At 51.5% G+C, this 42,190-nt stretch carries 32 protein-coding genes; 18 read left to right on the top strand and 14 right to left on the bottom strand.

What is annotated here, in order from left to right; all coding sequences use genetic code 11:
* Positions 1 to 201: 201 nt before the first annotated feature.
* From Q4A89_RS05090 to Q4A89_RS05065, 6 genes are all read right to left on the bottom strand, one after another.
* Positions 202 to 1,473: a lactate racemase domain-containing protein gene (locus Q4A89_RS05090; protein ID WP_303184163.1), complete on the bottom strand. Its 1,272-nt coding sequence runs from the start codon at positions 1,471 to 1,473 to the stop codon at positions 202 to 204.
* Between the two features lie 42 nt (positions 1,474 to 1,515).
* Entirely contained in the window at positions 1,516 to 2,583 is a 1,068-nt protein-coding gene (locus Q4A89_RS05085; protein ID WP_303184162.1) for a PfkB family carbohydrate kinase, read from the bottom strand.
* A gap of 37 nt (positions 2,584 to 2,620) precedes the next feature.
* Positions 2,621 to 3,433 carry an SDR family oxidoreductase gene (locus tag Q4A89_RS05080; protein ID WP_303184161.1) on the bottom strand — a complete coding sequence of 271 codons (813 nt, stop codon included), beginning with the start codon at positions 3,431 to 3,433 and terminating at the stop codon, positions 2,621 to 2,623.
* 14 nt (positions 3,434 to 3,447) lie between these two features.
* A complete protein-coding gene (locus tag Q4A89_RS05075; protein ID WP_303184160.1) occupies positions 3,448 to 4,074 on the bottom strand; it encodes a hypothetical protein in 627 nt (208 codons plus the stop codon).
* A 118-nt stretch (positions 4,075 to 4,192) separates the two neighbouring features.
* The gene (gene glgP, locus Q4A89_RS05070) at positions 4,193 to 6,757 is read right to left on the bottom strand and encodes an alpha-glucan family phosphorylase (protein WP_303184159.1); all 2,565 of its coding nucleotides are present in this window, start codon (positions 6,755 to 6,757) and stop codon (positions 4,193 to 4,195) included.
* Between the two features lie 109 nt (positions 6,758 to 6,866).
* Positions 6,867 to 8,507, bottom strand: a complete 1,641-nt coding sequence (locus tag Q4A89_RS05065; RefSeq protein WP_303184158.1) for a glycogen/starch synthase — start codon at positions 8,505 to 8,507, stop codon at positions 6,867 to 6,869.
* Positions 8,508 to 8,673: 166 nt separating this feature from the next.
* On the opposite strand from Q4A89_RS05065, the gene Q4A89_RS05060 reads away from it, so the two are divergent.
* The 4 genes from Q4A89_RS05060 to Q4A89_RS05045 are packed head-to-tail and all read left to right on the top strand — an operon-like array spanning position 8,674 to position 11,480.
* On the top strand, positions 8,674 to 8,973 hold the full coding sequence (locus tag Q4A89_RS05060) for a hypothetical protein (protein ID WP_303184157.1): 300 nt from the start codon (positions 8,674 to 8,676) through the stop codon (positions 8,971 to 8,973).
* Entirely contained in the window at positions 8,970 to 9,554 is a 585-nt protein-coding gene (locus tag Q4A89_RS05055; RefSeq protein WP_303184156.1) for a lysophospholipid acyltransferase family protein, read from the top strand. Before Q4A89_RS05060 ends, Q4A89_RS05055 begins: the two co-directional genes overlap by 4 nt.
* Positions 9,544 to 10,332: an amidohydrolase gene (locus tag Q4A89_RS05050; protein ID WP_303184155.1), complete on the top strand. Its 789-nt coding sequence runs from the start codon at positions 9,544 to 9,546 to the stop codon at positions 10,330 to 10,332. Before Q4A89_RS05055 ends, Q4A89_RS05050 begins: the two co-directional genes overlap by 11 nt.
* A complete protein-coding gene (locus tag Q4A89_RS05045; RefSeq protein WP_303184154.1) occupies positions 10,329 to 11,480 on the top strand; it encodes a Rid family hydrolase in 1,152 nt (383 codons plus the stop codon). Before Q4A89_RS05050 ends, Q4A89_RS05045 begins: the two co-directional genes overlap by 4 nt.
* Before the next feature lie 101 nt (positions 11,481 to 11,581).
* Here Q4A89_RS05045 and Q4A89_RS05040 read toward each other — a convergent pair whose 3' ends face one another.
* The 3 genes from Q4A89_RS05040 to Q4A89_RS05030 all read right to left on the bottom strand — a co-directional run bounded on the left by Q4A89_RS05040 (position 11,582) and on the right by Q4A89_RS05030 (position 20,223).
* Positions 11,582 to 14,824 carry a S41 family peptidase gene (locus Q4A89_RS05040; protein ID WP_124789650.1) on the bottom strand — a complete coding sequence of 1,081 codons (3,243 nt, stop codon included), beginning with the start codon at positions 14,822 to 14,824 and terminating at the stop codon, positions 11,582 to 11,584.
* A gap of 522 nt (positions 14,825 to 15,346) precedes the next feature.
* Positions 15,347 to 16,981 carry a RagB/SusD family nutrient uptake outer membrane protein gene (locus tag Q4A89_RS05035; RefSeq protein ID WP_303184164.1) on the bottom strand — a complete coding sequence of 545 codons (1,635 nt, stop codon included), beginning with the start codon at positions 16,979 to 16,981 and terminating at the stop codon, positions 15,347 to 15,349.
* 38 nt (positions 16,982 to 17,019) lie between these two features.
* The gene (locus tag Q4A89_RS05030; protein ID WP_303184153.1) at positions 17,020 to 20,223 is read right to left on the bottom strand and encodes a TonB-dependent receptor; all 3,204 of its coding nucleotides are present in this window, start codon (positions 20,221 to 20,223) and stop codon (positions 17,020 to 17,022) included.
* Positions 20,224 to 20,670: 447 nt separating this feature from the next.
* On the opposite strand from Q4A89_RS05030, the gene Q4A89_RS05025 reads away from it, so the two are divergent.
* The 3 genes from Q4A89_RS05025 to Q4A89_RS05015 all read left to right on the top strand — a co-directional run bounded on the left by Q4A89_RS05025 (position 20,671) and on the right by Q4A89_RS05015 (position 22,748).
* Positions 20,671 to 21,432: a YaaA family protein gene (locus Q4A89_RS05025; RefSeq protein ID WP_303184152.1), complete on the top strand. Its 762-nt coding sequence runs from the start codon at positions 20,671 to 20,673 to the stop codon at positions 21,430 to 21,432.
* Between the two features lie 130 nt (positions 21,433 to 21,562).
* Positions 21,563 to 21,898, top strand: a complete 336-nt coding sequence (locus Q4A89_RS05020; RefSeq protein ID WP_124752525.1) for a YtxH domain-containing protein — start codon at positions 21,563 to 21,565, stop codon at positions 21,896 to 21,898.
* Between the two features lie 133 nt (positions 21,899 to 22,031).
* Positions 22,032 to 22,748 (top strand): precorrin-2 C(20)-methyltransferase, encoded by a 717-nt coding sequence (locus Q4A89_RS05015; protein ID WP_303184151.1) that lies wholly within the window; start codon positions 22,032 to 22,034, stop codon positions 22,746 to 22,748.
* An 11-nt stretch (positions 22,749 to 22,759) separates the two neighbouring features.
* Here Q4A89_RS05015 and Q4A89_RS05010 read toward each other — a convergent pair whose 3' ends face one another.
* From Q4A89_RS05010 to Q4A89_RS05000, 3 genes are read right to left on the bottom strand one after another with little or no spacing between them, the layout of a single operon-like run.
* The gene (locus tag Q4A89_RS05010) at positions 22,760 to 22,948 is read right to left on the bottom strand and encodes a hypothetical protein (protein ID WP_303184150.1); all 189 of its coding nucleotides are present in this window, start codon (positions 22,946 to 22,948) and stop codon (positions 22,760 to 22,762) included.
* Complete coding sequence (locus Q4A89_RS05005; RefSeq protein WP_303184149.1) at positions 22,945 to 24,390, bottom strand: DUF4832 domain-containing protein; 1,446 nt, start codon at positions 24,388 to 24,390, stop codon at positions 22,945 to 22,947. Before Q4A89_RS05005 ends, Q4A89_RS05010 begins: the two co-directional genes overlap by 4 nt.
* A gap of 27 nt (positions 24,391 to 24,417) precedes the next feature.
* Positions 24,418 to 26,007: a sulfatase gene (locus Q4A89_RS05000; RefSeq protein WP_303184148.1), complete on the bottom strand. Its 1,590-nt coding sequence runs from the start codon at positions 26,005 to 26,007 to the stop codon at positions 24,418 to 24,420.
* Between the two features lie 424 nt (positions 26,008 to 26,431).
* Here Q4A89_RS05000 and Q4A89_RS04995 point away from each other — a divergent pair, with 424 nt between their 5' ends.
* From Q4A89_RS04995 to cbiD, 6 genes are all read left to right on the top strand, one after another.
* Positions 26,432 to 27,898: an SLC13 family permease gene (locus tag Q4A89_RS04995; protein WP_303184147.1), complete on the top strand. Its 1,467-nt coding sequence runs from the start codon at positions 26,432 to 26,434 to the stop codon at positions 27,896 to 27,898.
* 324 nt (positions 27,899 to 28,222) lie between these two features.
* A complete protein-coding gene (locus tag Q4A89_RS04990) occupies positions 28,223 to 28,795 on the top strand; it encodes a cob(I)yrinic acid a,c-diamide adenosyltransferase (RefSeq protein WP_303184146.1) in 573 nt (190 codons plus the stop codon).
* A gap of 30 nt (positions 28,796 to 28,825) precedes the next feature.
* Positions 28,826 to 30,244: a precorrin-3B C(17)-methyltransferase gene (gene cobJ, locus Q4A89_RS04985; protein WP_303184145.1), complete on the top strand. Its 1,419-nt coding sequence runs from the start codon at positions 28,826 to 28,828 to the stop codon at positions 30,242 to 30,244.
* Between the two features lie 14 nt (positions 30,245 to 30,258).
* Positions 30,259 to 31,440 (top strand): precorrin-6y C5,15-methyltransferase (decarboxylating) subunit CbiE, encoded by a 1,182-nt coding sequence (cbiE, locus tag Q4A89_RS04980; RefSeq protein ID WP_303184144.1) that lies wholly within the window; start codon positions 30,259 to 30,261, stop codon positions 31,438 to 31,440.
* Positions 31,437 to 33,257, top strand: a complete 1,821-nt coding sequence (gene cobM / locus Q4A89_RS04975) for a precorrin-4 C(11)-methyltransferase (RefSeq protein WP_303184143.1) — start codon at positions 31,437 to 31,439, stop codon at positions 33,255 to 33,257. The genes cbiE and cobM overlap by 4 nt, the downstream gene beginning before the upstream one ends.
* Positions 33,254 to 35,062, top strand: coding sequence for a cobalt-precorrin-5B (C(1))-methyltransferase CbiD (gene cbiD, locus Q4A89_RS04970; protein ID WP_303184142.1), 1,809 nt, complete (start codon positions 33,254 to 33,256; stop codon positions 35,060 to 35,062). The genes cobM and cbiD overlap by 4 nt, the downstream gene beginning before the upstream one ends.
* Here cbiD and Q4A89_RS04965 read toward each other — a convergent pair.
* Both Q4A89_RS04965 and Q4A89_RS04960 read right to left on the bottom strand, forming a co-directional pair.
* Positions 35,050 to 37,002 (bottom strand): tetratricopeptide repeat-containing sensor histidine kinase, encoded by a 1,953-nt coding sequence (locus tag Q4A89_RS04965; protein WP_303184141.1) that lies wholly within the window; start codon positions 37,000 to 37,002, stop codon positions 35,050 to 35,052. The two genes, cbiD and Q4A89_RS04965, sit on opposite strands and share 13 nt — an antisense overlap.
* 97 nt (positions 37,003 to 37,099) lie before the next feature.
* On the bottom strand, positions 37,100 to 37,744 hold the full coding sequence (locus Q4A89_RS04960) for a response regulator transcription factor (protein ID WP_303184140.1): 645 nt from the start codon (positions 37,742 to 37,744) through the stop codon (positions 37,100 to 37,102).
* A gap of 184 nt (positions 37,745 to 37,928) precedes the next feature.
* Here Q4A89_RS04960 and Q4A89_RS04955 point away from each other — a divergent pair, with 184 nt between their 5' ends.
* From Q4A89_RS04955 to Q4A89_RS04935, 5 genes are read left to right on the top strand one after another with little or no spacing between them, the layout of a single operon-like run.
* A complete protein-coding gene (locus Q4A89_RS04955; protein ID WP_303184139.1) occupies positions 37,929 to 38,114 on the top strand; it encodes a hypothetical protein in 186 nt (61 codons plus the stop codon).
* Between the two features lie 33 nt (positions 38,115 to 38,147).
* On the top strand, positions 38,148 to 39,377 hold the full coding sequence (locus Q4A89_RS04950) for a TMEM43 family protein (RefSeq protein ID WP_303184138.1): 1,230 nt from the start codon (positions 38,148 to 38,150) through the stop codon (positions 39,375 to 39,377).
* A gap of 49 nt (positions 39,378 to 39,426) precedes the next feature.
* Positions 39,427 to 39,660 carry a hypothetical protein gene (locus tag Q4A89_RS04945; protein ID WP_303184137.1) on the top strand — a complete coding sequence of 78 codons (234 nt, stop codon included), beginning with the start codon at positions 39,427 to 39,429 and terminating at the stop codon, positions 39,658 to 39,660.
* Positions 39,661 to 39,720: 60 nt separating this feature from the next.
* Positions 39,721 to 40,263, top strand: a complete 543-nt coding sequence (locus Q4A89_RS04940; RefSeq protein ID WP_303184136.1) for a LemA family protein — start codon at positions 39,721 to 39,723, stop codon at positions 40,261 to 40,263.
* Positions 40,260 to 42,089, top strand: coding sequence for a DUF2207 domain-containing protein (locus Q4A89_RS04935; RefSeq protein WP_303184135.1), 1,830 nt, complete (start codon positions 40,260 to 40,262; stop codon positions 42,087 to 42,089). The genes Q4A89_RS04940 and Q4A89_RS04935 overlap by 4 nt, the downstream gene beginning before the upstream one ends.
* Positions 42,090 to 42,190 lie beyond the last annotated feature (101 nt).

Here is a 42,190-nt window from a genome sequence, read left to right as displayed (position 1 = left end):
ATCGCAGAAACGCCGTTTCCGGCATCGCGATAAATGATTTGATCGCAGAAACGCCGTTTCCGGAGCTACAGCAAAACTTTTTTTTCTTCGCGCGGGGCACGCCAGCCCTCGGCTAAACGACTCGAACAGATATGGTTCGAAATTTGTTCACAAAATTAATAAAAAGTTTTTTGAAACCACCTCATTTCCGGCGAAAAAAAATCAAGTCTCTTCAAATCTTTTCCGGTGCGCCCAAAGTCCGAGCGCGGGATTGGAGATGTAGTAGATTTCTTCGCCGTCGACCGTGTTCCAGCCTTCGCGCAGGGTGTGCGGGCGATATTTTCGCGTCATGGCGTCGAGGTCGGCATATCCGAAGCCCACGCTTTCGATTTCGTGGCGCGTCAGGTGTCCGGGGCAGTAGGTGATGCGGAAACGTCCTTCCGATGTGCCGTGAATCAGATGGGCAGCCACGCCGAGCGCCTGTCGCAGGTCTTCGTTTTCTTCGACGTGCCGCAGCACTTGCGGCGTAGGGACGTAGCCGTATCGGCGGATCAGCGTGTCGTTGTCCGCGTCTTCGCCGAACTGTCGCACACCGGGGGCGAGGATGATCAGTTCGCCGCCGTCGGCCATGGCCATGCGCGTGCGATAGATGCTTTTGTTGCCGACCCATGTGCTGCGAAACTCTTCGGGATCGAGGTAGACGACGGCTTTGCGTATCTCGCGGTCGAGCATGATGAAGTTTGTCCGTAACGAGAGGGCGGCGGCTTTTTCAAAGCATTCGGCATCGTCGCCTGCGAAGAGTCCGCGCATTTGCAGGCCGTCGTCTCCGGCCGATATAACGGTTTGCAGATAGACGACCGGCAGATGGCCGATAAAATGTTCGGAGGCGTAGTTGAGCACGCGGCGCACGGGGGTGTCGGCGCGTCCCATGATCCGCTCCATGCCGTAGGCCGCACCGATAAAGTGGCTCTTGTGGATACCTTCGGCGCCTCCTGTGCCGACGAGCAGGTTCTTGTTGTAGTTCGCCATCCCGATCACTTCGTGCGGCACCACCTGCCCGATGGAGAGGATCAGGTCGTACCCGCCTTCGAGGAGCATGCGGTTCACCTGCATGGGCATGGGATAGCGGGCTACGCCGCCCGATACCTCGCCGACGTACTCGGCCGGCACGGTACCGACGTGCACCACGTCGTTGCGCCAGTCATGCACACGAAAGAGCGAGCGGGGGATGCCGGGAAACATTTTCGCGATTTCCCCGTCGGTCATCGGAAAATGCGTGCCGATGGCGGGAAGGATGTCCGTCAGGCGCGGGCCGTAATACGCGTAAATGTAGCGTGTCAGTTCGCCGGCCCGCGAGTGGAAGCGGGTAAAGTCGGGCGGGATGGCTAATACCTTGCGCCGTTCGCCCAGCCGGTCGAGGATCGAAAATACGGCCTGCCTCAGTTCGTCATGGCCGAATGCTTTGTCCGGCGCTCCCTGTTCGTAGTAGATCATCGTTCGTGTCGTTTAAGCAAAATATCGCGGCCGGGGTGATGCTTATCGCATCACCCGCGCGTTTCCTTCCCAGATGCTCCATACCTGTGCCTCGTCGGTCGGTTGGGCATAGTCGGTGAGCGAGGTTACGGCCAGCGTGCCCGTAGCCCATCCGAATCGTATCCACTGTTGCGGCTCCCAGCCCCGGAGGATGCCGTAGAGGAGGCCTCCTACAAAGCCGTCGCCTCCGCCGATGCGGTCGAGCACCCGGATCGGGCGCGGCTCCACGCAGTGCCACTCATCGCCTGCGAGCATGATGGCGCCCCAGAGATGATGGTTGGCGTCCAACACTTCGCGCAGTGTCGTGGCGAAAACCGAGGTGCCGGAGAACGTGCGCTTCGCGTTCCGGATCATTTCTTTGAAACGCTCCGTTTGGGCGCCGACGTTTTTCCCGCCGGCCTCCGGCCCGTCGATGCCGAGGCAGAGCTGAAAGTCTTCTTCGTTGCCTATGAGGATGTCGGCCATGGAGGCGATCCGGTTGAAGACGTCGAACAGCGTGCGTTCGCATCCTTCCCAGAACGAGGCGCGGTAATTCAGGTCGAACGCGACTCGTGTGCCGTGCTCTTTGGCCGCGCGCGCCAGCTCGATGCAAAACGTGCTCGTCTGGTCCGATAGTGCCGCGATCAGCCCTGAAAGGTGGAGCATCTCCACGCCCTCGTGCCCGAAAAGACGGTCGAGGTCGAAATTGCGCACGTCCAGCGTGCAGCCTATTTCGCCGCTGCGGTCGTTCCACACGCGCGGTCCCCGCGCGCCGAAGCCGCTGTCGGCCATGTTGATCTGATGACGCGCTCCCCACGGCCCGTCTTGAGACTCTTCGGGCCCTTCGTAGGCGATGCCGCGGCTCCGCAGATCGGCTTTGATAAACTGTGCCACGGGACTGTCCTTGACGAACGTCGTCAGCGCTTTGACCGGCAGTCCGAGCGATGCGGCCACCGTCGCCACATTCGTCTCAGCGCTCGTAGCCTGCATCAATAGGGAACGGCTCGTATGAAACGGCTGTCCCGGCGTGGCGGGTGTTAACCGCACTCCCATGCTCGTCGGTACGACGAGCGACCATTGTTTCTTCTTCATGATTGTGTATATATTAAAATAAGTTCATGCGTACGATTTAAATCGAAAAAGCGTTGAATCCGCCGTCGACGGGTATCACCGTGCCCGTCACGAAAGCCGACGCGTCGGCTGCCAGCCATTGCACCGTGCCCAACAGCTCTTCGGGGCGGCCTAATCTGCCGAACGGGGTATGTTCGACGATACGGTTGCATCGGTCGGTCGGTGTGCCGTCGGCGTTCGTCATCAGCGTGCGGTTCTGTTCGGTCAGGAAGAATCCCGGCGCGATGGCGTTCACCCGCAGCCCCTCGCCGAATTTCGCAGCCAGCTCGGCGGCCAGATACTGTGTGAAGTTATTGACGGCCGCCTTGGCGCACCCGTAACCGATGACGCGAGTCAAGGGTCGCAGGGACGATTCGGACGAGATATTGATGATGCTTCCTTTCTTTTGCCCGACCATCGTCTCGGCAAACACCATCGTCGGGAGCACCGTACCGAACAGGTTCAGATCGATGACTTGCCTGAAAGCGTCGAGGTCGAGATCGAAGAACGTCCGATCCGGCGCGATCGTGGCGCCCGGCATGTTACCTCCTGCCAGATTGATCAGCACGTCGATGCCTCCGAATGTTTGCACGATGGCCTGCCGGCTCTCTTCGAGCTGTTCGCGCCGCATGACGTCGGCCGCGTGAAACATGGCCATGCCGCCGAGTTTGCGTAAGTCGTTCTTTAACCGATTGCCCTTCTCGGCGTTCCGTCCGAGGATGGCGACCTTCGCCCCTTCGCGCGCCAGATGCTTGGCGATGCAGCGTCCCAGCACGCCGTAGCCTCCCGTCAGGACGATGACTTTGTCTTTTATACTGAATAAATGATTCATGATTTACCTTGATGTTATGAGGTGGTCGATACGGTCAGCCGGCGAAATGCGCAGCAGCTCATCAGTCCGCACAGCGGCAGCGCCATGAAGATGCCGATCAGAAACAGCACGAATCCGGCCAGTAGGATGCCGAACTGGACGAGCAGGAGCAGGAAGAGCTTCGGCGTCGAACCGCGTGTGATCTCCCAACTTCGCCGGAGCGAGTCGAGGATGCCCGCGTTTTCTTCTATAATCGCCATGTAATAAAATTGCAGGCGGATGGCTAAATAAATGCCCGGCACAATGAGCAGCACGAGCCCTGCGCAAACAATCAATCCGTAAACGAGCCTGGCCGTGAAATATACGAAGATTTTGCGGCTCATCTGTCCGTAGGCCGAGAACTGCGGCTCTTCGCCGTCGAGCGCCTGAAAAAGGTTTTTCGTGTATCCCAATTCGAAGATCAGCGAGATGAACAAACCGATCAGCGCGATAACCATTCCGGCGATGCTGACGGAGCCGTTGACAGGCCTCGGGATAAAGGCTTGAAGCAGCATGCTGATGATTGCGTAGCCGATCAACAAACCGCAGAGTACCCAGATTTGTGCCGACAAGCTTTTCCATGCTTTGCGGAAGAGGTCGGAGAGGATAATTTGTTTGTCCATGGTGTCTTATTCTTTAAAATAATGGACAAATGTACAATATCTTTTGAAAACGGATACGCCAAAGCACAAAAAAAACCGGACGTATGCCCGGTTTTTTTTATGGAGGACGGTCTCTGCTTTACGGTTGGATCCAGCGGATATACGCGAAATCCATCCGGTGAGGCAATTGCTCGTTTACCGGATAGACGCGGAATCCGACGCGCAGATGTCCGTAGACTTTCGTTTTCTTTTTCAGCTCGAAATGGAGCTTCGTGCCTTCTTCCTTTTTCAACTCGAACGGAGTGGCCGAAATGAATTCGGTCGTATGATCGTCCGGATTCTCACGCGTGTAGACGATCTCCACGCCGAGCATGCTCTTGAGGCTCTTGCGGTCGATGACAATCCGGATGACGTATTCGTCGCCCACCGTGGGATGCGTGGCGTCTTCGCCATACTCGAACGACTCGATTTCAAAATCGTTCCAGTGCTCGGCAACGTGCTTCTTCCATGCCGCGATGTTTCGGGCTTCGGCGTAATCGTTCCGCATGAGCGAAGCCGAACGTGTGGCCAGCTTGCTGTAGAACCGTGCGATATAGTCGTCGAGCATGCGTTTCATCGTGTAGTCCGGCGCGATTTGCGAGATGGAGTTTTTGATGTACTGAATCCATTCGGGCGAATAGCCTTTACTGTTTTTGGCAAAGTAGAGCGGGATGATCTCGTCTTCGAGCAGATGGTAAATCGTGGCGGCATCGAGCTGATCCTGATATTGCTGATTGTCGTACGTGCGTTGTGCGGTCAGCGCCCAGCCGGCGCCTTCCTTATAGCCTTCGTACCACCATCCGTCGAGCACGGAGAAGTTGAGTACGCCGTTCATCTCGGCCTTTTCGCCCGATGTACCGGATGCTTCCAGCGGTCGGGTAGGGGTGTTCAACCAGATGTCGACGCCCGAAATCAGGCGACGCGCCAGACGCATGTCGTAGTTTTCGAGGAAGAGGATCTTGCCCAGAAATTCCGGACGACGCGAAATCTCCACGATGTGCTTGATCAGTCCCTGTCCGCCGCCGTCGGCCGGGTGCGCCTTTCCGGTGAAGACGAACTGGATCGGGCACTTCTCGTTGTTGACGATCTTGGCCAGCCTGTCCAAATCGGTGAACAGCAAGTGCGCCCGTTTATACGTGGCAAAACGGCGTCCGAAACCGATCAACAACGCGTTCGTATTGATTTTCTCCATCAGCGTAACGACTTTCGACGGGTCGCCCTGATTCTTCAGCCAGTTGTCGCGATACTGGTCTTTGATGTATTCGATTAATTTATGTTTAAGCGCTTTGCGGATTTCCCAGATTTCACCGTCGGGAACATGCTGGATGGCTTCCCAGATCGCTTTGTTCGACTGGTCTTTGATGAAATTCTTATCGAACGTTTTGGCGCAGTATTTTTTCCATTCGGTAGCCATCCATGTAGGCAGGTGCACGCCGTTGGTCACGTAGCCTACGTGCAACTCTTCGGGGAAATATCCTTTCCACACCGGAGCGAACATCTCGCGCGACACGATGCCGTGCAGATAGCTCACCCCATTCGCTTCCTGACAGGTGTTGAGCGCGAACGTACTCATGCAGAACTTTTCCTGACTGCCCGGATTCGTGCGCCCCATATCGATGAAATCCTGCCAGCTGATACCGAGTTTTTCGGCGAATCCGCCCATGTATTTGCCGAAAAGCGACTCATCGAAATAGTCATGACCGGCCGGCACGGGCGTATGTACCGTGTAGAGCGAAGAGGCTCGAACGACTTCGAGCGCCTGATTGAAGTCTAACTTCTCGTTCTGGATATAATCGACAAGCCGTTGCACGTTGATCAGCGCGGCATGACCTTCGTTGCAATGGTAAACCTGCTTCTTCAGTCCCAGCTTGTTCAGCAGCAAAATACCGCCGATACCGAGCATATACTCCTGCTTCATGCGATTCTCCCAGTCTCCGCCGTAAAGCTGGTGGGTGATCGAGCGATCCCATTCGCTATTTTCAGGAAGGTCCGTGTCCATGAGGTAAAGCGGCACCCGCCCGACGCTTACTTTCCATACGTGCGCGTAGACGATCCGTTCGGGATACGGCACTTCGAGCACCATCGGCCGTCCATCGTCGGTCATCACCTGCGTGAGCGGCAGGGTCGCGAAGTTCTGGGCTTCGTAGTTGGCAATCTGCTGGCCGTCCATCGCCAGACTTTGGGTGAAATAACCGTAGCGGTACAGAAACCCGACGGCTGCCAGATCGATGTTGCTGTCACTGGCTTCTTTCAGGTAGTCGCCGGCCAGCACCCCCAATCCGCCCGAATAGATTTTCAGCACGTTCGTCAGTCCGTATTCCATGCTGAAATAGGCGACGGAGGGCTTGCTCGTATCGGGCTTGACTTGTACATAGCTCTTGAACTGTTGATATACTTCGTCGATTTTGGCCATCAACGCCTGATCGGCCAGAATCGCTTCGATCCGTTCCTGCGGTAACTTCTGAAGCAATAACACGGGATTCCCTTCGGTCGATCTCCACAATTCGGGCGAAATCTCACCGAAGAGTTTCGCGCCTTCATAATGCCAAACCCACCACAGGTTGGTGGCGATTTCGTGAAGCGGCTCTAATTGTTTCGGAAGTTTAGAATGAGAGTATATGTCTCTCCAAATCGGATCATTTGAATTCCTTGACTGAATCTTCATACTTTAGTTTTTTATAAAATAAGAATAAGCGCAGCAAAGATAGTGTAAATTTTGCGTAATGTAAGCCTATTACACTGCTTTTTGCATGCTGCTGCGTGTTTATTAACGCTTATGCATGGAGGCGTTTTTTCGCTTTGTCGAATGCCTTGTCGAACGCCTCGTAATAATGACTGATGAATTGCGCCCATTCGGCCTGAGCTGCCAGTCCGAAACATTTTTCGCGAATACGCTCCCGCTCGGCTGCATCTTTTTCGGTGAGCGAAAGCAGTGCTGTGGAAATCGCCTCGACGACTTGAAAATAATTGTCGTCCGTCCGGTGAATAACCGCGACCCCTTCCGTGATGTCGTCGCCCGAAACGATGGTCTTTGCCCATAATCCGAAGCCGGCCAGATCGGTCGTGACGGTCGGGATGCCGAACGCCACGCTTTCCAGCGGCGTGTATCCCCACGGCTCGTAATACGACGGATAGACGGTTGCGTCCATACCGATCAGCAGGTCGTAGTACGACATGTTGAAAATACCGTCTTTCCCGTCTAAATAACAGGGCACAAAGATCAGCTTCAACTTGTCGTCGGTCGCATTCACGCAGCCCGAATGAATCATGAACCGGGTGGCGCGGTCTTCGTGCATGTTGTGCAGCCAGTGCGTCAGGAAAGCGGTCTGCATCGGTTCGGTTGTGCGGAAATCCTGATCGAGCGCTGCTTTCAGGTCGGCCCGTGGCGCGAAGACCCACGCCGGAACGAGTAGGAAAGCGACGACTTGCCGATTCAACTTGCCGGAGGTGCGCAGGCGGTTCATGGTCTCAATATAGACGTCGATGCCTTTGTTGCGATACTCGTACCGGCCGCTCGTCGAAACAAGGAAAGCGTCCTCGTCGATCGCGTGACCGCATAATGTTTCGGCTACCTTCAGTAACTTCTTACGGGCTTCGGCGCGTTGTGTCGGATACGATGCCGCATCGGGTACAAAGTCCGGCTCGAAGCCGTTGGGCGTTACCACATCGGGAGCTTTGGCAAGCAGTTGCCGGCATTCGATGGCAGTGATGTCGCTTACGGTCGTGAAGCAGTCGGCGAAATGAGCGGCCTGCTTTTCGACCGAATGTTTGGCTTCCATGTTCAACTCTTTGGCCATCTGGTCGCCGTCGTATCCATTCATGTAGCCGTAGAGGGGCTTGTCGTTTCCGGCGATAGAGCGTCCGATGGACGTGGCGTGTGTCGTGAACACCGTAGCGATTCGCGGTACGTACTTTTGCAGGTATAATCCGCCGAATCCCAACATCCATTCATTGAAATGGGCGATGACTTTTTTCTGCTCCAACCCGTGAAAACGGTAGAAACTTTCGATCGTTTTTGCGGTGGCGTAGGCAAAAATGCACGACTCGTCATAATCGCCGTAAGCCTTTGACGAATCGACACCGAACGATTCCCACATCTCGTAATAGAGCTCGTTTTTCTTCTCGAAGAAAGGCCGGTAATCGACTAAAATCACCGGAGGGGTACCCGGTATCTGCCATTGTCCCGTGCGGACAGTCAGCCCTTCCGAAGCTGCCGCTTTCACCCAATCGGCGTAAAGCGCAGGGTCTTCTCGGAAGCTGGCATCCGGCTTTCCGCGATCCGGGCCGATGAAAATAATCGTATCGGTAAAACGCTGTTGCAGCGTGCGTGCTTTGGTAGACAAAACGGTATAAATACCGCCTACTTTGTTGCAGACTTCCCAGCTGCATTCGAAAATATAATCCGGTTGTGTCATTGTTCTTTTTCTTATAGTTGTATAACCTTATAGGATGTAGTCGTTTAGCGGACAAAGGTACATGTTTTTTTCTTTTTTCCGTGTTTTTTTGTCCGAATCCCGGAGAATTGTCATACCTTTGATTGTTCAAAAACAAAATGGTTCATTCATAAATGAAGAAATTAAAATGGCAAAAAGAAGAAAATTAAAAAAGCATATTTCCAATCTGTTCGGAATGTTGTTTTCCGATGTATTAATCTGTCATTATCTGCTTCCGGAAACGGACAAGGAGAAGGTGGCATCGTTGGCTACGCGCATCTGTGAGCGGAACGATGAGTTTATTTGCCGCGCGCATCATGCCCCCGGTACCAACCGGGCGGAGGTGAAGAAGTATTACCAAAAGCTGTATGCCGATCTGAGAGCTGAATGGAATGCGTTGGCCGAAGAAATCGGCCGACTGACCGAAGCGCTCGATAAGAAAGCATGAAAAAAGCGATCTGCAGATGGCTCCTCAAACAGATGGGGTGGCAGATCGGCCCGGCAGGTGACAACGTGCCCAAGTGCGTGATCTGTGTAGCCCCCCACACGAGCAATACCGATTTCCTGATTGGGAAGCTGTTTTATAACTCCGTAGGTAAACAGGCCAAGTTCCTGATGAAGAAAGAATGGTTTTTCTTTCCGTTAGGACTGATTTTTCGGAGCATGGGCGGCGTGCCGATCGACCGGAGCCGCAACCAGTCCATGACCGAACAGATGGCGGCCGAATTTGCGTCGCACGATTATTTCCGTGTGGCCATCACGCCGGAAGGAACGCGCAAGAAAGTCGATGAATGGAAGCGCGGTTTTTATTACATCGCGTTGAAAGCGCAGGTGCCGATTCAACTCGGCTATATCGATTACGGCAAGAAAGAAGTCGGCATCATGTCCACTTTTTGGCCCACGGGCGACGCGGATGCGGATATCCGTTACATCCGTTCGTGTTATAAGGGGATAAAAGGGTATCATGGAGAACGGTTCGGAGAAGTTGAGGAAGAACAGTTAAAAACGGGAAAGAACGATGGAAAGTAACCATTCGCTACGTGTGAGTATGGTTCAATCGCCGATTGCGTGGGAAGACAGGGCGGAGAACCTCGCTTATTATGGGAAATTATTGCACGGCCTGATCGGAAAGACCGACTTGGCCGTTCTGCCGGAATTGTTTACGACGGGCTTATCGATGCGTGTGCACGATTTGTCGGAGCCGGTCGACGGCAAGACGATCGCTTCGGTGAAGCAGTGGGCGAAGGAATACGGTTTTGCCGTGACAGGGAGCTTTATCGCTTCGGAAGAGGGGCGTTTTTATAACCGTGCATTTTTTATTACCCCCGATGGTAGGGAGTATTATTACGACAAGCGTCATCTGTTTCGTATGGCGGGCGAAGATCGCAGCTTTTCGGCCGGTGATAAGCGGCTGATTATCGATTATCTTGGCTGGAAAATCTGCCCGATGGTTTGCTACGACTTGCGTTTCCCGGTCTGGAGCCGTAATGTGGATAACGCATACGACGTGTTGATTTACGTGGCCAACTGGGTGAGCGTACGACGGGATGTGTGGAAGACACTCCTGCATGCGCGGGCGATCGAGAACATGGCGTATGTCTGCGGGGTGAACCGTGTCGGTGTGGACGGACGCGACTTCGCTTACCACGGCAGTTCGAGGATTTATACGCCGAAAGGAGAAAAGCTGGCGGATGCAGGCGAAGAGGAAGAAACTATCGTCACGTGTGCGCTGGAGCGGGAACCGTTGGATACACTTCGGGAGAAGTTTCCGGTGTGGCGTGATGCGGATCAGTTCGATATCCGATGATCCGCACACATCACAGAGACTGGGCAGACTTGTCGGTTCTCGCTGCTTGCAGCGAATTTGCCCTGACCGGGCAGGCTGCCGAGTACCATTTGTCGATACGAATCACGACATCGGAGTCGGATGCCAAGACGCAGTTTGCACAGCTTGAAGCTGCTTTGAGCCGTTGGCAGCGCGAATACCCGCATACTCTGCTTGTCTGGAGGCGTTACTTCCTTAGCGATGTCATGAATCAACACGATTTCTTGCGTGGATACGATCGTGAAGACGCGGCGTTGTCTGTCGTACAGCAGGCGCCCGGTCTGACGAAAGTAGCCCTCTGGGCTTATTTTGTGACCTCCGAAAACTCCCGTGTGTCTAAAAAATGGTCTGAACAGGCTACGGAGCTGATTCGTCCGTCTTACCGTCACATTTATCATACGCAGCTTCACGCATCGGCTTCCGACGAGGAGAAGCAGACCGCCGATATTTTTGACCGCTACACCGCCTTATTGGCCACGCAAGCATGTACGTTAGGCCGTCATTGCATCCGTACGTGGCTTTTTGTGCGCGACATCGACTTGCGTTATGCCGGCATGGTGAAAGCGCGTCGGGCATGTTTCGAGCGTGAAGGGCTGACGTCGCAGACCCATTTCATTGCCAGCACGGGCATCGAGGGGCGGTATACCGATCCGCAGGCGCTGGTAATGATGGATGCGTATGCGGTACACGGCTTGGAAACGGAGCAGATCCGTTATCTCTATGCGCTTGATCATCTGAATCGAACGAGCGAATACGGCGTGACGTTCGAGCGGGGTACGATGGTGCAATACGGCGATCGGCGGCATATCTTTATCTCCGGTACGGCAAGCATCAACAAGGATGGCGAGATCGTGTATTCCGGCAACCTTTCCGGTCAACTCGACCGTCTGTTCGAGAATATCAAGGCGTTGTTGGCCGAGGGCGAGGCCGGCATGCACGATGTCATGCACATGATTGTCTACGTTCGCGACCCGGGCGATTACGCTGCGGTCGGTGCATGGATAGACGCTTATTTTCCCCAAATTTCCCGTATCATCGTTTGCGCCGCGGTCTGTCGTCCGGGGTGGCTCGTCGAGGTCGAGTGCATCGCTGTCACGGCCGTTGGCGACGACCGCTTTCCGGCATTCTGAGAGAAGCTCTTCTTGTTTCGGTCGTTGAAAAGGAATATCGATGCCTTCCGCATCTGCCGGACGATCTCATCCCATACAGATACGGAAGGCATATATCAAGGTTATTTATTCCACACCCGCGGTGCCGGAGTTTTGGGCAGCGGTTTGCGGTTTTTCAGTTCTTTCATGACTTCTTCGATGGCACGGTTGAGCTGTTCGTCTTCGCCGTTCCATTCCTTCACCGGATCGTTGTCGATGAGAATATCAGGCTCTACGCCTTCGTTCTCTACCATCCAGTTACCGTTCATGTCGTAGCTTGTGAAGAACGGCACGCGCACGTCGGTACCGTCGATGAACGGCAATGACGCCGTGATGCCGACAATTCCGCCCCATGTGCGGGTACCGATCAGTTTACCGAGTTTAAGGGCGCGGAATCCCCACGGGAACAGGTCGCCGTCGGAAGCCGAATATTTATTGATCAGACAGACTTTCGGGCCGACTTGTACCGCGTTGGGCACGGTACCGTTATGGGTCGAGCCGCGGCGCATGGTCATGCGGTACGGTTCGCGAGCCAGCCGTTCGAGGATCATCGGGGAGACGTTACCGCCACCGTTTGCGCGGTCGTCGATGATGAGTCCTTCCTTGTCGAGTTGCGGATAGAAATATTTGGCAAACTCGTTCAGCCCCTCTACTCCCATGTCGGGGATGTAGATATACCCGATTTTGCCGCCGGAAGCCTTGTCTACCTTCGCGATGTTATTTTTCACCCATTGGTAATGATAGAGCGAATGTTCCTCTTCGAGCGGGCGGATTACCACCTTCCGGGCGCCGTTGAGCTGTGCTTTGCTGTTGAGCGACAACTCCGTCGGAACGTCGGCTTTGCCTACGAGGAGGGCAAACAAGTCGTTTACCGTGTTGGTCGGCACCCCGTCGATGGCGACGATGAAATCGCCGACTTGGGCTTTGATGCCCGGCTCGGTGAGCGGAGAACGTAACGAGGGACTCCACGACTCGCCCGGAAGAATCTTTTCGAGGCGGAAGAAGCCGCTCTTGTCGCGCGAGATCTCCGCGCCCAACAGTCCGGTCTTGATGCGTTTGGGGCGATCCATCTCGCCGGTGTTCACATAGGCATGACCGCAATTGAGTTCACCGATCATCTCGCCGATCAGGTAAGTGAGGTCTTGACGATTCTTCACGTAAGGCAGTAATACGGCATATTTCTGCTTCATCGCTTTCCAATCTACGCCGTGCATGTTTTCGAGGTAGAAGCCGTCGCGGAAGGCACGCCATGCCTCATCGTAGATCTGCGACCACTCCTTGGCATAGTCGATCGTAATCTTCATATCCGAGAAGTTTACGGGGTCTTTCAGATCGATTCTTCCGGAAGGAATATCTTTCACAAAGACCTGCCTGTTTTTGAAGAATCCGGCTTTTTTGCCTCCCGGCTCTACCCACATGCGGGCGCCTTCGGCCACGGTCTCTTCTTTCTGTTTGTTCAGATCATAGACATAGGTGGAGTTGTTACGGCTGTAATACACTTTTTGTCCGTCGGAATAGAAACTACCGTGATAGCCTTGCGGCAAGGGGAGTTTCACGATTCGCTCGCTTAGTCCGTCTTCATCGACTTTGACCGTGACGCCTTCGGGTTTCTTCTTCTCGTCCGTCTCTTTTTTCTTGCCTTCTTCTACCTTGATTTCTACTTTCTTCGGTTCGGCTTTGCTGCCGTCGTCTTTCGTCAGGAAGGGGGAAGGCGTGTCTTGGGTCAGCAGCGCGAGGTAAACTCCGTTCGAATAACCGTAGACGTGGTTCCATTCTTTCGACCCGTAGGTCGGATTGAAGTCGCGCATCGAACTAAATACAAGGTATTTTCCGTCTGTGCTGAATGTCGGCGAGCCCGAATCGTACCACCGATCGGTTACCTGAATTTCTTTCTTGTCGGCGATGCGGTAGAGGTAAATGATGTCGTATTCATTGTCGGCCATGCGCGTATAGGCCAGCCATTTGCTGTCGGGCGAGAAGGTGACGTCATACGGTTCTTTCTTCGGGTCGCGCAGCACTTCGGTTACCTGTTTCGTCTCCACATTCAGCAGGTTGATTCGGTTCTTGCGGTCGGTGTACACGATCGATTTGCTGTCGGGGCTCCACTCGAAGTCACGGATATACGTATCGTTGTTTTTCGTCAGCTGAACGGCTTGGCCTCCTTCGGCCGGTTGCATGTAAAGTTCGGTTTCGCCCGTTGCGTCGGAGATATAGGCGATGTGTTTGCCGTCGGGCGACCAGGTCGCGCTGCGTTCGTGTGCTCCGGGTGTGCGGACGATGTTTTTCGTTACGCCTTTTTCGACGGGGAGGTTAAAGACCTCACCGCGTGCGGTAACGACAACCCGTTTTCCATCGGGCGAGAGGCTGGCGCTGCGCATGTATCGTCCGCCATCCTTGATTTCGTTGCGGGCGTACACATGGTCGGACGATAGCGTGACGCTGACTTTTTCGGCTTTCTTCGTGGCAGGGTCGAACCGATAGATATAGCCTGCATTTTCGAAGACGATCAGTTTTCCGTTCGTACTTGGGAACTTGATGTCGTATTCGGTGAAGTCGGTCACTTTCGAGGTTGTTTTTGTTTTTGTGTCGTAGACGAAGAGGTTCATCGTGCGGTCGCGATCGGAGATGAAATAGATTTCGTTGCCGACCCACATCGGGAAGATATCTTGTGCGCGGTTGTTCGTGATGTTTTCGACCGTTTTCTTTCCGGCGTCATAGATCCACACGTCGTCCGCCATGCCGCCCTGATAGTATTTCCATGTGCGGAATTCGCGCATCACACGGTTGTAGGCCAACCTTTTTCCGTCGGGCGAAAAGCTGCAAAAGCCGCCTTCGGGCAAAGGGATGACTTCGGAGAGTCCGCCCTCTTTGGCTACGGTGTACAGCTTGCCGTTGAATCCGGAGCTGATCCGGTTGCGGTAAACGATCTTCTCGCCGTCGGCTGTCCATGCCGTTACGATGTTGTTCGGTCCCATACGATCGCCCACATCATCGCGTTGGTTGGTAGCGGTGTAAGTTACGCGCAGCGGCTCGCCGCCGTCGGCCGGAATGGTGTACACTTCCGTATTACCGTCATACTGTCCGGTGAAGGCAATCGTTTTTCCGTCGGGCGAAAAGCGTGGAAACATTTCATAGCCCACGTGCGAGGTCAGCCGTTTGGCTTCTCCGCCTCGTGCGGATACTTTGTACAAATCGCCGGCATACGAGAACACGATGTCGTTACCGTTCGTGGCCGGGAAACGAAGCAGTCGCGCTTCTTCGGCCTGTCCCTGTTGCGCTGCGACAAACATCGCGCACATCAGGCTCCATAGTTGTTTTCTCTTCATACGTTTTTACATTTAATTTTAGAAGTGCACAAAGGTAAACATTATTACCTCAAATTACGCAATCCGATGCCGGAACGAAGAGTGAAAAAGGTAGTCAAAGGTAGTTCATGTAGTCAGGGGTAGTTAATGTCGTTCATGTAGGGGCAAACCGGTGTGTTCGCCCTTTTTTTTGTGTTGTCCATTGGTTGACCATTTCCCCGGCAAATAACCATTAACCATAGACCGTTAATTTTGGTGTTTAATCAATCTGCATGAAGATTGATCTCCCGCATCGATGATTTTAATCAATCTGAGTAGAGATTTATTCGCCGCAAAAAGAGAAAGGCGGTGTGTCATAACGGGCAAACTGCTTCGTTGCTTGCGGAATGAGAGCTCGGTCACATACCTTAGTATGCTCCCTCACCCTCATCCTTAGCGCCTTGCTTTTTACCCATTCTTACACACCTAAAGAGGGTGTGCCCAAACATTGCATTTTGACACACCCTCTTCCGTTTTTAGAGGATGTTTGTTCTCTCTTTTCGTTTACTTATATCCTTCGTTCTGTTTTAACTTTCCGTTCGATTTGGTGATTTGTTCCGAAGGATAAGGAAATACGATCATGTGTTCCTTATAGTTGCCTTTATTGGTATAATCGGAGTAATACGTTACTTCGAACGTCGATTCCGGATTGGCTCGGTCGGCGTATTTCCGGATGCGCGGACGGGAGTTCAGCTCCTTCACGGCCAGCTCTTTGATGACGGCATCAGGCGAGCGCTGCCATCGTTTCAGGTCGTAGAGATGATCCGTAAATTCGAAAGCCAGCTCGCAGCGTCGTTCGTGATACAAGTCGGCCATGGTCGGCGTTGCGGCCAGGGGCGTGAGTTTGGAACGCGTGCGGATACGGTTGAGGTCTGCTTTTGCCTGCTCCGCCCGGTTGGTCATCAGATACGCTTCGGCGCGGAAGAGCAGCATTTCGGCAAAACGTATGATCGGGAAGTTCACGCGCGCCGTAGGCCAGTCACCGCTCGAACATACGTAGCCGTTCTCGACGGGGTTGGCATGTTTGAACGGATCCATGTACTTGTTGATCATGAATCCCGATTCGATATCGGAGGTGGAGAAGAAGCGGCGTTTTTCGCCCCAGAACTCGAACTCCTGATTGTATTCGAGGATGGAACGTACGAGACGGTCGTTTCCGGGTCCGTCTTTGAGCATCAGCTCGTAGATGTCGTACGAGGGTTTGTTCTGTCCCCAGCCGTTGTATTTCCCCCATCCTTTGTTTTCGAGTACGACACCGGGAAATTCGCTACCGCCTCCCTTGGCGCCGCCGGTCGAAGGAATCGACCAGAGGTATTCGGCATTCCAGAAATCGGCGAAATCGGACGAGAAGACTTCGGCGAATGTTTTGGCCAGATTGCGTCCGTACTCGTTTTCGAGCAGATTGACCATGCTGATCACGTTGTTCCACTGCGTTTGATCCCACGTAGCCCAATAGGCGTACACCTTCGCTTTGTAAGCAACGGCCGCCGCCTGATGTGCGCGACCTCTGTCTTCTTCGCCATAGGCCTCGAACTTCGGAAGATGCTTAACGGCCTGATCCATATCTTCAATGATGTATTTGTAGTTATCGATCACCGACGCCTGCTGCGTAGGGATGGAGCTGTCGTATCCTCCTTCAAAATCTTCGTAACGGACAAAGGGCACTCCCTGCTTGTCGGTGCCGTAACGGTAGGCCATGTAGAAATGTCCCATACCTCGCATAAAGTAAGCCTCTCCGAGACTGCGCTTTTCGATAGCCGTCAGAGCCGTCTTTTTTTGTTTGTTCAGCAATCCCTGGATCACCCAATTGGAACGAGAGATAATCGTGTAGAACGCTTCAAAATTCCAGCGCAACGGTCCCTCATTTCCCGTATAGGCAAACGTGGCCAGCGTGTTATATCCGCGCGTACGTCCCCAGACGATATCGCAGGCGCCTCCCTGCTCCCAAAACAGATCCCGTCCGAAGGTCTCTTCCCAATGCATCGGTATGTAGAGCGCCGTAACGGCATCGATGGCTTGTTGATCGTTGGTAAAATACAACTCGTCGGTCACGCTTCCTTCGGGCTGAACGTCTAAAAAATCACTGCACGAACAAAACATAAGGAACGGCAGGAGCAATGCAAATCGATATTTTTTCAGTTTCATGTTCTTCTTCTTTTTTTGATGAATACAATAGATTAATACGTAAGTTGTATGCCTAAAGACAGCACACGCGAAAGCGGATACTTCAACGCGTCGTATCCTCCCGTTTCCGGATCCATGCCCGAATACTTGGTGAAGGTGTATAAGTTTTCGCCGCTGAAATATACGGAGAGCCGGCTGTTCTGTCTCTCGGGGCCGGACACCTTGCGGAACATATCGGTCAGATCGAAAGCGACGGTAAGGTTCTTCACCCTCAGGTAGGAAGCATCTTCGAGATACCAGTCCGAAGGAGTGGTGAAGTTGCCGTTGGGATCCGATTTCGAGAGACGGGGAATCGCAGACGACGTGTTGTTCGGGCTCCACGCGTCGAGGATGGTGTTCTGGCGATTGAAGTTTCCTTCCACATCGCCCAACAGCATGTATTTGGCCATGTACAGCGACTGCGCCCCGCCGACACCCTGCAACATGGTGCTTACCGAAAGTTTCTTGTACGAGAAGCCCATCGAAAGGGCGAACGTTGTTTTAGGCATGGCGTTGCCGCAGTATTGGCGGTCTTTGTCGTTGATCACGCCGTCGCCGTTGGCATCGACGAATTTCAAGTCGCCGGCCACCGCATTCGGTTGAATCCGCTTTCCGTTCTTGTCGACATACGCCGCGGCTTCGGCATCGCTCTGGAAAATACCGTCTGTCTTAATCACATAATACGAGTCCAGCGGTTCTCCCTCGGCCGTCTGATACATATAGGGTACATTTCTGAAACGGCCGTCTCCCGTCCATACGCCGGGCGTGCCGTCCGCGTTTTTAACGCCGATGTCCGAAACCTTGTTTTTCAGATAAGCGAAGTTCCCTGAAATGAAATACGAAAAATCTTTGCCGATGCGATCATTCCACGTGGCCTGCATCTCAAAACCACGGTTATGTACCTCGCCTTGATTGACCAGCATGGGGTTTAAACCAATCGTCTGCGGCCAATCCATCGTTTGTTTCTGAATCAGGTTAAAAGTACGTTTGCTGAAGTAATCGAGTCCCAGCGACAGACGCTCGCCGAACAGGTCGATATCCATCCCGAAGTCGGTCTGTTCCGAAGTCTCCCACGTCAGTTTCCGGTTCAAAGCGTCCGCTTTATAAATGGCAGTGCCCCATGCGCCTCCGACGGTGGTACCGTACTGACCGCCTTCGTTCGACGGATTTTCTTTTTTCGATAAGATGGCCGCTTTATAATTGTAACCGATGGAGCCCAAATTGCCTACCCGTCCCCACGAAGCGCGGAGTTTGAGGAGGTTGATCCAGTCGCTCTTCGGGAAGAAGCTTTCGTTCGAGATTTTCCAGGCGGCTGTGAAAGCAGGGAAATCGCCGTAGTTGTTTTCTTTCGGCAGACGACCGGCATAGTCGCGACGCCAAGAACCCGTAACAAAATACCGGTCGTTGAACGAATAAGCCAGACGCGAGATCAGCGAGACGTTTGCGTCGGGCCCTACCAGCATATCTCCGGCGGTGGTCGTTTCGCCATAAGCCAGATATTGCAGGGGCTTCGATTCGTTGGCGAACGTTTTTCCTTCTACTTCCAGTTTTCTATGTTCGTAATGATCGGCTGTGGTCGAAAGCAGGCCGCTTACGGTATGCTCGCCAAAGGTATTATCGTACGTCAGCGTATTTTCCGTCTTCCACGCATCCGTACGATACGTGCTTTCCGAAAGCGTATTCGTGTTGCTCGGTTTGCCCACTTCGTTTCGGCGGGGATTGAAATTCTTATACAAGTTGCTTTCTACATTATATGTAAAGCGACTTGTGAATTTTAATCCTTCGATGATGTTGGCGATATTTAGGGTCGTTGTCGTCCAGACATCGCTCGTCTTGTTGTAGTTCGTCTCGGCGATCAGCGAGCGCACCGGATTGATGACGTCGCCGTGGATATCCGGATAACTGGAGCCGTATTTGGCAATGTATTCGGGGTCTTCCGTCGTGGTACCCCCGAACGAACCGGTGAGGGGATTATAAGCCCTGGCGCTGCGGGGCATATAAATAGCCGAGAGAATCACACCGGAATAGGCGCTCGAGGTATTCGTTCCCCGGCCCGAAGAATTTTTCCATACGAAATCTTCGCTGATCGAAACCCATTTATTCAGTTGATACGTCCCGTTATAACGCAAACCGATAGAATTGTTGTACGTTTTGAGCAACAGTCCGTTGTCGGTATTGGAAAAGAAAGAGATGCGATTCTTGAAATCTTCCGTACCGACATTCAACGAAACATTGTGCCGTTGGTACGAGGCTGTACGGAAAATTTCGTCCATCCAGTCCGTACGGGTTGTGCCGACCCACGGGTTTTTCGCAGTATCCCATCCGATGGGAACGGAGAGCCCGGCTTGGGTGTAAGACATTTGCCGCATGCGGATCTGTTCTTCGGCCGTGAGCGACTGCGGCAGGTTCGTGGCTTGGCGTATCCCCATGATGCCGTCGTACGAAATACTCGGTTTGCCTTTCTTGGCTTGCTTTGTGGTGACCAGAATGACTCCGCCGGCTCCCGATTGTGCTCCGTAAATAGCAGCCGAAGCGGCATCTTTCAGGACCACGATCGATTCGATCTCGTTCATCGAGGTGATGGGGGCGCCCGGTACTCCGTCGACGACCCAAAGCACATTGTCACCTATCTGCGAGCCTTGTCCGCGGATCACGATGCGAGGTGTCGAAGTCGGGTCTCCTCCGTTCGCCGTAATCGTGACACCGGGCAATTGCCCCTGTAACATACTTTCGGTCGAAGCCACCGGACGTGTAACTAACTTATCAGTGTTGCTGATAATCCCGACCGACGCCGACAAGTCTTGCTTGCGCGCGTTCGTTCCGTAACCCAGCACGACGACTTCTTTCAACATCTTGGTGTCTTCGACCAGCACAATGTCGAGTTGGCTACGGTCTCCGACAGGTACAGACTGCGATAAAAACCCGATATACGAAATTTCCAGTACGGCATTCGGCGGTACTTCGATCGAGAAGTTTCCGTCGTAATCGGAAGTTGTTCCCGTGCTGGTACCCTTGAGAAGGATGTTCACACCGACCATGCCTTCTCCAAATTCGTCCTTGACCGTTCCGGTAATCTTCCTTACGCTTTGCTGCTGAGCTGCATGCGCAAACTCAGGATTTTTTCCATGAGCTGTTACTTCTGCCGACAAATTGCCTCCGAGAAATAACATGGAAGAGAATAAAAGGATTTTGATCCTTGTTCCATTCGTTTTTCTCATACTTTTTACTGTTTTAAAATGATTGTTTGTTGAATTGTGTATTATGGTTTTGTTTGTAAATGCATTGTTTCGGAAAAAGACAGGAAGACTCCGTTCGGGCCGTTTTGCAAAACGGTCATAGCCGACTGCCCGCCGGTTATGCGACCTCGGGCTTCCTGAATTCTTACATCGGAGTTTCTCTCCATGGCATACAAGGTGCTTCTAATAGTTATATGTTATGAATCGGATTGACCCGTATCATTCTGGAGCGGGAATGCTTCCGATTTTGCAACAAACATACGCATCGTTTTTTAATTATGAAAACAGATAAGACAAAAAAACGCTTCCTGACTTGTCGGAAAGGTGCCCGGCTTCCGATAAATGATCGGTCATCAAAAAGTTGTTTTTTGCAGCCGTTCTCTTTATCTTTGCCTCAAAAAAAATAGAAACCTCTCTAAATGAAAATATATGCAAATCGTTTTATCTCCTGCCAAATTAATGGACTTTGACGGCGCCGGCGATTCGGTCAAAGCTGCCGACCCGCTTTTTGCCGATAAGACGGACCAGCTGGTCGAGGTCTGTCGCCAAATGTCGGTCGACGAGATCGCCGCGTCGATGAATATCAATCCGCAGATGGCGCACGACGTGTTCGGCTATTTTCAAACGTTCGACTTGCCTGCAGCGCCACGCCGCGCCGCTGCTTTGGCGTACAACGGCATCGCATACAAGGGACTCAATGCGCATGACTTCTCGGCGGACGACTTTGCCTTTGCCCAGCAACATCTGAACATCCTCTCGGGGCTGTACGGGATTATCCGGCCGATGGACGCGATACGTCCTTACCGACTCGAATTTCAGCGAAAAATTGTTCCCGAAGGATATAAAAGTCTGTACGATTTCTGGGGCGATACACTTAACGGATACCTCGCGTCGAAGTTGCAGCAGGGCGAGCGTATCATCATCAACGTGGCCTCGCAGGAATATGGTAAGGTGGTCTGCAAGAACAAGCTCCCGCAGGGTACAAGAATTATCGATATCCGTTTTTTGCAACACGAGACGAACGGCTTCCGGCAGGTTGTCGTGCATGCCAAAAAGGCGCGCGGACTGATGGCGCGGTTCATCATCAAGAACAGACTCACGAAGCATCAAGACGTGCAGGCGTTCGACAGCGAAGGCTATTTCTTTTATCCCGACCTCTCGAAAGAGGATGAGTGGGTATTTGTCCGATAAAACGCGTAAAAGCAATCGGCATAATACAATTAAAAAGAATTAAATATGCCTAAACAATGGTCTGAGTGGGTAGAAACAAAAAATAAAATGATATATTTGTAGGAGTATTAATTTCAAAATTTTAAAAGCTATGTGTAATAATGCAGGAAAAACAGTCGTATCATTTTTAGTAGGCGCAATGCTGGGAGCAGGAATGGGTATTCTTTTTGCTCCGGATGAAGGAACGAAAACACGTAAGAAAATAAAAAAATCGTTTGACGATACCTCCGATAATATCAAACACAGTGTGGAGGATTTCAGCAAAAGTCTTAAGGCAAAGGTGAAAGAACTGAAAGGTTCATTGGAAGAAAATATTGAAACATTGTTCTCTCACTCCAGCTACAAAGCTGATGAGGCCATTGAAGTACTGGAGAAAAAGCTTGAGCAACTGAAAAAAGAAGCGGCCAAACTTCAGAACCAGAAGTAAGAAATTGGTTACCGTACCTGATTCGAGTGTATGTAAATGCGGTAAAAAAAGATGGAAAGTGAAGGGGTATCAGAAATGATAGCCCTTCTGTTTTATTGAAACAATTATAGTGGTAATGTGAAGATCTAAGGCTATGTCACATCGTGTTACGATTGTCTCTCTTGGGCCGGGAGATCCTGAATTGATTACGCTCAAAGGGCTGAACAAACTGCGGGAAGCCGATTATATCTTCTGTCCGGCAACGGTTAGATCTGACGGTACGATGCTCTCGCGTGCACAGGAGATACTTGATGAGCTGGGTGTTTCGTCTTCGGGAATCTGCCTTTTCCCGGTGGCGATGAACGAGAACCGTCGTTATGCTACGGACGATTATGCGGATGTGGCACGTATGATCGCGGAGAAATACGGGGCAGGGTATAAGGTCGTTCTGACGGCGGAGGGCGATGCCGGATTCTATTCGTCGTCTGCCTATGTGAGTGATATATTAACGGCTCAGGGAATATTCGTCGAGCGGATTGCCGGTGTGCCAGCTTTTATCGCCTGTGCGGCTTCGGAAAACATCCGTATCTCGGAGCAGAACGAAGAGACGACCGTCATCACACACCTTGCCTCGGCAGAGGAGCTGATAGCGAGGATCGGTGAAGGGCGTACACTTGTGCTGATGAAGGCTTCGCGGTTCGAGTCGTTTGTCAAAGAAGCTTTGAAGCTTGTGTCGGACAATGTGACGTTTCATTATTTTGAAAACGCCGGTATCGTTGCAAAGCAGTTTTACACTTGTCGTCGCGAAGAAATCCTTGCCCGACGTTTTCCTTACTTTTCGCTGCTGCTTATACGGCGGGCTGGGAACTGAATCTTAACGGATCATGCTTTGAAGAACAGTCGGAGGTCATACAGCCGTTTCACGATCCACCATACGGCAAATGCTTGAAAACAAACGCCTATTAATGGGTAATATATGCCCATCCACTGTTCGAGTCCGAAGAAAAGGGAATGCGAGATGGAGCGGAAGTCGACGACGAAGAAAAGGCAATAAGCTACCAGAGAGTTCATCTTTTAGTTTTTTTATGCGTGAATGTTATCTTCGAACGACTTGGTGGGCGCTTCGTAGAAGCATCCACCTTAATTTCGACATGCAGGTCGTTGTAACCGGTCGTTTCTTCCCAGCAGTCACGGTTGGCTAACCGGATGGCATATTCGGGACGGTCATGCAAGGCCGGTTCCGGATCGGGCAGGAAGAGGTGCAGCTTGTAACTTCCTTCGGGGATATCGGAAGGCAAAGCCACGTTGGCTTTTAACTCCGTTATTTGGTCGGGCTGCCATCTCCTTGGGTCGTCGGGCAGAGTAGCCGTGTAGGTTCGCGTCCCATCCGTCGATCGGAGAATCAGCTCTACTTTTCGTGGATTAAAAGGCGGAGCATATCCTACATTCTTTAGCGTGATGAGAGCGGAAAGCTCACTGCCGGGAGCATGCTCGGTCGAATAACTCCCTTTCTGCAACGTGAAACGATAGCCCATGTTGCGGACAATGTGATCCATGCAGCCCTGCGTAATCCATTGATCGTTCACTCCGTGATAATAGTCCTGATTCAGAAAAGACCAGCGCAGGTAACGCATCTCTGACTGTGCTTTGGCGCAATCGGCTGGACTGATGCCTTCGGGCGGACAAGTTTCCCCTCCCACGGGTGCGTACAGCGCGTCGGCATGCATGTATTTTTTCTCTTCCGCGATGTCGATGACGTACGTACCGATGTCGTTGGTGCTTGCCAGAAAGCAATCGTTATGATGCCCTATGCGCGCAATGGCTTTGGTGCCGAACGCTTCTTGGGCAGAAATCGGAGACTGGGTTCCTACATACATCCGTTTGTACGAAGGTCGCCGTACCTGTACGAAACGATCGGGCGGCAATATGTCCAGTATCTTGTCGAGCACCTTCTTCCGTGAAACGTCATTATTGAGTTTATTGGTTGAGTAATACCACTCGCCCCACGAACCGATAAAGCCCGCGTGCATTACGGCAATTACGTCTTTGTTCTCGTGCAGCACCGGTCTGAGTTGGTCGAGATGGCGGAGGATGATGGCCAGTGGAGCATCAGGTTCTTTGTCCGCATTGGAATAGCCGAAGCGCAGAATCGCTTTAAAACCGGCCTTACGGAAAATGGCCATGTCGTTCTTTATCTGCGTCAGAGTCGCTTCGTCAAGTGGCTTATTTTTGAAGTCTTTGAGGTAGTAGAAGCGGAACATCAAGGAAATGTTGTCTTTCCTTAACTTGTGCAGCCACTTTTCCCTGAGTTGATCCTGGCCGAGCGAATACTTATAGAAGCCTCGTTCGGGGTTCGGAAAGAGATCGTTGACAGTGACGTAGTTTACGGTCTGCACAGGCATATCGGGTGGAGCGGGAGGTTCCGGTATATCCGGCTTGTCGTTCCTCCCGCAACCGTCTATACAAAGGCAGACGAATAGGCTTATTATAAATGAAAAAGAACGTTTTTTCATTTACGTATCAATTCGTGTTGTTTTTTGTTACTTCACCTCTGCCAGCGACTCGCGTATCGGGTCGTCGTATTTGACTTGCAGGCGCAGAAGTTCTTCTTTCAATTGTTTGGTTATTTCTTCGGTACCTTCCTGTCCGTAGAGGTTGTGCATCTCTGCCGGATCGTTTTGCAGATCGTACAGTTCCCAGCAGTCGATGTCGTTATAGAAACGAATCAGTTTGTAACGCTCTGTCCGCACCCCGAAATGTCTTCTTACGGCATGCTCGGCCGGATATTCGTAAAAGTGATAATAGAGCGAGGTGCGCCAATTATCGGGACGCTGTCCTTTCAGGAGCGGCAGATATGAATCCCCCTGAATATCGTCCGGCACGGACACACCCGCCAATTCGAGGAACGTAGAGGCATGGTCGATGTTCTGCACCATTTCCGGAATATCTCCTTTGATGCCTCCGGGATAACGTACGAGCATGGGGGTGCGGAACGACTCTTCGTACATGAAACGCTTGTCGAACCAGCCGTGTTCACCCATATAGAATCCCTGATCGGAAGTGTAGACAATGAGCGTACGATCGAGCAGGTTGTTCTTTTCCAGATAGTCGAGTACGCGGCCGACATTCCGGTCAATCGAACGTATCACACGCAGATAATCTTTCATGTATTGTTGATATTTCCATTCTGCCAAGGCTTTGCCGGTCAGTTTATCGTCTTTGAATTTCCGGATGATTGGGTCGTAATGCTTGTCCCATGCTGCTTTCTGGGTGGTCGTCATCCGTTCATACATTTCTCGTCCGGCTTTTTCGAGACCGGGATGGGAGTGGATTTCATTTTCCTTGTCAGCCAGCTTCAAGTCGTAGACGAGGTCCATATCTTTGATGATACTCATCTCTTGCAACTTGGCGGCTTTTCGTCCCTCATATGTGTCGTAGAACGTTTCGGGAAGAGGGAAGACGGCGTCTTCCTTCCAGTCGAGGTCGCACGTATCGGGCATCCACGTGCGGTGTGGCGCCTTGTGATGCAGAAGCAGGCAAAACGGTTTATTCTTGTCTCTTTTTTGGTCGAGCCAGTCAATGGCCAGATCGGTCGTGATATTCGTAGCATATCCTTCGATTTGCCGCTTTTCACCGTTATCAATAAAGAAAGGATTGTAATAGTCTCCCTGTCCGATCAGGATATTCCAGTAGTCGAATCCCGAAGGCTCGGAACTGAGGTGCCATTTTCCTACGACGGCCGTCTCATATCCTGCCTGTTGCAACAGTTTGGGGAAAGTCTGCTGGCTTCCGTCGAACGTTTTCGTATTGTCTGTGAAGCCGTTTTTGTGACTGTGCTTGCCTGTCAGCAGGCATGCCCGGCTCGGGCCGCTCAGCGAGTTCGCCACAAAGCTGTTGGTGAAACGCACCCCCTCGGTCGCAATCCGGTCGATGTTCGGTGTCTCGATGAAACGGCGATCGTACGCACTGATGGTTTGATAGGAATGATCGTCGCACATGATATAGAGAATGTTCATGGGCTTTTCGTTCAACGTGTTTTCGCTTTTTTTATCCTTGCATGCAAGCAGCGACACGCCCATGGCCGCGCCCGTGAGGGAAAAGAATACCGTGTTGTATCGAATTTGTTTCATTGTATTGAAATGTTTACGGCGCAAATATACGTACTTTTTCATTCTTTTGTACGCTTTGTATCTCGAAACACAGGAGAGGGGTTGAGGGGCATCAAAAAATTTGTGATGAATTCTTGATACGTAGTCATTGGCTTTGTTTATTATATTGTTTCTAAAATGCTTTTCGAAGTGTGCAGGTATTTCTTTTCGAAGAAGCAAGTGTTTCATGACGGTAAGATTAGTGAAAATAGATGATTGATCCGGTAGCAAGAATGTTTGATATGTCTTGGTTGTGGAAGAATCGAAAGATAAAAAACTTGATAGTGATCATTTGGCTTGGATGCTCATGGAGAGAATGAAAAAATAAAGAAAAATAACGATGTTTTTGGAAAAAGGGGATTTGATTGTTAATTTTGCCAATCATTCACAAATAATATAAGAAGTTATGACAGAAGAATTAAGAAAGCTAACAGCTCGTTTCGAGATGAAAAAATTTATTTTATCGCTGATTATTTTGCTGTTTACGGTAATTGTTTGGAACCTCCCTTCTACATTCTTTGGGATAGAAGGGCTAACTGTTGTACAACAGAGAATTATTGCTATTTTTGTGTTTGCGACACTTTCGTGGGTTACGGAAGCTATACCTTCATGGGCCACCTCGTTAGTGATCATTACAGTGATGTGTCTTACAGTGTCGGACAACAGTTTATTGTTTTTTAAGCGTCATAGTGATTCGTTCGGTACTTTGTTAAGTTCGAAAGAGATTATGGCTACGTTTGCCAACCCCGTGATTATGCTGTTTCTCGGCGGTTTTATTCTTGCTATTGCAGCCACTAAATCGGGGTTGGACGTGTTGTTGGCGCGGAATTTGATCAAGCCTTTTGGGAAACGTTCGGAAGTAGTTCTGCTCGGTTTTATTCTGATTACGGGAGTCTTTTCCATGTTTATCAGTAATACGGCAACGGCAGCGATGATGCTTACTTTTCTTACTCCAGTCTTTGCAGCCTTACCTCCGGAAGGAAAGGGACGTATCGCTTTAACGCTTTCAATACCCATGGCAGCCAACTTGGGAGGCATGGCCACACCGATCGGTACTCCGCCCAATGCAATCGCTTTACAGGCATTGAACGATCCGGCCGGTTTGAATATGAATATTGGTTTCGGACAATGGCTGGCTATTATGTTTCCTTTAGTGATAGCCCTACTCCTTATATCTTGGTTTATTATCAAACGGTTGTTCCCGTTTAAGAAAAAAACGATTGAACTTTCTATCAACGGAGAGGTCCATGGCGGATGGAGGACGAAAGTCGTATCGGTAACATTCGTCGTTACGGTATTAATGTGGCTGTTTGATCGGTTTACCGGAGTCGATGCGAATACGGTTGCGATGATACCGATGGGCGTCTTTGCCATTACGGGGGTCATTACGAAGCGAGATCTGCAAGCAATCAACTGGAGCGTCATCTGGATGGTTGCGGGTGGATTTGCGTTGGGTCTCGGACTCAATGGTTCCGGGCTGGCAGATACGGCGATCCGATCGATACCTTTCCACACATGGTCACCCGTAGTTATCCTTATTATTTCGGGCATCATTTGTTATATCTTGTCCAACTTTATTTCCAACACGGCAACAGCTGCTTTGCTTGTACCGATTCTTATCGTCGCTTGTACCGGTATGGGCGATACGCTCAAAACGATTGGCGGGACATCGACGGTGATTATCGGCGTAGCCATTGCCGCATCGAGTGCCATGTGTCTTCCGATCTCTACTCCGCCTAATGCCATCGCTCACTCCACCGGTCTTGTCGCACAGAAGGATATGCTTAAAATCGGACTGATAGTCGGCATGATATCCTTACTTCTCGGCTATATGCTTTTATTCATGATTGGAAAAATGGGATTTTTCGGATAAGGGATGTGATAAGCTACTAATTGATTGATTTTTTTAACGCGTGCTTTGTTTAAGGTTGTAAACCTGCAAAGCACGCGAAATAACGACACAAACTCTTTTTTTTGCTACAAGAATTGAAAAAAGTTATTCACAAAAGAGGTTTGCCTTACTTAATCTTCCTCTGATTGTTTTTCTTGACAGTATAGCATTTTATTTTTCGTTGCTTTTTTGTTTCTTTTGAGTATGAACTTTTTCCTTGTTCGTTAAGTTGCGTTTTTTTGTTCGATGAAAAAATAGCACATATCTTTGCCTTGAATTTTATCCGGAGAAAAAAGATATAAATTAATGAAGATATACACGAAAGGAGGCGACAAGGGACGTACAGGAATTCACGGCGGTCAGCGGGTGGATAAGGATGATATCCGTATCGAAGCAAACGGTTGTCTTGACGAGCTGAATGTGTGGGTCGGGATGTTGCGCACGCGATTGCCGGAAGCGCATGAATGGCAGGCGACACTTTACGAGGTGCAGCGGATACTGATGATTGTCATGTCGCATGTGGCGACCCCTTTGGCAATACGGGATCAGAACCCGAATGTCTTGCCCGACACGATGGTCATGTTGTGCGAAGAGCAGATCGACCGGATGACGGAAGCGATGGGCGAAAACAATTACTTTATCCTGCCGGGCGGTACGGAGGTGGCATCCTTGTGCCATGTGGCACGTACGGCCGCCCGACGTGCCGAGCGCCGTCTGTGTTCGCTTCATAAAGTTGATGCATTGCCTCCTTTGGTGATGGCTTTTGTCAACCGGCTGTCCGACCTGTTTTTTGTGATGGCACGTTATGAATTGCATACATGCGGATGCGGCGAGGAACGCTGGCAGGCCTTCCAATATAAGCGGAAAAACGCTAAATAATTAAGATTATTACGAATTACAAAACAAATAATGGAAATAAAGAATCATGCTCGAATCATCGTGATCGGTATTGGGCCGGGCTCGGCCGGCGATATAACGTCGGCGGCGCTTGATGCGCTACGTCGTTGCGATGTCGTTATTGGCTATCATGGCTATTTTCAATATATCAAACCGTATTTGCCGGAAGGGGTTCCGTGTGTGGACAGCGGCATGAAACGTGAGAAGGAGCGTGCCGAAAAGGCGTTCGATCTTGCCGAAGAGGGCAAAACCGTTTGTGTCATCAGTTCCGGCGATGCAGGCATCTACGGCATGGCGCCGTTAGTGCACGAAATGAAACATCAGCGACGTAGCTCAGTGGCTGTAGAAGTGATACCCGGCGTGAGCGCTTTTCAAAAGGCGGCCGCGCTGCTCGGTTCGCCTGTAGGACATGACTTCTGCGTCATCTCTCTGTCCGACCTTATGACGCCGTGGGCGCTGATCGAACGGCGTATCGTTGCGGCGGCAGAGGCTGATTTCGTTACGGCTGTCTATAATCCTAAAAGTGAGGGACGTTACTGGCAGCTCTATCGTCTGAAGGAATTGTTCCTGCAACGTCGTTCGCCGCAGACGCCAGTCGGGTTCGTACGTCAGGCCGGTCGCGACGGCGAAGAGGTGATCGTTACGACCTTGCAGGACTTTGATCCGGAGCAGACGGATATGTTTACCGTCGTGCTGATCGGCAACTCGCAATCGTTCGTCAGCGATGGGATATTCATTACGCCACGCGGTTATTACCGTGAAGAAGAACGTGAGGAAGGGGTCGGCATCGGCCAGGAGATTATGATGGAAAGCTTCCGCACCATCGAAGGAGAATTAAAACGGAAAGATATTGCGTCGGATCGCAAGTGGGCTTTGCTGCATGCCATTCATACGACGGCCGATTTCGATATGGAGCGTGTCCTGTGGATGGATGAGGGTGCCGTCGCGACACTGTATGAGACGTTGAGTTCGGGATGTGTAAAAACCATTGTTACAGATGTAACGATGGTTGCGTCGGGGATTCGCAAAGGAGCCTTGCAGCGTCTCGGCATCGAGGTGAAGTGTTATTTGAACGACGAACGTACCGCAGCACTTGCTGCCGATAAGCATATCACCCGCACACAGGCCGGTATACGTCTGGCCGTAGAGGAACATCCCGACGCGCTGTTCGTCTTTGGCAATGCTCCGACGGCGCTGATGGAGCTATGCTCGCTGATTCGTAAGCATAAGGCGCATCCGTGCGGCATCGTTGCCGCGCCGGTAGGGTTCGTGCATGTGTGTGAAAGCAAGCAGATGGTCAAGCCGTTTGTCGGAATCCCGAAAATCATCATCGAAGGTCGAAAGGGAGGCAGTAATGTCGCGGCAACGCTTGTCAATGCGGTACTTTGTTTTAACGATGCCGAGCAGCTTCGTCCCGGCCGCGACGTGTGAAAATAATGAGTACGATGCGTAAATTTTATGTGATCGGAATCAGCGACGAGCGCCGGCTGCGCTTTCCTGCCGAGGTGGAACGGATGATTGCTTCAGGGCGTGTGTTTTCGGGGGGGCGACGTCATCGCGAGATCGTACGAACGATGCTTCCCCATGACGCCGTGTGGATCGATATTACCGTGCCCCTCGACGATGTTTTTGCACAGTATGAAGAGCATCCGGAAATCGTTGTTTTTGCGTCGGGCGATCCGCTGTTTTTCGGCTTTGCCAATACCCTGCAACGCGTATTTCCCGACGCGAAGACAATGACTTTTCCTTCTTTTAACTCGCTCCAGATGCTGGCACACCGGTTGGAGATGCCTTATAATGAGATGTCGGTCGTGTCGTTGACCGGTCGTCCGTGGGATGATTTTGATGCTGCTCTTATTGAGGGGAGGCCGCTTATCGGCGTATTGACCGATCGTGAGAAGACACCTCCGGTCATTGCCGCGCGGATGCTTGAATACGGTTACGACAATTACCGCATAGCCATCGGCGAGCGGCTGGGTAACGAAGCCGACGAGCGTGTCCATACGATGAAGCCGGCCGAGGTGGTAAACGGTACCTTTGCTGCTCCCAACTGTTTGATTCTGTCGCGCACAGCCGTTCGTTCGCGTCCGTTCGGCGTGTCGGAAAAAGCGTTTTTCCTGCTCGACGGTCGGGTAAATATGATTACCAAAATGCCCATCCGGTTACTGACATTGAGTATGCTTGACCTGCGTCACCGCAACTCGTTTTGGGACATCGGTTTCTGTACGGGTTCGGTATCGGTCGAGGCTAAACTGCAATTTCCTCACCTCCGTATTACGGCTTTCGAGAAACGTCCCGAAGGGGTTGGGATACTGTCTGATAACTGTCGCAAATTCGGAACGCCGGGTATTACGGCTGTCACCGGTGATTTTATGGAGGTTGAATTGCACGAATATCCTGCTCCCGACGCTGTCTTCATCGGAGGGCATGGCGGGCGACTTATCGACATCTTGAAAAAAGTGGATACGTGTCTGCCGACGGGCTGTCCCATCGTCTTCAACTCCGTGAGTGCCACCAGTCGCGAAATGTTTAAAGAAGGAATCCGCGCCATCGGTCGTAACGTGACAGAAACGATCCGTATGACGGTCGACGCGCATAGTCCCATAGAAATAATCAAAGCAGAATGAAAGAAAATGTAGCTATTATCCTTGTTTCGGAGGCAGGGCTTCCGCTGGCTCAGACGATCCGGCGAGAGTTAGGAGCCTCCTCCGCTATTTATACGATGCACACGTTGGAAGGGTGTGAGAACATCTCCTCTTATAACGGGTTCATGTCCGATCGTTTCCATGACTTTGGCGCGTTTGTGTTTATCGGTGCGCTGGGTATTTGTGTCCGCAGTATGGCGACATGCCTGAAAAACAAATATACCGATCCGGCTGTGGTTTGTACCGACAGCTCCGGCCGTTTTGTCGTATCCGTGTTGTCGGGGCATATCGGCGGCGCCAACGACTGGACGCGGCGCATCGCGGCCATCACCGGTGGCGAGGCCGTGATCACGACGCAAAGCGACAGAGCCGATCTCTGGGCGCTCGATACGCTCGGCCGTACCTACGGATGGAGAACGGCGGCATCGCCGGCCGAGATGAACCGCATGATCGCGCTTTTCGTAGGTGGACGGCGTACGGCTCTGTTGCTCGAGATCAAAGATCGCGGCACGGAGTTTCTGGAGCGCACGCTGCCGGAGCATGTCGATGTTTTCTACACTTATCATGATATACGTCCGCAGGAGTACGAGCTGATTATTGCGGTCAGCCCGTTCATTTATAAGAGTGAGACGCCGATACTTTATTTCCGTCCACGCGTGCTCCATATTGGAGTCGGATGTCGCAGGAATAGTTGTCCCGACGGGGTAGCCGCCTATATGGAGAAGGTGATGGAAGAACATGGACTTTCTTCGCTTGCGATTCGTTCCGTGTCGACGATCACGCTGAAGAAAGACGAACCGCTGTTCGCCGCGCTGGCAGAAGCGTGGGAGGCAGAGACAAATATCTATGAAGCGGCCGATTTGCAGGACATCGAAGTGCCGAACCCATCGCAGAAAGTGTTTGAGACGACCGGCGTCTATGGCGTTTCGGAATCGACCTCACAGAAGGCGGCGAAGGGAGCTACCCTTGTCTTGGAGAAACAGAAAGGTATACTGAATGCGGAGAGTGATTTCACGTTTGCCGTTGCGATGGATGCGGACAGTTTGCGTGGCGGTTTTATCGAAATCGTAGGAGCAGGCCCCGGAGATCCCGAGCTGATCTCGGTACGCGGCAAACGCATGCTCGAAAGGGCCGATCTGATTCTGTACGCGGGCAGTCTGGTGCCGCGCGAACTGACGCTTTATGCCAAACCCGGCGCAACGGTACGCAGCTCGGCCGATATGACCCTTGAGGAACAGTTTGCCCTGATGAAGGAATTCTACGACCGGGGGCTTTTCGTCGTGCGTCTGCATACGGGCGATCCGTGTATCTATGGCGCTATTCAGGAGCAGATGGCTTTCTTCGACCGTTACGGAATGCGTTATCATATCACACCCGGCATTTCGTCGTTTCAGGCTGCGGCCGCAGCCTTGCAATCGCAGTTCACGATCCCCGAAAAGGTGCAGACGATTATTTTGACGCGTGGTCAGGGACGTACGCCTATGCCTGAAAAAGAAAAGCTGCACCTCCTTGCTCGGTCGCAAAGCACCATGTGTATCTATCTCAGTGCGGCCATCGTCGATGAAGTGCAGGCTGAACTATTGCGTGCGTATCCGCCTGAAACGCCTGTTGCTGCCTGTTACAAACTGACATGGAAAGACGAGCGCATCTATCGTGGACAACTCAAAGATCTCGCGCGAATCGTCAAAGAAAATCACCTTACGCTCACGACGCTGCTCGTTGTCGGCGAGGCGATCGATAACCGTAGCGGATTGTCACATCTCTATTCGTCCGATTTCAAACATATCTTCCGACCATGATTCTGATACTGGGCGGTACGACCGAAGGACGAAAAGCCGTTTCTACGGTCGATGAGACGGGACAGCCGTATTACTATTCGACGAAAGAAGCGAATCAAAAGATTGATTGCAAGAATGGTATACGTCTGACCGGAGCGATGGATGCCGACACGATGACGTCGTTCTGTCGTGAGAAAGGCATACGCCTTATCGTCGATGCCGCTCATCCTTTTGCCGAATTGTTGCATCAGACCGTTGCGCAGGTGGCCGATCGTCTATCCTTGCCGGTCGTACGTTATGAACGGATTTATCCGCCGCGCAACAGCGAAGTCGTGTGGTGTGACAGTTATGCCGATGCCGTGCGAAGGCTCGAAAACGATGGAATTACGTTCTTGTTGGCGTTGACGGGCGTGCAAACCATTACGAAACTGAAAGCTTACTGGCAGAAATATCATTGCGTCTTTCGTGTGTTGGATCAGCCAAGTTCGCTTGAGCTTGCCGAACGACAAGGGGTGGACAGAGAGAATATCGTATTCTATCGTCCGGGAGAGGAAGAAACGCTGCTTTATCGGGTAAAGCCTCAAGCCGTTTTGACAAAAGAGAGCGGTGAATCGGGGGGCTTTTCGGAGAAGCTTGCGGCAGCGAAGAAAATGAATATTCCGATTTATGCCGTCAAACGTCCGGTATTGCCTTCGACTTTTATTGTGGTAACCGGATATTTCGGGTTACGCAAACAGATCGAGCGTTTCGTCCCGGGATTTTTTTCGTTGCGTAGCGGATATACTACCGGATCGTGTGCGACGGCTGCCGCGAAAGCGGCACTCCTCGCATTACTCACCGGTACGCCACCGGAGAATGTCACGTTTACGCTGCCCGACGACGAAGAGATGACCTTGCCTGTAGCCGAAACGTTGATCGAAAAAGATGCGGCAACGGCAACTGTAGTGAAAGATTCGGGCGATGACCCTGACGTGACGAACGGCTGCAAAATCTGCGTGACGGTCGCGTTAAGCGAAGAGCCGGGTATCCGCTTTTTGCAGGGCGAAGGCGTGGGGAAAGTCACGCTGCCCGGCCTTGGACTTGAGGTGGGCGGACCGGCTATCAACCGTACTCCGCGACAGATGATCATGCATGAGTTGTCTTCGTTGTATGACGGCGGACTCGATGTAACGATCTCCGTGCCCGGTGGCGAAGCGCTTGCGGCACGGACGTTCAACCCGAAGCTCGGAGTCGTCGGAGGGATTTCGATTATCGGAACATCGGGGGTGGTGATGCCTTTTTCGTCGGAGGCTTTTGTCGAGGCGATCCGTCGCGAAATCGAGGTATGTCGTGCGCTCAGTCCCGATCGGCTGGTCATCAATTCGGGGGGGAAGAGCGAGCGGTTTATTAAAAAAGAATATCCCGGGCTGCCTGATCAGGCGTTTGTGCATTACGGGAACTTTATCGGTGAGACACTGAAGATCGCGGCTGATCTGCGTATTCCGAACGTGACGATGGGGATCATGATCGGGAAGGCCGTTAAACTGGCGGAGGGTTTCCTGGATACGCACAGTAAAAAGACCGTGATGAACAAAGATTTTCTGGGAGAAGTAGCCGGCAAGTCGGGATGTACGCCGCAGGCGTCTGACGTCATTCGTTCAATGGTGCTTGCGCGCGAACTATGGACGCAGCTTTCCGTTTCGGACAAAGACTGTCTTTTCCCTGCTCTCCTGCGACTGTGCCTCCATCATTGCATGGCCTTGTTACCTGACACTCATCTTACCATTCTGCTGATTGACGAGGATGGGAATATTCCATACCGGTTGGAGTCATCTCATTCTTCATGAGCTGACCGTACCGTGAAGCTGAAGGTGGTTCCCCGGCCTTCGACGCTTTTGACGGTAAGCGTTCCTCCGTTTCGCTCGACGAAGCTCTTGCAGACCATCAGCCCAAGCCCGCTTCCCGTCTCACCTGACGTGCCCGGAGTAGACTGTTCACGATCCAACTTAAAGAGATGAGGGATTTTATCGGAAGGGATACCGATGCCGTTGTCTTTCACCGAGACATGTATCTCATCCTGTTGCTTTTTAAGGCGAACCTCTATTTTCCCGCCTTTGTTCGTAAACTTAATGGCGTTGGAGAGCAGATTGCGGAAGACGGTGGCGATCATATTGCGGTCGCCATCGGCCAAATATGTTTCTTCAAAATCGGTTGTCAGTGTGATATCCTTGTTTGTAAACGCGATTTGAAGTAGTTCGATTTCACTTTTCAGCGTCGTATTCAATTCGAATACGGAAGGTTTGTACGGAAGACGTCCCGTCTGTACGCGTGCCCAGTCGAGCAGATTATAGAGCAGTTCGACCTGCGAGTCGGCCGACTTCAGGAGCATCTCGTAATACTCGGAAAGTGAGTTTTCATCGAGCAGATGGCCGTTGTTGACCAGTCCCTGCAAGGCATTACGCTGAGCAACGGCCGGGTTCTTAAGGTCGTGCGAGATGATGGAGAAGAATTTGTCTTTCGTCGCATTCATTTCGTAGAGTTCGCGGTTACGACGGCGTTGCAGTCGGATAAAGAAGTACGACAAGACGAGCAGCAGCATGAGAATGGAGGCGACAATGACGGACGAGACGAGAATGACACGACGATTGGCTTTCACCTTCTCGTGTTGTAAATTCAAACGATTGATTTCGATTTCGCTTTTCCGGCGCTCGTATCGGATACGGTTTTGAGCCACTTCCTGCTCGCTGCGTTGCTTGAAGATGCTGTCGCGATATTGAAGGCATAAGGCTTGCTGTTCAAACGCTTTCCTGTAGTTTCCTTGCTGCCGGTAATACTCCGCCAGACAGTAATACACCTCTTCCAAATGCCCGAACGAACGTACTCTCAGCGCTTCCTGCTCCGTCTCTTCGAGTAAGGTATAAGCTTTGGGCAGATCGTGTTTGAGCAAATAAATCCATGCCATCGAAAGGCTTGCCTTCAGCCGGTTCCATGTGTCGTATTTCTTGTCGTTAAGCAGCTCGTAGGCTTTCTGATGATGGGCGAGCGCCGCGTCGATGCTGTCGTAGTGCATCATTAGCTGTCCGAGACGGTTGTGGCAGATCCCTATCCCCAGTTGGGAGCCGGCCTGTATATCGTATTCCAGCGCTTTGTGATACATCACGTAGGCCGAGTCGAACATGTTGCGGTGTTCGTAAAGGTTGCCGATCGTCGAGTAGTTTTTAGCCATTCCGAGGATGTTACCCAACTCTTTGTCCAGCGCCAGCGCACGGCGGAAAAGCGCTTCCGCCTCCTCTCTGTTATTTAAATATTTGTAGACGTTTCCGAGATTGTTGTAGATGTACGAACGCAATTCTTTGCCTTTTTCCGTGTTGCGCAGCGAGTATTGTTCGGCCATATTGAGCGCCGTATAGAGCTGGTCTGAAGCTTCGAACATGGCGCCCATACGTCGGTAACACGTCCCCACGTTATGAAGGAGATGGATATGTAACGCCGTATCTCCCGTATGTTCCGAAGCTCTAAGACCATGGCGGAAATTGGCGATGGCTGACGTATATTCTTGCTGGTGCTGGAGTGCCCGTGCCGATGTGTAGTAGGCCATAGCTACGGCCGTACTGTCGCCGAGTCGTCGCAGTCCGGCAAGGGTTTGTGCCAGAGAATCGGGATGGTCCAAGTGGCGTTTTTTAAGAGCGTTCTCCAAGGAATCTTTCCGTGCTTCGAGGGCTTCCCGATATGCTTCGCCCGATTCGTTTCGTGTGCAACCGAGACAACAAAGTCCTATCACAATCATAATATGACAGGTGGTAATGCATCCGAAAGAATAAAGTCGCTTGAATATCCTTTTATATGTATCCCGTTTCATGAGCAGCTTACTTACCGGCAAAAACTTAATGAAATGTAATCAATCCTTTCTCCATCGCATATTTGATCATCTCGTATTGATTGTTGATCCCCATTTTCGAAAAGATGTGTTGCTTGTGATTACTGACGGTGCGCGCACTCAGAAATAGTTGCTCGGCAATTTCTTTCGTCGAGAAGCCTTTGCCGCACAAGTCGATGATTTCGAGTTCTCGTTGAGTAAATATACTGTCCGACAGTTTGTTTTTCGACACACGTATCTCATAAATGATTTTCGCAATGTCGCGTCCGAAATATTCGAATCCGTTCATTACATTATCAATCGCTTGAAAGAGTTCGTAATCCGTGTAGTTTTTACTGATATATCCGTCGATTCCGATTTTCACCAATTCGAATATCGTGTTCCGGTTCGATTCGGACGAAAGCATCAGAATCGCAATCTCCGGATATTCGCGATGCAGCATTTTAACGACTTCGATACCCGACATCTCCGGCATGATGATATCCAGAAGAATAACATCAGGTATAATCCCGCTCTTCAGCAGGGTGAACAGTTCTTTTCCCGAACCGGCTTCGCCAACAACCTCGTACCGATCCTTACGCGAAAGAAGCGTCAGCCGGATGCCCGAACGGATGAGCGGATGATCATCGACCGTAATGATTTTGACTTGCATACCTTCCGATTTAGGCTACAAATATACACGTTTTTTTACATGTCCCAAGGCTTCTTAGTGAAAAAAGAATGGTTTTACTCTCGAAAAATTGAGTAATTTACTCATGCGAAATTGAGTAATTTACTCATTGATTTCTGAAGTTCCCTTTCGTACCTTTGTATCCGATTTAGATTAAAGGAAACAGATGGCTTTAAAAGAAATAGACAGGAAGAAGCTCGTAATGCAGGCTAAACGTTTACAGCGATATAATGAGATGCTACTGGAGCAGTGTGAGAATTGGAAGGATTCTCCTGACTGTGGCCGATGGAAAGAAGAGGGGCGAAGTTGCTGGCGACGCCTCAGAAACAAGTATCTGAAAAACTTTTTTTAATAATAGGATAATGAACACTTAATAACAAAGATTATGGCTTATACAAAGACAACAACTACGGGCTACGGACAACGTTTGTCCGGCTCATTGAAAGGGATTGTAGGCGGTTTGGTCATGTTTATGGCCGGCACATGCCTGCTTTGGTGGAATGAAGGTCGCGCGGTCAAAACGGCTAAAGCAATCGACGAAGCGCAATCGGTGGCGGTACACGTCGACGATGTTTCGTCGGCCGATCCGTCGATCAACGGCAAACTTATTCATGCTTCGGCTTTTGCCGATACGAAAGATACACTTTCGGATGGTATCTTTGGCGTGCGTGAACTGGCTATTCAATTGAATCGTACGGTAGAATACTATCAGTGGGTAGAGGAAACGAAAACCGAGAAACGGGACAAAATAGGAGGGGGACAGGAAACGGTTACCACCTATACATACGAGGCCAAATGGGTCGATTCTCCCGTCAAATCGTCCGACTTTGAAGACCCGCAGTATCGGGGCGAAAACTTTGTGCTCACGAAGGTGGAAAACCAAAATCAGCTGGCTCCCACTGTGACCTTCGGAGGGTATACGCTGCCCGACTTTCTTAAGAGGCAAATCAGCGGAGTGAAACCGGTTCAAGTGAATATGACGGAAGACCAAATCGCGCAATGGAACAATGAAGTACGCAAACAAATCAATATCGCCGACGATACCGAGATGGTGCACGTCAAGGATAACGTCGTGTATTTCGGCAAGTCGCCGAACAGTCCGCATGTGGGCGATGTGCGCGTAACCATCCATAAAGTGCTGCCTGCCGATGTGTCGCTCATCGCCAAGGTGAACGGATTGACATTCGAAGATTACGTAGCGAAGAACGGCGAGTCGTTCTCACGCATCGAGATGGGAACGATCAGCGCCGAAAATATGTTTCAGCATGCGCACGACGAAAACAATATGCTGACCTGGATTCTGCGCCTCGTCGGGCTGTTGCTCGTGGTGGGCGGTCTCAAAGCGATGTTCAGCATTGTGACGACCTTGTTGAAGGTGCTGCCGTTCTTGGCGAACATTGCCGATGCGGGAATCGGAATTGTATGCGGAGTATTAGGTTTCGTATGGTCGCTGCTTGTGATAGGAATAGCGTGGCTTGTCTTCCGTCCGGTTATCGGTATCGCATTGCTTGTCGTGGCCGTTGGGGGAATCGTTTTCCTGAAAAGCCGGTCGAAAAAGAAAGTGCAGGTCATGCCCGGGGCTGCTCCTCCGCCACCGCCTACCGCAGCGAGATAGAATATATAATAATGTAAGAAAAAGAGCATTTTTTTAGCATGGAAAAAACATGAAAGTTTTTGTAAACGACGTTGAAATTGAAATCTTTTGTGGTGCACGTGCCCGCGATGCCGTTCGGAGTTATCTCGGCGGCATCGGCAGGCGTGCCCGAAAGGAAAAGATGGTCATAAGAGACGGATGGCAGAACGTGATTTCGGACGACAGCCCGATGTCGGAGAACAGACGGATCTATATCGAGATAAGTAATCAGCCGTCGGCAATCGGCGGTCAGCCCGGCCGGTGAGTTATTGCCGTAGCGAAGAGAATGAGGAAATCAATAAACACGAATCAATAGACAAGAAAGATGGAACTAATCGTAATAGGAGGAATTTTCGGCGTGATAACGTTATGGGTCGTTGCGGTTCAGCGCGGGCTGGTACATCGCGAAGAGTTATGTACGAATGCGTTGAGTCAAATCGGGGTACAGTTGTCGAGCCGTTGGGATTTGGTTACGGCCATGGCGCGTATGGTCAAACAGTATGCCGAGCATGAATACCAGACATTGACCGAGGTGATCCGGATGCGCAAGGACCTGGATGCCGGCGCTTCGGTGCGCGACATCGAAGAACAGGAGAGCCTGCTCGGGCGTCTCGTCGGAAATATTAAGGTAGTGAGTGAACGATATCCCACGCTCAAGGCCGATCATGTGTATGTCGAGACCATGGATACGATGCGCGAGTTTGAAGAAAACGTGCGCCTCAGCCGGATGGTGTATAACGATTCGGTGACGCGGTTCAACCGTTTTGTACGTCAGATACCCAATAATTTCGTGGCGGGAATGTTCGGATTCCGGGTTCATGAGTATCTGAAAGAAGATATGAAAAAACAGGACTTTCCGCAGGTATGATGAAACGGCTCTGGGGCATATCGGCGCTTTTGTGGCTTATCGTCGCGTCGGGAGCGCGGGCGACCGTCGTGCACGGCGTAGACATCGTCGTGGCACTCGATACGGCCGGGACGGCACGCGTCACGGAAGTATGGAATATCGACGTATCGACCGGTACGGAGTGGTATCTCGTGGCGGGGAATCTGGGCTCGATCGAGATACGTGACCTGACCGTCAGCGACGAAACGGGGCAAACTTATATCAACGAAGGCGACTGGAATACGGAGCGTACGATGCTCGAAAAAGCCGGACGATGCGGCATCGTACGGAAAGGAGCAGGAGACTATGAGTTGTGCTGGGGCATCGGCTCGTATGGCAGTCATACGTTTACCGTATCTTATACGATGACGAACTTCGTTAAGGGCTTCACCGATTACGACGGGTTCAATCATCAATTCGTTTCGCGCGGATTGAGTCATGCGCCGGAGCGCGTGCGCGTCGTCGTCCGCAAGATTTTGACGGCCGATTCCGTCGTGCCTTTCGTCAAGGAAGAAACCGGCGTATGGGCGTTCGGGTTCAAGGGCGAGATACACGTCGTCGGCGGAGAAATTGTAGCAGAGACGAGCCGCCGTTTGGGAAAGGAGGATGCCGTTATCGTGATGGCGCGTTTCGAGAAACACGTCTTCACCCCCGCAGACGTTCGCGACGAATCGTTCGAGGTCATCAAAGAACGTGCGTTTGAGGGCAGCGATTATGCGAAGCAAAGAGCGACCGACCGGCTGATGGATTTTGCCACCTACGTCTTCGTTGTGATAGGGCTTCTTGCCGTTTTGCAGATCTTCCTGCCTCGCGGTTGGAAACGAATACTGTATACGGTTCTGCTCGCGCCCGTGTGCTTCTTGATCGTCTATTTCGCGATCGAAAAGTTCGAATATGTACTTGTGGGAGGCATCGTGTTGCTTGTTGTCGGTTTTACGGTCTATGCTTTTTTAGAGAAAATCGGTATAACCTCGCGCAAGCCCGTCTACGGCGTCGTCGGCGTTAAAGACTGGGGACGCGACATCCCCTTCGACGGCGATTTGCTCGCGGCCAATTATATCCTCTGCAAGGCTTACCCTTTTTGGAAGACATGGAACCCGAACATCATCAGTGCGATGTTGTTACGTATGATACAAAATGGGACGATTCGTGTGCGTTATGTACCCGGCGAAAAACAGCCGAAACTCTCGTTCGGGGAAAAGATACCCTCCGAATCGGAATTTACGAACCATGTCGAATACCGCCTTTACAGAATAGTACGTGCCGCTGCCGGTAAAGACCTGACGCTGCAACCCGACGAGTTTTCGAAATGGGCGCGCAAAAGTTCTGAAAACGGAGAACGCTTGAGCAAATGGATGGAATCGACGAAAAGGTACGGCGAAAAGTATTTCGACCGCAATGGCGCCGTGTTGAAACAGAAATTTACCCGGCGCGGACAGCAGATGGCGCGAACGGTGCCTCAGTTCAAAAACTACCTGACTGATTTCAGCATCATCAACGAACGCCAAGCCAAAGAGGTGGCCTTGTGGAACGCTTATCTGACATTTGCTTCCCTCTACGGCATTGCCGACCGGGTGCTGAAAGAGTTCAAATCGCTCTATCCCGAATATTTCAGCCAGCATACCTTCTTCGCCGATATGGTTACGGCCGATGCCATGACGCGTAAAGTCGGGAAGGAATTTCGTCGCAATATGACGTCTTATAAGAGAAGAGAAAGCGTTGGCTCTTTTTTGGGCGGCGGAGGCTGGTCTTCGTCGGGCGGTGGCGGAGGCTCTACCGGGGGCGGATACGGCGGAGGATCGAGATAGAAGAAATCGTTTGTCCGTAACGAACAAGTGACCTTTGACTATTAGTCAAAGCGTCGAAAACGAAAAAAAAGTGACCCTTGACTATTAGTCAAAGTACCGAA

Source organism: Tannerella sp., from assembly GCF_030528505.1.
Classification (GTDB): Bacteria; Bacteroidota; Bacteroidia; order Bacteroidales; family Tannerellaceae; genus Tannerella.
The sequence above is the reverse complement of the archived record's forward strand: the minus strand, read 5'-3'. Positions and strand labels throughout refer to the sequence as shown.

What these genes read in the sequence shown, in the direction of transcription:
- Q4A89_RS05090 (WP_303184163.1), bottom strand. Translation starts at nt 1,473, where the DNA reads ATGATCTACTACGAACAGGGAGCGCCGGACAAAGCATTCGGCCATGAC.
- Q4A89_RS05085 (WP_303184162.1), bottom strand. Translation starts at nt 2,583, where the DNA reads ATGAAGAAGAAACAATGGTCGCTCGTCGTACCGACGAGCATGGGAGTG.
- Q4A89_RS05080 (WP_303184161.1), bottom strand. Translation starts at nt 3,433, where the DNA reads ATGAATCATTTATTCAGTATAAAAGACAAAGTCATCGTCCTGACGGGA.
- Q4A89_RS05075 (WP_303184160.1), bottom strand. Translation starts at nt 4,074, where the DNA reads ATGGACAAACAAATTATCCTCTCCGACCTCTTCCGCAAAGCATGGAAA.
- glgP (WP_303184159.1), bottom strand. Translation starts at nt 6,757, where the DNA reads ATGAAGATTCAGTCAAGGAATTCAAATGATCCGATTTGGAGAGACATA.
- Q4A89_RS05065 (WP_303184158.1), bottom strand. Translation starts at nt 8,507, where the DNA reads ATGACACAACCGGATTATATTTTCGAATGCAGCTGGGAAGTCTGCAAC.
- Q4A89_RS05060 (WP_303184157.1), top strand. Translation starts at nt 8,674, where the DNA reads ATGGCAAAAAGAAGAAAATTAAAAAAGCATATTTCCAATCTGTTCGGA.
- Q4A89_RS05055 (WP_303184156.1), top strand. Translation starts at nt 8,970, where the DNA reads ATGAAAAAAGCGATCTGCAGATGGCTCCTCAAACAGATGGGGTGGCAG.
- Q4A89_RS05050 (WP_303184155.1), top strand. Translation starts at nt 9,544, where the DNA reads ATGGAAAGTAACCATTCGCTACGTGTGAGTATGGTTCAATCGCCGATT.
- Q4A89_RS05045 (WP_303184154.1), top strand. Translation starts at nt 10,329, where the DNA reads ATGATCCGCACACATCACAGAGACTGGGCAGACTTGTCGGTTCTCGCT.
- Q4A89_RS05040 (WP_124789650.1), bottom strand. Translation starts at nt 14,824, where the DNA reads ATGAAGAGAAAACAACTATGGAGCCTGATGTGCGCGATGTTTGTCGCA.
- Q4A89_RS05030 (WP_303184153.1), bottom strand. Translation starts at nt 20,223, where the DNA reads ATGAGAAAAACGAATGGAACAAGGATCAAAATCCTTTTATTCTCTTCC.
- Q4A89_RS05025 (WP_303184152.1), top strand. Translation starts at nt 20,671, where the DNA reads ATGCAAATCGTTTTATCTCCTGCCAAATTAATGGACTTTGACGGCGCC.
- Q4A89_RS05020 (WP_124752525.1), top strand. Translation starts at nt 21,563, where the DNA reads ATGTGTAATAATGCAGGAAAAACAGTCGTATCATTTTTAGTAGGCGCA.
- Q4A89_RS05015 (WP_303184151.1), top strand. Translation starts at nt 22,032, where the DNA reads ATGTCACATCGTGTTACGATTGTCTCTCTTGGGCCGGGAGATCCTGAA.
- Q4A89_RS05010 (WP_303184150.1), bottom strand. Translation starts at nt 22,948, where the DNA reads ATGAACTCTCTGGTAGCTTATTGCCTTTTCTTCGTCGTCGACTTCCGC.
- Q4A89_RS05005 (WP_303184149.1), bottom strand. Translation starts at nt 24,390, where the DNA reads ATGAAAAAACGTTCTTTTTCATTTATAATAAGCCTATTCGTCTGCCTT.
- Q4A89_RS05000 (WP_303184148.1), bottom strand. Translation starts at nt 26,007, where the DNA reads ATGAAACAAATTCGATACAACACGGTATTCTTTTCCCTCACGGGCGCG.
- Q4A89_RS04995 (WP_303184147.1), top strand. Translation starts at nt 26,432, where the DNA reads ATGACAGAAGAATTAAGAAAGCTAACAGCTCGTTTCGAGATGAAAAAA.
- Q4A89_RS04990 (WP_303184146.1), top strand. Translation starts at nt 28,223, where the DNA reads ATGAAGATATACACGAAAGGAGGCGACAAGGGACGTACAGGAATTCAC.
- cobJ (WP_303184145.1), top strand. Translation starts at nt 28,826, where the DNA reads ATGGAAATAAAGAATCATGCTCGAATCATCGTGATCGGTATTGGGCCG.
- cbiE (WP_303184144.1), top strand. Translation starts at nt 30,259, where the DNA reads ATGCGTAAATTTTATGTGATCGGAATCAGCGACGAGCGCCGGCTGCGC.
- cobM (WP_303184143.1), top strand. Translation starts at nt 31,437, where the DNA reads ATGAAAGAAAATGTAGCTATTATCCTTGTTTCGGAGGCAGGGCTTCCG.
- cbiD (WP_303184142.1), top strand. Translation starts at nt 33,254, where the DNA reads ATGATTCTGATACTGGGCGGTACGACCGAAGGACGAAAAGCCGTTTCT.
- Q4A89_RS04965 (WP_303184141.1), bottom strand. Translation starts at nt 37,002, where the DNA reads ATGATTGTGATAGGACTTTGTTGTCTCGGTTGCACACGAAACGAATCG.
- Q4A89_RS04960 (WP_303184140.1), bottom strand. Translation starts at nt 37,744, where the DNA reads ATGCAAGTCAAAATCATTACGGTCGATGATCATCCGCTCATCCGTTCG.
- Q4A89_RS04955 (WP_303184139.1), top strand. Translation starts at nt 37,929, where the DNA reads ATGGCTTTAAAAGAAATAGACAGGAAGAAGCTCGTAATGCAGGCTAAA.
- Q4A89_RS04950 (WP_303184138.1), top strand. Translation starts at nt 38,148, where the DNA reads ATGGCTTATACAAAGACAACAACTACGGGCTACGGACAACGTTTGTCC.
- Q4A89_RS04945 (WP_303184137.1), top strand. Translation starts at nt 39,427, where the DNA reads ATGAAAGTTTTTGTAAACGACGTTGAAATTGAAATCTTTTGTGGTGCA.
- Q4A89_RS04940 (WP_303184136.1), top strand. Translation starts at nt 39,721, where the DNA reads ATGGAACTAATCGTAATAGGAGGAATTTTCGGCGTGATAACGTTATGG.
- Q4A89_RS04935 (WP_303184135.1), top strand. Translation starts at nt 40,260, where the DNA reads ATGATGAAACGGCTCTGGGGCATATCGGCGCTTTTGTGGCTTATCGTC.